Below are 55,389 nucleotides of genomic sequence, written 5' to 3' on the forward strand. Positions count from 1 at the left end.
CGCGCCGCTTCTGACCGCGCCGCTTCTGACCGCGCCGCTTCTGACCGCGCCGCTTCTGACCGCGCCGCTTCTGACCGCGCCGCTTCTGACCGCGCCGCTTCTGACCGCGCCGCTTCTGACCGCGCCGCTTCTGACCGCGCCGCCGCCCGTCGCGCAGGCCTTCAACGCATGCACCCTGACTGCATCACCCCTGACCGAAACACTCCTGACCGCGTCGCGCATGACGTCATCGCATCCGGCAGCGCGCCGGGCGATCGGACCACGCTTGATCGCGCTGGACCTGATCGCACGAGCATCGCCGCAGGAGCCGACCGTGGCGGCGCTGAAGGCATGGGCACGGTGCACTACTCCCAGGCCGCCGCCGACCGGATCACCAACGCGAACCGCGCCATCGCCGTGCACGTCGAGTCAGCCACCAGCACCCGGTGTGGCACCTGCGACCAGCCGATGCCGTGCGCCCGCCGCCTCGCTGCCGAAGGCACGCTCCGTGCCTACCGCCGCCTGCCTCAGCGCCTCCCAGGTGCCACCCTCCGCTCCGCCGGTGCCATGCTCGGCCCCCAGCCCGCACCGCCGCACAGACCCGAATCGCCGCCCGGCTCGGGACCGCCGCCCGGCTCGGGACCGCCGCCTAGCTCGGGACCGCCGCTGGGCTCTGGTCTGCTGCCTAGCTTTGGACCGCTGCTGGGCTCTGGACCGCCGCAAAGACCAGGATTGCCACCTCACTCGGGGCCGCCGTCTGGCTCGGGGCCGTTGCTCAGGCCTGAATTGCCGCCCGGCTCGGGGGCGCCACACCGCCCGAGTTTGCCGCACCGCCCGCCGGCCGGTGCGGACCCCGGTCGCCAGCCGCTCGACGAGGCGTTCGGCTGGCTCACCACCCGAGGGCGCGGAACACAGACCAGAGCGCCACTCAGCCGGCCACACTCGCCCGCCAGTCCGCCTGCCCCGGTCAGCCCGCCTCCTGTGCCTCCCGCGACGGTGGAGCCGCTGAGGCAGGCGCAGGAGGCGTGGGACCCTCCGTTGCTGGATCTTTCGTGGACGGCGGGGGAGCAGGTCGCGTCGCACCGAGCATCTGCAGCCGCTGCCGGATCGCGCCATCGGTCCGTCCCAGCTCAACGGTCAGGGTCTTGATGCTGGCGCCCTCGTGGAACCGTCGCACCAGCAGGTCGAGATCCGCCGGCTCCCACGGCTGACCGGACTTCGGCGCCGCGGACCGGAGATCCAGCGGCCCCGGATCCTGCGGCAGCATCCACCCGTCCCCGGGCGGAGGTTCAGGCGGCGAGCCACCGCCACGAAACCCGGCGAGCGCGGACGCCAGCAACTGCCCGACGTCGCTCGCGTCACGGGCCGGCAGCTCGCCGACCAGCTCCGTCACCACATAGCCGGAATCCCAGCCCACCAGCCGTAGCCCGACGAAGCCAGAACCGTCGTCGAACGCCGTCACGTCATAGCTGCGATGGTCGATCATCAACCGGCGCCGGACGTCGGTGCCGCGGGTCGGAAGGCCGTCGAAATCCCAGTCGAAGTGCGTCATGCCCGCACGCTACGACCAGGGTCCGACACTTTCAGGACGTCGTAGCCGAGCCGTCACGACCAGTGACGTCGCCAAGCATCGCCTATGAGGCCAGCGACAGCGCGTCGAGTTCGAAGGCGAACGGCCGGGTGGTGGTGAGCCTCTCGCTAGGCCCGGCGACCTGGTCCTCGACGTAGTGCGAGCCGTCGAGGCGGTTGAGACGCAGCACCACCGACCCGGGTGGCTCCTGCTCGATGAGCAGATACCACGCGATCCCTGCGGCCGCATACAGGTGCATCTTCAATCTTCATGACTCGGTCCGCCGCCGCGTTGCCCGGCGAGGCAATCTCGCCGATGAGCGGCACGCGTCCGGCGTCGATGACGACGAAATCACTGTCGAAGTCGACCACGGCGAGGTCGGGGACCACGAGGCAATCGGTGTGCAGCCTGACGTTCACTGCTTCGTACACGGCCAGACCTGCGGTCGATGCGGCGGGATCGAGCGCGTTCGCCAGGCGGCGAGAGAGTCGCTGGTGGCGTGAGTCGGGTGCCGGGCTCACGAGCAAGCTCCCATCGATGAGCTCGATCCGATCCGGAGTCTCGCCCAACGCAAGGTAGTCGTCCTCGTTCCAGGGGCCGGCATGTCCGCTCGTTGCCACGCTCATGCTCCCGGATGGAGTTCCCCGTCCAGCGACGGGGGATGACGTCCAGTCTTGCATGCAGCGGGCGGTGCCGCGGGCTTGGGAAACGCCGTAGGGCCGAATGGCCATATATACAACCGAGCCCACTCGGCGAATCCAAGAGAATGCAAAGACCCCGACCTGCGTTTCCGCTGGTCGGGGTCTTGAATGCCCGGCGAAGAGCTTTGTGGGCAGGGGCGGGGTCGAACCGCCGACCTTCCGCTTTTCAGGTCTCCGGAGACAGCCCCAGGACAGGCGCCAGGCTGGCCGAACCGTCTCGATCACCCCTGCTGTGCACCTGTCCGTCTGTGACCGTTGCTACATGCACTGCTACACAAGGCAGACCTGATAAGGCGGCACACCAGAGCGCCGAGTGATGCCGACGCTTATGGTCAACTTGCGCTGTGAGCCTTGCCGTCCACGTGTGGATCTACGACAGCGACAAGCCCAGTGGTTATTGGATTCCTGATGCGCCCGAGGAGGTGTCAGAAGCCGCCGGGCCCGAGATCGCCCGGACGAAACTGTGGGGTTCCGAAGCCGCTCATGGCCTCGGCGCGACGTTCTTGCCGCAGCTTGCGGAGCGTGACCTTCGGGTGCAGCCGGACGACGTCGAGGCGTTCGCCGTGGAGTGTGCGGTGCTGATGGTCAATCTTGCCGTGTTATCCGCAGCCTCAGGCTACGACGAAGACCGCATCCGGGGGTACTTGAGGAACTTCATCAGCGCGGCGGATCGCGCACGTCAGGCCGGCGGAGGTGTCCTGATCTGGTGACGTCGACCGTCCGCCGCCGAGAAGGACGGCCGTTGCTACATAGCGATCTTCATGACGGGCAGTCGACAGCAAAGACCCCGACCTGCGTTTCCGCTGGTCGGGGTCTTGAAAGCCCGGCGAAGAGCTTTGTGGCAGGGACGGGGTCGAACCGCCGACCTTCCGCTTTCAGGTGTCGGCGGCTCCGTGTGGAAGACTCGAACGCCGAGCCAACGCATGTCGCGCGATCTCCAGCACCCGGGCATGTTCGCCGCCGTTGCTACACGCGTTGCCGCACGACGGTGCGATCAGGCGATGGCGGTGATGTTGCCGTCGTCGAAGTAGATGGCCTGGTGGAGGCGGCCGCCCAGAGCAACGGCGTAGCGCGCAAGGACCTCTTGACCCGAGACCTTGCCTTGCTCGATCTGGGAGACGCGGCCTTTGGTGACTCCCATGCGGTCGGCGACCTGCTGCTGAGTCAGGCCGCGACCGCGGCGCGCTTCGGCGAGGCGGTGGCCGGTGACCTCAGCCAGCAACTCCTGCTTGCCGGCCGCGACAGCTTCCTCGCCGCCCGCCTGCTCCACGAGTTCGGCTCGGATGTCGCTCCAGCGCACGTAGCTGCTCATCGCTGGTCCCCCTCTTCCTGTGCCCGTTCTTTCAAGTAGATCTCATAACGCTGCTCCGCCAGCGGTATGGCCTCTCGGTACCAGGCTTCCCATTGCCCTGCCTTGTCGCCGGCGACGAGCAGGATGCTGGATCGCCAGGGGTCGAAGACGAAGAGAATCCGCATGGTGCCCGGTCTTAGCTCTTTGAGGTTGGCCAGCGACGAGTGGGTGATGGTGTCGACGAGAGGCCGACCGAGGCCCGGTCCGCTTTCGGCGAGTGCGTCGATCGCCTGCACAACCCGCGCTTTGGCTGCTGGTTCCAGAGAGAAGATCCAAGTGCGGACCTCGTTGACGACGTAGATACCCCACTCCGGTGTGGCCACGGAGGAAGTATAGCGAAAGCTATACAGGCGAGCATCCTTGCGGCGTGGTGGTTGCCATCTCAGCTGCTCGGATCGTCAGGTGGTGGGAGATGAGCAACCAGCAAGGTGATCCTGCTGCGTGCGGACGGTGGCTGCAAGCGCCTGCCGACCGTCCGCCGTCACGATAGCCGCCGTTGCTACATTTTGATCTTCGTGGTCGACCTCGACATGCAAAGACCCCGACCTGCGTTTCCGCTGGTCGGGGTCTTGAAAGCCCGGCGAAGAGCTTTGTGGGCAGGGGCGGGGTCGAACCGCCGACCTTCCGCTTTTCAGGCGGACGCTCGTGCCAACTGAGCTACCTGCCCAAGATGGGCCTTGCGGTCCTGACGGGACTTGAACCCGCGACCTCCGCCTTGACAGGGCGGCGAGCACTCCAACTGCTCCACAGGACCTTGCTCTTTGTTGCTACCCCGGGCGAACCCGGGTCGTGCCCCCAACGGGATTCGAACCCGTGCTACCGCCTTGAAAGGGCGGCGTCCTGGGCCGCTAGACGATGAGGGCGGCCCCGCCATCATCGCATACTCTGCGACTTCTGCGGTGTTGCTCCCATCCGGCCCCGCCGGAGGCTTTCAGAGCATACGTGACCACTTCCGCGAAAACCAAATGGGTATCCATCGTGGTGTCGTGGAGGCGCCTAGACGGGTAGCGCGACCAGCGTGAACTGCTGCTTGAGCTCGGGCAGGAGGGTCTTGTAGGCGGCGAGGGTGGCGCTGCGGTCGCCGCCGCCGTCGTGGGAAAGGATGACCGCGCCGGGCTTCGTGTTGTTCCTCACGTTGCTGATGATGTGCTGGGTCATCTGGTTGCCGGACCACTTCTTGGTGTTCCAGTCGGAGGGGTCGACGGTCCAGCCGAGGGAGACCATGCCCAGCTCCGTGGCGATCTGCACCGCGGCGGGGGTGAAGTTGCCGCCGGGGTGGCGGAAGTACTTGATCTGCGCGCCGGGGACGACCTTGCGGATCTCGTCGTTGGTGCGCTGGAGGTCGGCGCGGATGGTGTCGGCGGACTTCTTGCCGAGCTTCTCGTCGTGCTTCCAGGTGTGGTTGCAGAGAGTGTGACCGTCCTTGACGATCTCCTGCAGGTACTGCGGGAACTCCTGGACGGCGACGCCGACGACGCAGAACGTGGCCTTGATGTTGTGCTGGCGCAGCATGGCGAGCAGCTTCGGGGTGTCGGCGGACGGGCCGTCGTCGAAGGTCAGGGCGACCCCGTCGTTGCCGGTCTTGCGCATGATGCCGTCGGAAGGGGCGGTGGCGGACGCGGAGGCGGACGGTGCGGCCGACGTCGACGCCGAGGGGGTGGCGGACGCGGACGCGGACGGTTTGCCGGCGCCCGTGGCGGCCTGTGCGGTCGAGTCGCTGATCGGGTGCGCCTGCGTGCCGCCGTCCTGGCCGCCGTCGACGACACCGGAGGACGGCCCGTGCCACGACACCGAGGAGGCGTCGGACGCGGCGCAGCCGGTGAGGGCCAGAGCGGCGGCGCTGATCAGCGCTCCTAGGGCGAGGCGGGTGCGGGTCATCGTCAGCTCCGGGGGTCGGTGGTCAGCATGGTGGCGAACGCACACGCTAATGACAAGACGCACCCGAAGGCCTCCTGCGTTCAGTCCGTGGCACGAACCCGGGAGTACCTCGTCAAGGGACATTTACACAGACGAAGAAAGGTGAAGTCAGTTGACCACCGAGGTGAGCAGCGCCAATGCCTCGGTCAATGTGGACGGTGCCGAGACGCCGACGGGAAGCGCCGCCACGTCCCATCCGGGGCCGGCGGCGGCGACGATCAGCGGTCGCCAGGCGGCATCGAGGACCGGCGAGAGCTGCGCCGGGTCGCCGGTCGTGCGCAGTTGCGACCAGACCAGCACGGCCGCCGGGCCGGTACGCCGTACGGCGGTGGCGAGGGCCGTCGGCGGGACGCGGGCGCCGAGCATGCGGGTCCCGACGCAGGCCGTGGCGAGCGCGGCGCCGAGCGCCTCGATGGGCAGGCTGTGCTGCTCCTCGTCGGCGCAGGCGAGCAGGATGCGGGACGGGACGGTCGGGTCGGGGCGCGGCACGGCGCCGAAGACGGCCGAGACGCAGCCCGACACCAGGTGCTCGACCTCGACCAGGGCGCCGGTGGCGGCGTGCCGGTCGCCGATGGCGGCGAGCACCGGCCGGAGCACCTGGTCCCAGGCGGCGACGACGCCGAGCTCGTGCACGGCCGCCGCGACCCGCTGCCGCACGGCCGGCGCGTCGAGCCGGAGCGCGGCCCGGTACAGGCCGCGCGAGGAGGCGGCCGCATCGGTGACGAAGGAGCTGGACACGGTGGCAGGGGCGGCGGCCGACCGCAGCGCCCAGCGGGCCGCCTCGTGCGGGGCGACGCCCTGGACGATCAGGCGCTGCATCGTCTCGAGGCGTTCGATGTCCTGTTCGGTGTACCGGCGGTGGTGGCCGGGCTCATGCAGCGACGGGCCCATCCCGTACCGCTGGTGCCAGGTCCGCAGGGTGGTCACGGCGACGCCGAGCCGCCGGGCCACCGCGCCCGCCGAATACGCCGCCGCGGCCGTCATGCCGTCGAGCCCCGCCAGACGGACACGACCCCGGCCAGCCACGGTGCGTACAGGTCCGGGGAGTGCGACAGCCGCGCCTCGAGATCCTCGACGGCGACCCATTCGAGGGCGGCGACTTCTTCGGGATCAACTGCACCCGAAGAGAACGAATCCGAAATATCCGACACGTTGCCGACGAGCACGTGGTCGTACTCGTGCTCCACGCGCCCGGACGACGGGTCGGAGGCCTGGTACACGTACACCCCGACCTCCCGCAACGGGACGGCGCTGACGCCCAGCTCCTCGACGAGCCGCCGGGCAGCGGCGGACGTGACGGTCTCGCCGGGCGCGGGGTGGCCGCAGCACGCGTTGGCCCACCGCAGCGCGAACCGGGTCTTCACCGCCGCCCGCTGCTGCAGCAGGAGCCGCCCGTCGCCGTCGACGAGCAGGACCGAGAACGCGCGGTGCAGCAGCCCGGGCGCCCGGTGCGCCTCGTCCACCGTCATCGAACCGACCGCCCCACCGCCGTCGTCGACCAGCTCGACAAGGTGAGACTCACGAGAAGAAGACGATGAAGTCAAGACACCACCCCCGTAATACGCTCCGCCGCCAGGCGGCCGGAGATCAGGACCATCGGCACGCCGACACCCGGCTGCGTCCCGGACCCCACGAAGACCACATTGGACAGTGTGGGGTGGAGGTTGCCCGGCCGGAAGGGCCCGGTCTGCCGCAGGGTGTGCGCCGCCGCGAACGGCGTCCCCGCCGCCATGCCCTGATCGGCCCAGTCCGTCGGGGTGATGAAGCGCGACACCTCGATGCCGTCGCCGAACCCGACGTAGCCGCGCCGCTCCAACGTGTCGATGAGCTCGCTGCGGTACGTGCCGCGCAGGGTCCCCCGCCAGTCCAGCAGCGGCGCGGTGAGGTTGGGTGTCGGCGCGAGCACGTAGTAGGTCTGCCGGCCGTCCGGGGCGAGCGACGGGTCGGTGCGCGTGGGGTTGGTGACCAGGAGGGACGGGTCGCTCATCAGCCGGCCCTGGTTGATGACCTCGTCGAAGGTCTCCCGCCACGCCCGGCCGAAGTGGATGTTGTGGTGGGCGATCGCACCGTACGCCTGCCGCGACCCCACGTGCAGCACCACGCACGACGGCGAGTACCGCAGCCTGCCCAGCATCGGGTTGCGCCACCGGGTGGGTGGCAGCAGGTCCCGGTAGGCCACCGGCAGGTCCGGGTTCAGCACGACGGTGTCGGCGGCGAACCGGCGCCCGTCGGCGCACACCACGCCGGTCGCGCGCCCGCCGGCGACGGAGACCGACGCGACGGGACTGCCGTAGTGGATGGTCACGCCGTGCTTGGTGGCGACGTCGGCGAGCGCCCGCGAGACCGCGTGGATGCCGCCCTTCGGGAAGTAGACGCCGGCGACGGAGTCGAGGTAGGCGATCACCGCGTAGAGCGCGAGCGCCTGGTGCGGCGCGACCCCGGCGTACATCGCCTGGAAGGAGAAGATCCGCCTGGTCCGCGGGTCCTTGAAGTAACTGTCGACCTTGGACTGGAGCCGGCCGAAGCCGCCGCGGGCCACCAGCCGCCACAGGTTGGCGGTGACGAGGTCCCGCGGGCGGTCGAGGTTGCGGTCGATGAAGTCGTCGCGCTCCAGCCGCCACAGCTCCCGCGCGTCGTCGACGAAGCGCAGGTAGCCGTCGGCCTCGCGGGAGCCGCAGACCCGGGCGACCTCGCCGGCCATCCGCGCGGTGTCGGCGATGACGTCGAGCGTGGAGCCGTCGGGGAAGTGCGCGCGGTACGCCGGGTCGAGCCGGGTCATCGGCAGCCAGCCGGCCAGGTCCTCCCCGACGGTGCCGAGCAGGTCCTCCAGCAGCGACGGCATCGTCAGCACGGTGGGACCGGTGTCGAACTCGTAGCCACCGATGCTGAGTTTTCCCGCCCGGCCACCCGGGTAGTCGTCCCGCTCCAGGACGGTGACCTCGCGGCCCGCGGCGGCCAGCCGGATCGCCGCGGCGAGCCCGCCCAGCCCCGCCCCGACGACGACCACCCGATCGGTCGGACCCGTCACCGACCGCATGACCGAAGCCCTTTCACTACCCGCATCACCGAAGCGTAGCGTAGGCTCGAACTTGCGTCGATTAGTGCGTCGATTCAACCGGAGGCCACCATGGAGTCAGCGCCCCTGACCGCCGCCTACGAGCGGTGCCGCGCGCTGCACCGCCACCACGGCCGGACGTACTACCTGGCGACGCGACTGCTGCCGGCCTGGAAGCGCCGACACGTGCACGCGCTCTACGGGTTCACGCGCTACGCGGACGAGATCGTCGACCGCACCGAGCGGCTGACCCCGCAGGACCGCGCCCGCGAGCTCGACGCCTGGAGCGACGCGTTCGTGCGGGGGATGTGCGGCGCGCCGACCGACGACCCGCTCCTGCCCGCGGTGCTGCACACGATCCAGGTGTTCGACATCGACCTGGAGGACTTCCGCAAGTTCCTGGCGAGCATGGCCATGGACCTCACCGTCACCGGCTATGCCACGTACGACGACCTGCTCGACTACATGGAGGGCTCGGCGGCGGTGATCGGCACGATGATGCTGCCGATCCTCGAGTCGAGCGACCGGGCCGCCGCCCGCGAGCCCGCCCGCCAGCTCGGCCTCGCGTTCCAGCTCACCAACTTCATCCGCGACGTCGCCGAGGACCTCGACCGCGGGCGGATCTACCTGCCGGAGGAGGACCTGCACCGGTTCGGGGTCGGCCGCGAGGACCTGCTGGCGGCGGCCCGCGAGCGGCGCAGCAGCCAGAAGATCAAGAGCCTGGTCCGGTACGAGGTGCAGCGCGCCCGGCAGCACTACATCGCGGCCGCGCCGGGGATCCAGATGCTGGCGCCCAGCTCCCAGGCGTGCATGCGGGCGGCGTTCCGGCTGTACGGCGGCATCCTCGACGCGGTCGAGGCGCAGGACCACGACGTCTTCGTCCGCCGCGCCACCGTGCCGAAGGCGCGCCGCATCGCGGTGGCGCTGCGCTGCCTGCTGACCCGCCCGGGCGCCCCGGTGCCGATCCCCGGCACCCCGGCCGGTGTGCTCGACCCGCAGCCGGAGATGCCGCCGGTCGTCGTGCCGCTGCCCCGCGAGCCCGCCACCGAGCTGCACCTGCCGGCGGTCCTCGACCTGCGCGGCACCGCAGCATGACCGCCGCCGAAACGCGGGGGACGAGCGCATGAAGACCGCGGTCGTCCTCTTCACCCGCGACCTGCGGGTGCATGACAACCCGGCGCTCGCCGCCGCCGCCCGCGCCGCGGAGCGGGTCGTGCCGCTCTTCGTGCACGACCCCACGCTGCGGGCCGGCGACAACCGCCGCCGGTTCCTCGACGAGAGCCTCACCGACCTGAAGGCGTCGCTGCGGCAGCGCGGCGCCGACCTCGTCGAGCTGCGCGGAGATCCGGCCGCGGAGTCGGTACGGGTCGCGAAGCGCACCGGCGCGGAAGGCATCGGCGTCGCCGCGGACGTGAGCGGGTACGCCCGCGAGCGGGAGCGCCGCCTGGCGGACGCCTGCGCCGCCGAGCGGATCGCGCTGAAGACCTTCGACGGCGTCACGGTCGTCCCGCCCGGCGCGCTGCGCCCCACCGGCGGCGCGGGCCATTACAAGGTCTTCACGCCGTTCTGGCGGGCGTGGCAGGCCGCCGGCTGGCGCGACGTCGAGGCCGCGCCCCGCAAGCTCCGGCTCCCCGACGACCTTCCGGCGTCCTGGTTCCGGGACCGCCCCGTGAAGGCCGGCGGCGGCGAGTCCGCCGGGCGGCGCAGGCTCACCGCGTGGCTGCCGCACCTGGAGGGCTACGAGGACGACCACGACGCCATGGCGGCCGACCGGACGTCCCGTCTCAGCCCGTTCCTGCACTTCGGCTGCCTGTCGCCGCGGGAGGTGGCGGCCCGGGTCCACGGCCGCGCGGGCGCCGAGCCGTTCCTGCGGCAGCTGTGCTGGCGCGACTTCTACCAGCAGGTGCTGTTCGCGTTCCCCGACCTGCGGCACAAGGCATACCGGGCGTCGGCGGAGGACCGCTGGCGCGACGAGTCCGACGCGCTGCAGGCCTGGCGGGAGGGGCACACCGGCGTCCCGGTCGTCGACGCCGGCATGCGGCAGCTGCTCGCCGAGGGCTGGATGCACAACCGGGCCCGCCTCATCACCGCCTCCTACCTGACCAAGCACCTGGGCGTGGACTGGCGGGCCGGCGGCGACCACTTCTTCGACCTGCTGCTGGACGGCGACGTCGCCAATAACTACGGCAACTGGCAGTGGGTCGCCGGCACGGGCAACGACACCAAGCCGTACCGGCGCTTCAACCCCATCAGGCAGGCGCACCGCTTCGACCCGGACGGCGACTACGTGCGCCGCTACGTGCCCGAACTGGCCGACGTCGAGGGCAAGGCCGTCCACGAGCCGTGGAACCTGCCCGAGCCCCCGCGCGGCTACCCGGCGCCGCTGAAACTCTAGGCGGGCTCTAGGCGGTGAGCGCGACGCGGAACGCGGTGGTCAGCGCCTCGTCGAGGTTGTCCAGCAGGTCCTGCGGGTCGGCGTAGACGGCGGCGGCGCCGTGGTCGAGCAGCTCCGCCGCGCACAGCCCGCCGCTGGTCACGCCGATGCACGGGATCGACAGCTTCCCGGCCGCCTGCACGTCCCAGACCGAGTCGCCGACGAACACGACCTCCCCGGCGTCGAGCTTCGCCCGCCGCAGCGCCACCTCCACGATGTCCGGCGCCGGCTTGCTCTCCCCGGCGTCGTCGGCGCTGGTCACCGTGTCGATGACCGCGTCGGCGTCCAGGCACCGCAGCAGCGCGCCGAGCTCCGGCTTCGACGCCGACGTGGCGAGCACGTTGCGCAGCCCCCGGTCGGCGCACGTCTCCAGCAGCCGCCGCGCGCCCGGCAGCCGGCGCAGCGCCGTCCAGTGCGCCGCGTACAGGCTCGAGTGCGCGGCCCGCATCGCGTCGTCGTCGCCGGGGTCGTGGCCGGGGCCCAGCAGATGGTCCAGGATCTTGTCCGACCCCATCCCGATCGCCCGGTGGATGCGGGCCGCCGGGACGTCGTGCCCGAACTGTCGGAACGCCTGCCACCAGGCCGTCGTATGCAGGTAGACGCTGTCGATGAGGGTCCCGTCGACATCAAAGAGCACACCGGTCACTGGTTTGGTCATGAGACTGTTCTACCCACCCACGGGGGGTTTCACTGGACGTATGACCGAGCAACAGGTGCGGATCCTGGAGCCGTTCCCCGGCTTCGACGTCGACGAACTCGGTGACTTCGCCGTCGAGCACTGCAGCGTGACCCTCGCCGATCAGCTGGCGGGCGGTCCGGAGCACGCCCGAGAGACGGAGAGCCCGAAGGGGCTGGCCGGCATGGACGATTAGGGCCGCCGACGTTTGGGCAAGCGTCACTGCATGGTTCGTGATGCCCTCGCAGACGTCGTGCGGTTCGTGCCGTCGCTGCTGCTGTTCATCGTCATCCTTCTGCTCGGCTGGGCCGTCGCGGTCGCGCTGCGGGAGCTGGTGCGCAAGCTGCTGGCGAAGGTCGGGTTCGACCGGCTCGCCGACCGCGGCGGCGTCGGCCGGGCGTTGTCGCGTGCGCGCTTCGACGCCGGTGACCTGATCGCCAAGCTCGTCTACTACGCGGTCCTGCTCTTCACGCTGCAGATCGCGTTCGGCGTGTGGGGCGCCAACCCGGTGTCCGACCTGATCGACGACGTGGTGTCGTGGCTGCCGAAGGCGGCCGTCGCCGTCGTGATCGTGGTTGTCGCCGCGGCGCTCGCCGGCGGCCTGCGCGACGTCGTCACCGGCGCACTGGGCGGCCTGTCGTACGGGCGGCTCCTGGCGAACCTGGGGTACTGCTTCGTGCTCGGGCTGGGCATCATCGCGGCGCTCAACCAGATCGGCATCGCCACGTCGGTGACCATGCCGGTGCTGATCGCGGTGCTCGCCACGGTCGCCGGCATCCTCATCGTCGGGGTCGGCGGCGGCCTGGTCCGGCCGATGCAGCAGCGCTGGGAGGGCTGGCTGAGCCGCGTCGAGCAGGAGGCGCCGGCCGTGTCCGAGCGGGTGAAGGCCCACGCGCAGTCCCGCCGCGAGGAGGCGGAGGCCCGCCGGGCCGCCGAGGAGGCCGCGCGGCGGGCGGAGGCCGAGCGCGAGGCCGAGGCGGCCAGGCAGGCCGAGGCGGTGCGCCAGGCCGAGGAGGCCCGGCAGGCCCGCCTCCGGCAGGCGGCGGCGACCGAGCAGTCCGCGGGGGTGGACGCCCCGACGATGGTGGTCCCGACCGTGCCGCCGGCCGTGACCCCGCCGCCGGCGAACCCACCGGCCGGCGGGCAGCTCCAGGTGCCGTCGCAGCGGCCGGTGGACAACGCCGACCAGACGGTGGTCATCAATCCGCCACCCCGCGATGACGCCTGAACGTTTCTAGCGAAACCCGCCCGAAAGGGCGGGTTTCGTCATTTCCGGACCTTTTCTCCGCCAATAGGTGCGATCGACATAGCAATACCTTGCTATGTGTTAATGCCATGCCCTCGGCAACCCTCGACGTTGCCCTACAACCCCTGTTCGGCGCGATTCTCGGGAGTGACGGCCTCTGTTCCGCGCTGCAGAAAACTGGCATGTTGTGACGGCGTATATCGAGCATTCGGGATATGCGGCGCCGGCGTGCGCGTAGGCCGAGGGTGGGCCACGCCGGAGCAGCACCACGGGGGAGTCAGTAACAACCCTTCGGACACAGCCCGTCCTGAGAGGGGGCATGATGAGCCGACGGACATGGGTGCGCGCCGCAATGGCGTCAGCACTCGTTCCGCCACTGCTCGTGATCGTCTCGGCAAGCCCGAGTCAGGCAGCACCGGTGCAGAGCGGCAGCTTGACATCGGTGCCGGGTGCGTCGCTGGCCAAGCAGAGCTCGGCCGCGAAGTCACCCACGAGTCGCATGGCAAAGACCGACCAGTCCCTGCTCAACCGCACCGACAGCACCCGGCTGCCGATTGCGGTGAAGCTCGACTACGACTCGACCGCGACCTATGCCGGCGGTATTGCCGGATATGAGGCGACGAGCCCGTCAGTCACCGGTAAGGCGCTTTCCGGAAGTACCGCGGAACAGCGTTACGAAAGCCGCATCAAGGCAATTGAGGACAAGTTCCTCGGGCAGCTGCAGAAGCAGGTTCCGGACGCCAAGGTCGGCCAGAAGCTGCGGACCGTCTACGGCGGTATCGCAATGTCGGTGCCGGCGAACAAGATCGGCGCGATTCTCACGCTCGACAACGTGGTGGCGGTCCAGTCCGACGCCGCACGCGCCCCGCAGACCGACTCCAGCACCAGCTTCATCGGTGCCGACCAGGTCTACCCGTCGCTCGGCGGCAAGCCGAACGCCGGTAAGGGCGTCATCTTCGGCTCGCTCGACAGTGGCGTGTGGCCGGAGCACCCGTCGTTCGCGGACAACGGCAACCTCGGCGCCCCGCCCGCGAAGGCGGACGGCACGCCGCGTGCCTGCGACTTCGGCGACAACCCGCTCACCCCGGCGGCCGACCCGTTCGTCTGCCAGAACAAGCTCATCGGTGGCAAGGGCTTCCTTGACACCTACAACGCGCTGCAGCCGATCGAGATGTTCGGGTACACCGCCCGCGACTCCGACGGTCACGGCACCCACACCGCGTCGACCGCCGCCGGTAACCCGGTCGCGTCGGCGAACGTCCTCGGTGTCGAGCGGGGGCCGATCAACGGCGTCGCGCCCGGCGCCTGGGTCTCGGTGTACAAGGTCTGTGGCGCCACCGGCTGCTACAGCACCGACTCGGCCGCCGCGGTCGCCCAGGCGATCAAGGACGGCGTCAAGGTCATCAACTTCTCGATCTCGGGTGGCGCGAGCCCGTACACCGACATCGTGGAGCTGGCGTTCTTCGACGCCTACAAGGCCGGCGTCTTCGTGGCCGCCTCCGCCGGCAACTCCGGCCCGGGCGCGTCCACGACCGACCACCTGTCGGGCTGGGTCACCACCGTCGCGGCGTCGACCCAGAAGCGTTCCTTCGAGTCGGTCCTGACCGTCGCATCCACCGACGGCACCTCAGCGACCTACAAGGGCGTCTCGATCACCCAGGGCGTCACCCCGGCCAAGCAGATCGTGATGGCGTCGGCTCCGCCGTACAACAACCCGACCTGCACCGTGCCGGCCCCGCCCGGCATCTTCGTCAACAAGATCGTCGCGTGCGAGCGCAGCCCCGGCCGCATCATCAAGGGCTTCAACGTGCGGCAGGGTGGTGCCGCCGGCATGATCCTGTACAACGCGACACCGCAGGACGCGCTGAGCGACAACCACTGGCTGCCGACGGTGCACCTCGCCGACGGCACGGCGTTCCTGGCCTTCATGGCCGCCCACCCGGGCAACACGGCCACGTTCACGGCCGGCACGAAGGTCATCGGCACCGGTGACACGATGGCGACCTTCTCGTCGCGTGGCCCCGGCGGCCAGTTCATCAAGCCTGACATCTCCGCCCCCGGCGTGCAGATCCTGGCCGGCCAGACGCCGGTCCTGGACGACGCGGCCGGTGGCCCGCCCGGCCAGTACTTCATGGCGATCGCGGGCACCTCGATGTCGTCGCCGCACATCGCCGGCTCCGCCATCCTGGAGAAGGCGGCCCACCCGGACTTCACCCCGGGTCAGATCAAGTCCTCGCTGATGACCACGGCGACGACCAACGTGAAGAAGGAGAACGGGACGACTCCGGCCGACCCGTTCGATCTCGGTGCCGGTCGGGTCCAGGTCAACCTCGCGGCCAACCCCGGTCTCACGTTCGACGAGACGGCCGACCGGATGTACGCGCTGGGCAACGACCCGGTCAACGCGGTGCAGATCAACCTTCCGTCGGTGAACGCCCCGGTCATGCCGGGCAAGCTCACCGCGGTCCGCACGGCGAAGAACGTCTCCGGCAAGACGCAGACCTACAGGACCGAGGCGACCTCGCCGGCCGGCTCCTCGATCACTGTGTCCCCGGCGATCTTCACCGTGAAGGCGGGGGAGACCGCGACCATCAACATCACCATCAAGTCCAACGCCCCCAAGGCGCAGTACTTCGGTGAGGTCCGGTTGAAGCCGGTCAGCTCGAGCGTGCCGGCGCTGCACCTGCCGGTGGCGTTCGTCCCGCAGCAGGGTGACATCACGGTGACGCAGGCCTGCACGCCGCCGTCGCTGACGCTGCTGCAGAACAGCACCTGCACCGTGAAGGCCACGAACAACACCTTCAACGACACCACGGCGGACTTCACCACCACGTCCACGATCAACCTTCCGATCGTCGGCGCGAACGGTGCCACGGTGGCCAACCCGTTCAAGGCCGAGAAGAAGGGCGCGTCGCTCGCCGGCGCGATCCCGGGCACGCCGTCGATCGCCCCGGGCACCATCGCCGGGTACATCCCGCTCGACCTGTTCGGGGGCACGCTCGTGACCCCGGTCGGCGACGAGGACCTGACGACGTTCAATGTGCCGTCGTTCAAGTACAACGGTGTCGACTACTCCTCGCTCACCGTCGACTCGAACGGCTACCTGTACCCGGGCAGCGACGACAGCCGTGAGAACAACAACTGCTGCGACATCACCCCGATCCCGAACCCCGCGAAGCCGAACAACGTCCTCGCGCCGTTCTGGACCGACCTCGACGGCACGGGCGCGACCGGTCTGCTGATCAACGTGCTCACCGACGGCGTCGGCACCTGGACGGTCGTCGAGTGGCGGGTGAACGACTTCGGCACGCTCAACCAGCGCCGCTTCCAGGTCTGGCTGGGCTCGGGCGGTCCGCAGGACATCGCGATGTCCTACGACTTCGGGACGATGGGTGCGCTGCCCGCCGGGCAGAACCTCGTCGTCGGGGCCGAGAACGCGTACGGCAACGGTGGTCAGGGCCTGCCCGTGAACACCCTGCCGAGCACGGACCTCTACGTGACCAGCACCGACCCGGTGCCGGGCGCGTCGACGTCCTACACGGTCACGGTGAAGGGTCTGCTCCCCGGCACCGGCAGGGTCTCCACCTCGGTGGTCACCCCGGCCGTCCCGGGCACGACCGTCGTCAACACCGACATCGGCGTGACGCTGAAGCTCAACCGCATCGGCACGTAACAGCGCCCTTGCAAGGCACGTCCTGGTGACAAAGGCGGCCGGTCCCGATCCACGGGGCCGGCCGCCCGTCGTTGACGGATGTTGCACTTGCTGTGCAGGATCAGGGGTATGCGAACGTTTGCGAACGGCGGCGAGTTGCTGGCTTCAGTCGGCGAGGTCCTCGGCCACAGCGACTGGCGGGAGATCACCCAGGAGCACATCAACCTGTTCGCCGAGGCCACCGGCGACTTCCAGTGGATTCACGTGGACGCGGAGCGGGCCGCGGCCGGACCGTTCGGCACCACTATCGCGCACGGCTTCATGAGCCTGTCGCTGCTGCCGGTCCTGGTCTCCGGCGTGTACCGGGTGGAAGGTTCCCGGATGGGCATCAACTACGGCCTGGACAAGGTGCGGTTCCCGTCGCCGCTGCCGGTGGGGTCCAAGGTGCGCGCCACGGTGCAGCTGCTGTCCGCCGAGGACATCGGCGAGGGCTGGCTGCAGCTGAAGAACAAGGTGACCGTCGAGCGCGAGGGCCAGGAGAAGCCGGTCTGCGTCGCCGAGTCGCTGACCCGGCTCCTCCTGTAACGCGACACCTCACTCAGTCCGGACTCAGCCCGGGCTCAGCCCGGCAGCGACACCAGGTCGGCCAACGCCGTGCGATGGGCGGAGGCCGACCCGAACGTCGCCGCATTGGCGCGGGCCCGCTTCAGGTACAGGTGCGCCGGGTGCTCCCAGGTGAAGCCGATCCCGCCGTGCAGCTGCACACACTCCTCGGCGGCCTTGACCGCCACCGGGGAGCAGAACGCCTGGGCGACGGCCGCCGCGACCGGCAGGTCCGGGTCGCCGGTCGCGAGGCAGCCCGCCGCGTAGCGGGCCACCGCGCGGGCCTGCGTGACGCTCACCCACAGGTCCGCGAGCCGGTGCTTGACCGCCTGGTACGAGCCGACCGGCCGGGCGAACTGCCGCCGGGTCTTCACGTATTCGACGGTCGTCGTCAGGCACCAGTCCGCGACACCGAGCTGCTCGGAGGCGAGCAGCGTCGCCCCGGCCAGCAGTGCCCGGTCCACGGCACCGGCCGCGTCGGCGGTGACCAGCCGCCCCGGCGCGCCCGCGAACGTGACGTCGGTGAGCGGCCGGGTCAGGTCGAAGCTGACCACCGGCACCCGCCGCGCCGCCGCGGCGTCCACCGCGTAGAGCCCCGCGGCGGAAGGCACCAGCAGTACATCGGCCGCCGCGGCGTCGACGACGCTGGTGACGGTGCCGTCCAGCCGGTCACCCCCGGCGGTGACGGTCCACGGCTGGGAGGTCCGCCAGGACAGCGGCACCGCCAGGGTCGCCGTCCGGCTGCCGGCGGCGACCGCGTCGAGCAGCGGGTCGCCGGTGCCGGTGAGCGCGGCCACCGCCAGGACGGAGCTGCCGAGGAACGGCACCGGCGCGACGCTGCGACCGAGCTCCTCCATCACCACCGCGGTCTCCCGCCACGACGCGCCCGCGCCGCCGGCCGCCTCGGGCACCGGCAGCCCGGCCACCCCGAGGTCGACGGCGAGGGACCGCCACAGCTTCAGGTCGACGGGTTCGGCCGACTCGATCCTCGCCAGCACCGCCTCGAACCCGGCCCGGTCACCCAGCAGCGCGCGCACGCTGGAGCGCAGCTCCTCCTCGACGTCGCTGTACAGCAGATCGGTCATGCCGCCACCTCCGCTTCGCTCCGGCGTCGGCCTGCCCGGAACCTGTCACATGATGAGCGGCCCGAGCCGCTCCGCTGGCCGCTCATTTCGGCAGGTCCTTCCACGCGACGTCCTTGTCGAGCCGGTGCTCCGGCGGCAGCCCCAGGACCCGCTCCGCGACGATGTTGCGCAGGATCTCCGACGTGCCGCCCTCGATCGAGTTGCCTTTCGCGCGGAGGTACCGGTATCCGGCGGTCCGGCCGGAGAAGTCGACGATGGTCGGGCGCCGCATCGTCCACTCGTCGTGCCGCAGCCCCTCCTCGCCGAGCACGTCCAGCTCCAGGCCGGAGATCTCCTGGTTGAGCCGGGCGAAGAGCAGCTTCGCCGCCGACCCCTCCGGGCCCGGCTGGCCGGCCGCCAGCTGTTGGCGCAGCCGCATCCCGGTGAGCCTGGCCGCCTCCGCCTCGACCCACAGCCGCAGCAGCGCGTCGTGCAGCGCCGGGGTCCGCAGCTCGGGCCGCTCCCGCCACAGGTCGGCGACGATGCCGATGCCGCCGCCCTCGCGGGGCGCCGCGCCGCCGCCGATCGCGACCCGCTCGTTCATCAGCGTGGTCTGCGCGACCGCCCAGCCCTCGCCGACCGCGCCGAGCCGGTCGGTGTCGGGGATCCGGACGCCGGTCAGGAACACCTCGTTGAACTCGGCCTCGCCGGTGGCCTGGCGCAGCGGCCGCACCTCCACCCCGGGCGCGGTCATGTCGAGCACGAAGTACGTGATGCCCTGGTGCTTCGGCACGGCCGGGTCGGTGCGGGCGATGAGGATCGCCCACCGCGCCTCGTGCGCCATCGACGTCCACACCTTCTGGCCGTCGACGACCCACCCGTCGCCGTCACGGACCGCGCGGGTGCCGAGGCCGGCGAGGTCGGATCCGGCGCCGGGCTCACTGAACAGCTGGCACCACACCTCCTCGCCCGTCCACAGCGGGCGCAGCCAGCGCCGCCGCTGCTCGTCGGTGCCGTGCCGCAGGATCGTCGGGGCCGCCATGCCGAGGCCGATGCCGATGCGCCGCGGGTTGTTGTCGGGGGCGCCCGCCGCGGCGAACACGTCCTCGACGGCCGCCTGCTCCTCCCGCGGCAGGCCGAGCCCGCCGAGCCCTTCCGGGAACTGCACCCAGGCGAGCCCGGCGTCGAACCGGGCCCGCAGGAAGTCCCGCGGGTCGAGCGCGTTGGGGTCGTGCGCGGCGAGGAACTCCCTCGCCAGGTCCGCCGGCTGCGATGTCGGGTTCGATGTCGGGTTCAATTGAGCGGGCCTCCGGCCACGTAGATGACCTGCCCGGACACGAAGCCCGCACCCTCGCTCGCAAGGAACGAGATGGTGTGCGCGACGTCCGCCGGCACGCCCACCCGGCGGACCGGGATCCGCTCGGCCGCCGCCTGCTGGAACGCCTCGAAGTCGACCTTGACCCGGGCGGCGGTCGCGGCGGTCATGTCGGTCGCGATGAATCCGGGCGCGACGGCGTTGACGGTGACGCCGAACGGGCCCAGCTCGATCGCCAGGGTCTTCGTGAAGCCCTGCAGCCCGGCCTTCGCGGCGGAGTAGTTGGCCTGGCCCCGGTTGCCGAGCGCGGACGACGACGACAGGTTGACGATCCGGCCGAACTTCGCCGCCGTCATGTGCGTCTGCGCGGCCCGGCTCATCAGGAACGCACCCTTCAGGTGCACCCCCATCACCGTGTCCCAGTCGCTGTCGCTCATCTTGAACAGCAGGTTGTCCCGCAGCACCCCGGCGTTGTTGACCAGGACCAGCGGCGGGCCGAGCTCGCCGGCGACCCGGTCGACGGCGGCGGCCACGGCCTGTGCGTCGGCGACGTCCGCCCCGACGGCCAGGGCGCGCCCGCCGGCGGCCTGGATCTGTTCGACAGTGTCCTTGCAGGCGCCCTCGTCCAGGTCGAGCACCGCCACGGCGTGCCCGTCGGCGGCCAGTCGGAGGGCGGTCGCGGCGCCGATGCCGCGGGCCGCGCCGGTCACGATCGCCACGCGGGCCTGTGTGTCAGTCATACCTCCGATCCTCACCCGTGAGACACGGTCCTGAAAAGGCACTGCAAGTGCAGATTGTTCACACCGCCCGCACCAAATGTCCGATTGGCGGAATTTCCCGCAAGTTCCCGGCGGGGAACCGTTCAGGTGCGGCACGGTTGCGCCGATGGTCTCAGCGTCACACGGAAGAGACGGCACCACGGGGGGCACGGATGAACGGCAACACGATCAAGAAGGCAGTCACGCTGGCCGGTTTCGCCGCACTGGCGGGCCTCGGGACGATGATCGGTTCGACCACCGCCTCCGCCGCTCCCGCCGGCGCCTCCTCTGCGGCCTTCGGTGGCAAGGCCGTCGCCTACGTGCGGGCCGGCGTCATCTACAGCAGCGACGGCTACAGCGAGGTCCGCCTCACCGAGGACGAGGTCAACGCCCGGCCGCGGTTCAACCCCGACGGCACGAAGCTCGCCTACCTGCACAACAACACGGTCTGGGTGATGAACGCCGACGGCAGCGGCAAGCGCCAGGTCAGCGACCGGGTCTCCGGCGGCGCCTCGTGGTCCCCGGACGGCAAGTGGATCGCCTACGCCGCGCTGTCGTGCACCGGCGGCCCCGGCGTCTTCCGCGTCGCGGCCGACGGCCCCGAGGGTCCCGAGGGCTCTGGGTCGCAGCCGCTCTTCCCCGCCTCCTGCCGCGACCAGGCCGTCCCCGAGGTCGCGTACATCACCGAGCAGGCAACCGGGCAGGCCGGCCCGGTGAAGCTCGCGGACCGCCTGCGCACCGACGACGCGGTCGCCTGGTCGCCCGACGGCACGAAGATCGCGTTCCGGGGCGGCGAGTGCGAGTCGATCGCCGACAACTGCCTGAGCGTCGGCACCGTCGAGACCGGCACCGAGCGCGCCATCGACTACTACGGCGGTGGCGGCAGCGGCACCAGCGGCTTCGGCGTCGTCCCCGCCTGGTCGCCCGACGGCCGGAAGGTCACCTGGACCACCTACACCGAGGACGGCACCGCGGTGCGGGTCACCGAGGCCGACGCCGACGGCGGCAACCGGCACCAGATCGGCGCCGCCGACGACCGCGAGATGGTCTACGCAGGCACCCGCACCGGCGTGCTCACCGCGTCGCACCAGGGCCACTCCTGGGTCACCGCGGTCGACCTGGCCACCGGCGCGCGGACCCCGCTGCACCAGGGCTCGCAGCCGACCGTTCAGGCCTGATGACCAGACACCTGCTCGGCATCGCGCTGGCGCTCACGCTGGCGTCGTGTGGCTCCGGTCCGACATCTGTCGGGCCGGAGCCTTCGCGTTCGGCCACCGGCGGCGCGCTGCTCGCCGTCGAGGATCTGCCCGACGGCTACGTGACCAGCCCGCCGCAGGTGGAGCCCGAGGTCAGCGGGGACAGCACGGTCAGCGTCGCCGGCTGCGGCGCCCTGATCGACCGGTTCCGCGGGGGCGGCACCGGCGTCCGGTTCGAGGGCGGCTCCGCGGGGCCTTTCCTCGCCGAGGAGGTCTCCGCGGATCCGGATGCGGTGGATGTACTGCGGGAGCTCGGCACCCGGTGCGCGGCCTTCACGGACACCGATCCCGGCGGCGGGACGACCAGCGTCACGGTGACCGACGCCGGGCTGCCGAGCCTCGGCGACGAGTCCGCGGCGGTCAGGATGGCGGCGTCCGGCGGCGCCGGCGACGACGCCTACACCCTCGGCGGCTACCTGCTCGTCGTCCGCGTCGGCGGCGCGACCTGCACCCTCGTGCACTTCGGCCAGCCGGAGGTGGACCGGGCCGAGACCGAGACGATCGCCAAGGCGGCGGTGCGGAAGCTGCGGCGGCCACAATGAGGCATGCGGCTGGGCACGTTCAACCTCATGCACGGGCGGTCTCTCGCCGACGGGCAGGTCGACGCCGGCCGCGTCCACGCAACGATCGCCGCGCTGGACACCGACGTCCTCGGGCTCCAGGAGGTCGACCGGGGCCAGCACCGCAGCGGCCACGCCGACCTCGCCGCGATCGCGGCCGACGCGTTGGGCGCGGGGCATGTCATGTTCGTGCCGGCGGTGGTCGGCACCCCCGGCGAGGGCTTCCGGACGGCGACCGACGGCGACCAGGACGGGACCGACCCGCACTACGGCGTCGCGCTGGTGAGCCGGTATCCGGTGGTCGATTGGCGGGTGACCCGCCTGCCGGCCGCCCCGCTGCGCTCACCGCTGCTGGCCGGACCCCAGCTGCTGTTCCTCGACGACGAGCCGCGGGTCCTGATCGCCGCGGTGCTCGAAACCCCCGCCGGGCGTGTGACGGTCGCCACCACCCACCTGTCCTTCGTCCCCGGCTGGAACGTCCGGCAGCTCCAGCTGGTCCGCGGGGCGTTGCGGCCGCTGCCGGCACCGCGCGTGCTCCTCGGCGACCTCAACCTCCCCGGCGGGCTGCCCCGGCTCTTCTCCGGCTGGCACCGGCTCGCGCGCCTGCCGACCTTCCCGGCACCGGCGCCACGCGTGCAGTTCGACCACGTGCTGGCCGACGGGCGCGGCATCGAGCGCCTCCCGCGGGTCCTGCGGGTGGCGGCCCCGGCGGTGCCGTTCTCCGACCACCGGCCGCTGGTTGTGACACTCCGTGACCGCCCGGGCACGCTGAAGATCGATTAGGGCAGATTTAAGTGCGAGCGGAATGCCTGCTTGCGGCGGTTTGTCTCGGCGTGATTGCGAACCGTGTTCGGATAACTACGATTCTTCGGTGCCTTGTAGATTGGGCGTTCGTTTGTTGGGATGCGTACCGTCAGTGATTTCCAACCGAAGGTACAAGGCCGCAGAGGCCGCCGGTCCGGAGGATAAGAGCCGTGAAAGGTCGCCACCGCTCAGCGGGGTCGTCAGGCGCAGCGCTCAAGATGGGCGCCGCCGCCGTCGCCGTGCTCGTAGTCCTCGCCGGCAGCTGGTATGCGTTCCGGAAGTACTCCCAGCCGTCGTGCGGTGCGTCCACCAAGCTCACGGTCAGCGCACCCTCTGACATCGCACCCGCGCTGAAGCAGCAGGTCGCCGACTGGTCCGCGCAGGCCAAGACCGGCGACGGCTGCGTCGACGTCGAGGTCATCGAGGCCGCGTCCGCCGACGTGGCCGCCGCGATCGCCGCCACCTCGAAGAAGTCGCTGACCGGCGTCGGCCAGGCCAACGGCAAGACCCGCATCCCCGACGTGTGGGTGCCCGACTCGTCCCTGTGGCTCCAGCGCCTCCGCGCCGTCAACCCCGCCGGCCTCCCCGCCGACGCCAAGTCGATCGCCCGCAGCCCCATCGTCGTCGCCGTCCCCGAGCCGATCGCGACCACCTCCTTCGGCTGGCCCCAGACGAAAATCAAGTACACCGACCTGATCGGGAAGGTCGCCGGCGACCAGAAGGTCAAGCTCGGCATCGTCGAGCCCAGCCGCGACTCGACCGGCCTCGCCGGCCTGATGACCCTCGCCGCCGCCGCGACCGCCTCCGCCGGCGGCAACCAGACCCAGGCCACGCAGACCGCGACCGCCGCCCTCCGCGCGCTCGCCGCCGGCCGGTCCTCGCTGCGCGACGACCTCATGCAGAAGTTCCCGCGCGGCTCCGACCCGCAGGCACTCAGCGCCGGCCTGACCGTCGCGCCGCTGTCGGAGCAGGCCGTCATCCAGTACAACGCCCAGCAGCCGCCGGTCCGCCTCGCCGCGATCTACGCCGAGCCCGCGCCGCTCGCCCTCGACTACCCGTTCGTCATCCTCAGCAAGGAACGCACCGCCGCCGCCGAACAGCTGCTCAAGGTGCTCGGCGGCGACCAGTTCCGGGACCGGCTCGGCGCGATCGGCCTCCGCGGCTCCGACGGCGTCGCCGGCAAGGGCTTCCAGACCCCGACCGGCGCACCCACCTCCCTCACCGCCGGCCAGGTCCCCGACGCCGCCGCCATCGAAGGCCTGCTCACCAAGTGGCAGGCGATCACCCTCCCGGCCCGCATGCTCGCCGTCATCGACGTGTCCGGCTCCATGCTCACGAAGGTCCCCACCGCCGGCGGCGCCGACCGCATGACGGTGACCCTCGAGGCGGCCCGCCGCGGCATGCAGCTCTTCGACGACTCCTGGGCCCTCGGCGTGTGGACCTTCTCCACCCAGCTCGACGGCGCCAAGGACTACAAGCAGCTCGTCCCCATCGGCCCGCTGGTCAGCCAGCGCAACCAGTGCCTCCAGGCGCTGCAGGGCATCCGCCCCAAGCAGAACGGCGACACCGCCCTCTACGACACCATCCTCGCCGGCTACAAGGCCGTGCAGAGCGGCTGGGACCAGGGCCGGATCAACTCCCTCATCGTCATGACCGACGGCGAGAACGACGACCCCGCCGGCGGCCTCTCCCTCGAGCAGCTGATCGCCGAGCTCAAGGCGACCGCCGACCCGGCCAAGCCCATCCAGGTCATCCTCATCGGCATCGGCGACAAGGTCGGCGAGGGCGCCATGCGCCAGATCACCGACGCCGTCGGCGGCGGCACCTTCGTCGCCCCCGACCCGGCCAAGATCGGCGACATCTTCCTCCAGGCCATCTCGCTGCGCGGCCAGGCCGCCCAGCCCAAGTAGCTGTTACCCGCGTCCGGCTCACCGCCCCGCCATGATCCCGCACCGCACGGGATCACGGCGGGGCGGCGGCGCATACTGGGTGTGTGATCGCGGTGACCGGGGCGTCCGGGCAGGTCGGCAGACGAGTCGCGGCGGGGGTCCCTGAGGCGCGGCGGCTGACCCGCAAGGACGCCGAATACGGCGACACCGGCCGGATGCGGCAGGCGCTCGACGGGGTCGGGACGCTGTTCCTGGTCTCGGCGCGCGAGTCGGGCGACCGGGTCGCCGAGCACCGCAGCGCCGTCGACGCGGCCGTCGCGGCCGGCGTCCAGCGGATCGTGTACCTGTCGTTCGCCGGCGCCGCACCCGACTGCACCTTCACGTTCGGCCGGGACCACTGGCACACCGAGCAGCACATCCGGCAGACCGGCCTGCGCTGGACCTTCCTGCGCGACAACCTCTACCAGGAGATGCTGCCGATGCTCGCCGGCCCCGACGGCGTCATCCGCGGCCCCGCGGCCGACGGCCGGCTCGCCGCCGTCGCCTACGACGACATCGCCGCGAGCGCCGTCGCGGCACTCACCCAGGACGGGCACGACGGACGGACCTACGAGCTCACCGGGCCCGAGGCGCTGACCATGCACGAGGTCGCGGCCAGGCTCGGCCTCACCTACGTCCCCGAGACCGTCGAAGAGGCCTACGCGTCACGGGCGCACTACGGGGCGCCGGCGTTCGAGGTCGCCGGATGGGTCAGCTCCTACGAGGCGATCGCCGCCGGCGAGCTCGCGACCGTCAGCGACGACGTACGGCACCTGACCGGACGGGACCCGAAACCGCTCAGTCCCAGGTGAGCAGCTGGTCGACCGGCGCGTAGTCGTCGGTCAGGACCCGCGCTCCGCCGACGAACGCGCGAAGCTCCTCGCCGGTCAGGGAGTCCGGCATCGCCCGTACCGGCGACGTGGAAGCGAACACGACGAAGTTGCTGCCGGTCTCGCCCCGCAACGCGGGCCGCGGCGCCACCAGGGTCACGAACGGGAACACGGCGGCGATGGTCGCGACCTCGGCACGGACGAAGCGACGGGCCGGACCGTCGATGACGTTGAGCGCGTAGACACCACCCGGACGCAGCACCCGCCGGACGTCGGTGACCAGCTCGCGGGTCGTGAGATGCCACGGGACCGCGAGATGGCCGAACGCGTCACCGATGACCAGGTCACGCGACGCGGACGGCTGGCGGCGCAGACCCGCGCGGGCGTCACCGGTCTCGACCCGCAGCAGCGGACCCGTCCGCAGGCCGAGCCGCCGCCGGTCGAGCTCGACGAGCGCCGGATCCAGCTCCAGGACGAGGTTGTCGCTGCCCGGACGGGTCGCGGCCACGTACCGCGGCAGCGTGAACCCACCACCACCCACATGCAGCACATCCAGCGGACCCGCCGGCAGACCGTCCACATAGGACCCGATCCACTGGGTGTACGCGTACTCCAGATGCTTCGGGTCGCCGAGATCCACATAGGAGTGCTGGGCGCCGTTGAGGAACAGGACGCGCCCCTCACCCCCGTCCTCGCCGACGGCGGCACACGTGTACGCGGTCTCCACGTCGCACGGGGAAGGGGTGACGATGCCGAGCGGCACGCCGATCACGACGAACGCCGCGGCCGCCGACAGGTTGCCGGTGCGCCGCCAGTACCCGCCGAAGCCGAAGCCGGCAAGCGCCAGCACACCCGCCAGGACCAGCAGGATCACGCTCGTCGGCACGGTGGCCACCAACACGAACCCCGTCGCGAACGTCGCCGTGATCGCGCCGAGCGTGCCGACGCTGGACAGCCGGCCCACCACCCTCCCGGTGTGCGCGAGATCGGCCAGCTGCAGCTTCACCACCAGCGGGGTCACCGCCGACAGCAACGCCGCCGGCACGAACAAGGCCATCGCCGCGAGCAGCAGCACACTTGACGGCCCGGCGTCGCGCAGCCACGCACCGGCCACCCGGACGATCGGCAGCGTCGCGGCCGTCGCGGCGGCGCCCAGCAGCAACAACGGCGACAACAGCCGGCGCGGGTCGCCCCGCCGGTCCGCGAGCCAGCCACCGGTCCACGCGCCATACGCGATCGCGGCCAGGGCCACACCGATGATCGCGGTGCTGCTCGACAGCGTCACACCGACGTACGGCCCGACGAGCCGCAGCCCGACGATCTCCAGGACGAGCACGGCACCGCTGGTCAGGAACACCAGACCGGCGGCGATGCGGTTATTGAGGGGTGTCGCGGCATCCACCGCTCTAGCATGGGGCACATGTCCGATTCGACGCGCATACCTGCCAAGCCGACCCTCGATGGCCTCGAGGCGCGCTGGGTAAAGGTATGGGACGCCGAAGGGACCTACCGATTCGACCGGACCGCCACCCGCGACAGCGTGTTCTCGATCGACACGCCGCCGCCGACGGTGAGCGGGGCACTGCACATCGGCCACGTCTTCTCCTACACGCAGACCGACGCGATCGCCCGCTACCAGCGCATGCGCGGCCGGGACGTGTTCTACCCGATGGGGTGGGACGACAACGGCCTGCCCACCGAGCGGCGGGTGCAGCTCACGTACGGGGTGCAGTGCGACCCCGCCCTGCCGTACGACGAACACCTCGTCATCACGAAGACCCCCGGCGGCCCGCCCCAGAAGATCAGCCGGCGGAACTTCATCGACCTCTGCAAACGCCAGACGGAGGTCGACGAGCAGGCCTACGAGCAGCTGTGGCGCAACCTCGGCCTGTCCGTCGACTGGACCCTGCTCTACACGACGATCGGCGACCGGGCCCGGACCGCCGCCCAGCAGGGATTCCTCAACAGCCTCGCCCGCGGCGACGCGTACGCCGTCGACGGCCCGACCCTCTGGGACGTCACGTTCGGCACGGCGGTCGCGCAGGCCGAGCTCGAAGACCGCGAACGCCCCGGCGCCTACCACCGGATCCGCTTCGGCGACTTCACCGTCGACACGACCCGGCCCGAGCTGCTGCCCGCCTGCGTGGCCCTGGTCGCGCACCCCTCCGACGAGCGGTTCCAGCCGCACTTCGGCACGACCGTGCGCACGCCCCTGTTCCACGTCGACGTGCCGCTGCTCGCCCACCCCCTGGCCGACCCCGCGAAGGGCACCGGCCTCGTGATGGTGTGCACCTTCGGCGACCTCACCGACGTGACCTGGTGGCGGGAGCTCGACCTGCCGACCCGCACCGTCATCCAGCGCAACGGCCGGCTCGGCCTGCAACCGCCGCCCGGCGTCGACGAGGACCAGTACGCACTCGTCGCCGGCCTCACCGTCAACCAGGCCCGGGAGAAGATCGTCGCGGCACTGCGCGCCGACGGCATGCTCGAAGGCGAGCCACGGCCGATCACCCACGCGGTGAAGTTCTACGAGAAGGGCGAGAAACCCCTCGAGATCGTCGGCACCCGCCAGTGGTACATCCGCAACGGCGGCCGCTCGCCAGAACTCCGCGCCGCGCTGCTCGCCCGGGGCCGCGAGCTGCAGTGGACCCCGGCCCACATGCGCTCCCGCTACGAACACTGGGTCGAAGGCCTCACCGGCGACTGGGTGATCAGCCGGCAACGCTTCTTCGGCGTGCCGATCCCGCTCTGGTACCGCCTCGACGACGACGCCCACCCCGTCCACGACGACCCCATCGTGCCTTCGGCGCTGCCGATGGACCCGAGCAGCGACACGCCACCCGGCTACGACGAGTCGCAGCGCGGCCGGCCCGGCGGGTTCATCGGCGACCCCGACGTCATGGACACCTGGGCGACGTCCTCGCTGACCCCGCAGATCATCGGCGGCTGGCTCGACGACCCCGACCTCTTCACCCGGGTCTTCCCCATGGACCTGCGCCCCCAGGCCCACGAGATCATCCGGACCTGGCTCTTCTCGACCGTGCTGCGCGCCCACGTGGAGCACGACGTGCTGCCGTGGAAGCGGGCGTCGATCGCCGGCTGGATCGTCGACCCCGACCGCAAGAAGATCGGCAAGTCCAAGGACAACGCCGGCGACTCCCCGGAAGCCATGCTCGAACGGCACGGCGCCGACGCCCTGCGCTACTGGGCGGCCAGCGCCCGCCCGGGCGTCGACACAGCCCTCGACGTGAACCAGATGAAGATCGGCCGCCGCCTGGCCACGAAGCTCCTCAACGCGAGCCGCTTCGTGCTCGGCTTCCCCGTGCCCACCAGCGGTGCCGTCACCGAGCCCGTGGACCAGGCCCTGCTGGCCGCCCTGTCCACGGTGGTGACCGAGGCGACGGCGGCCTTCGAGGTGTACGACTACGCGCGCGCCCTCGAACGCACCGAACAGTTCTTCTGGTCCTTCTGCGACGACTACCTGGAGCTGGTCAAGTCCCGCGCCTACGGCGAGCTTCCCGCCGCCGACTCCGCCCGGACCGCTCTGACCACGGCGCTGTCGACCCTGCTGCGGCTGTTCGCCCCGTTCCTGCCCTTCGTGACGGAGGAGATCTGGTCCTGGTGGCAGCCCGGCTCCATCCACCGCGCCTCTTGGCCGACCGGCATCTCCTCCGCTGGCGGCGGGCCTTCCTCCGCGGCCGACGGCGGGCCTTCCTCCGCGGTTGACGGCGGACCTTCCTCCGCGGTTGACGGCGGACCTTCCTCCGCGGTTGACGGCGGCCTCTCCTCTTCCTTTCTAAACCTCCCCTCCACTGACATTTCCGACATTTCCCCTTTATCGGTTGCGACGGCGGTGCTGGCGGCGGTGCGGAAGGCGAAGTCGGCGGCCCAGCAGTCCATGCGGGCCGAGGTGGCGCTGCTGGCGGTGGCCGGCCCCGCGGCCGTCCTGGAGCAGGTCAAGGCCGACCTGACCGCGGCCGGCAACGTCCGGTCGTGGGCCATCACCGACGCTGAGGAACTGTCCGTTACCGTCACGTTGTGATGGAACTCCAGGCCATCGGGGTCCAACACCCCGCCGTGCGGCAGGTGCAGCACATCCAGAACAACACCGCACCCAACCGCTACAAGCTCTTCGTCGCCGAGGGCCTCTGGGCGCACAACATGCTCCTGGAGGCCGGCGCGCCGATCGACACGTTCTTCTGGTGCCCCGAGGCGATCTACGCCGACGAGGCCCACCGCCGCGCCGAGGAGATCGCCGCGCGGGCGGACCGGTCGTTCCGGATCTCGCTCCGGACCCTGGAGAAGATCTCCGAGCGCGACAAGCCCGACGGCCTGCTGTCCCTGGCCGCACTGCCCCGCTGGGACGCCGGCGATCTCCGGTTCGGCAAGACGTCGCTGGTACTGGTCGCCGACGGCCTCGAGATCCCCGGCAACCTCGGCACCCTGATCCGGTCCCTGGACGCCTGCGGGGCCGACTGCCTGGTGCTCACCAACCGCAAGACCCGCCTGACCCACCCGAAGGTCATCCGCGCCAGCCAGGGCACGATCCTCACCGTGCCGACGATCGAGTTCGAGCAGACCGCCGACGCCGTCGCCTGGCTCCAGCGCCACCGCTTCACGGTCCTCCTCGCCGACACCGACGAGGCGGTCAACTACCGCCAGGCGAACTACTCGGGCCGCACCGCCCTCGTCGTCGGCAGCGAACGCTACGGCATCGGCAAAGAGTGGTACGGCCACGGCTACCAGCGCGTCGCGGTCCCCATGCTCGGCTCGGGCGACTCCCTCAACGTCTCCGTCTCCGCCTCAGTCCTCCTCTACGAGGCACGCGCCCGCAAATCGTCCTGGTAACCCGCGCCGCAAATCGTCCTGGTAACCCGCGCCGCAAATCGTCCTGGTAACCCGCGCCACGAACCGCTGCGTGACGCACGCGCCCCCGGCTATGCACGCCCGCCGGTAACCCCGCCAGCACCGGCGACGAAGACGCGATGATCGTGCGCTATGAACGTCCGTCGGTAACGCGCGCTACGTACGTCCGCCGAGAACACGCGCTACGAGCGACCGCTGGTAATGCGCGTCCGCGGGCGAGTGGACGCGTCCGCGGACGGGTGCCGGTAACGCGCGCCTGCGAGCTGGCCGGGGTCAGTGGGGGTCTGCTGGTCGATGGCTGGCCGCACCGTGCTGGTGGGCAGCCTGCGCTGAACGTTCGCGGGTCCGGCACGCTTCGGGCTGGTGCCGCACCGCCTACTTGGCAACCTACACCACGCCTGCAAATTGACCTTCAAACCCGTATTCATGGCAGTACGTGCAGTAGTTCCTGCTGCTCAGAGTTACAGGGACTTGAGGTGGCGGGCGGCCTCGGGGAGGGGTTCGCCGACGGTGCGGTGCAGGGCGAGCCATAAGCCCGGGATCGCGCCGGCGGGTTCGCCCCGGGCGGCGAAGAGCGCCGTCAGCCAGTCGCTGGCCTCGCGGAGCAGCCTCGGGTCGTCGGTGAGCAGCGCCGCCGACAGGGCGTGCAGGGCGTGGTCGATCGCGTCGTCGAACAGGCCGCCGTCCTGCGAGGCCGGGTCCTGCGAGGCCGAGTCCTGAGGTCCGGTGTGGGGGGACTCGAGCCAGCTCCGGCGGGCCGTGGCGCGGAACTCGGCGAAGCGGACGACCATCTCGGCGTGCTCGTCGGCGCCGGCGTGGCGGGCGCGGTCCGTGGCGGCGCTGTGAAGGTCCCCGCGGGCGACGAGGCCGTCGAGCACCGCCGCGGCGGCGCGAGCGTCCTTCGCCCAGCCGGAGGCGCCCAGCGCCCGGGCCCGCGTGTCGTCCGGTCCGAAGGCGCCGCCGCCGACGAGGACCTGCAGGCCCGCCTCGCGGGCGGCGTCGATGAGGCGGCGGGCGGCGGGCAGGGAGGCGGCGACGGAGCAGCTGATCGCGACCGCGTCGGCGTCCACGTCGTCGAGGAAGCGGGCGAACTGGCGGGCGGGCATCGACGCGCCGAGGAAGGTGGTGCGCCAGCCGGCCGCCTGCAGGCAGTACCCGACCAGGCGGGCCGGCAGGCCGTGCCACTCGCGCTCCGCGCAGGTGAGGATCACGTGGCCGAGCGGGTCGGCGGGAGCGGCGATGCGGGCGCCGACGGCGAGGGCGACGGACTCGCTGATCGCGGTCGCGGCGTGCTCGTGGGCGACGGTCCACGAGCCGGCCGCCCAGCGCAGGCCGACCTGCTCCTGCGCGCGGCCCACGACGTCGAGCAGGACGTCGACCGGGTCGGCGCCGCCGTCGACCAGCGCGAGCGCGTGCGCCACGGCGCCCGCCGCGTCCCGGCGCTCTAGGAACGAGAAGTACGGCCCGAAGGGCAGAGCGGTCACGAGGCGGCCGCCCGCAGGGCCAGCACCGCCAGGTCGTCGCGTTGCGTGCCGTCGGAGCCTTCGAGGACGGCGATCTCGATCGCCTCCACCAGCGCGTCGACGCCCACCTGCGCGTACTGCGACAGCAGCTCGGCGAGGCGCCGCGTGCCGTCGCGGACGCTGTGGTGGCGGGCCTCGGTGACGCCGTCGGTGTAGAGGACGAGGGTGTCGCCGGGTGACAGGGTGACCTCCGCCGGCGTGTACTCGACCTCGGGGACCAGGCCGGCCGCGAGGCCGCGCACCGCGACGGGCTCCACCGTGCCTGAGGCGCGGACGGCCAGCGGCGGCGGGTGGCCGGCGGAGGCGACCTTCACGTGCAGGGCACCGCAGGGCTGGCGGCGGACCCGGCCGTAGACGGCGGTCACGTACCGGCCGGAGGCGGTGCCGTCGAGCATCGTGTTGAGGGCGCGGAGCACCGCGGCGGGGTCGCGGTCGACGGCGGAGGCGCCGCGGACGGTGTGCCGGGCCTGGCCGGTGACCACGGCCGCCTCGACGCCCTTGCCGGAGACGTCGCCGAGGACGAACGACCAGTCGTCGGGGCTGCCCCACGCGTCGTAGAAGTCGCCGCCGATCTCGGCGTCGGTGGAGGCGGCACGGTAGCGGGCGGCGAGCGCGCTGCCCTCCAGCTTCGGCAGCTCCGGCGGCCGGAGGCTGGCCTGCAGGACGGTGGCCACGCCGGCGCGCTCGGCATACCGGCGGGCGGCGTCCAGCGCGAGCGCGATGCGGACCGCCAGCTCTTCGGCGATGGAGATGTCCTCGGCGACGAACCCGAAGCCGGTGCGGCGGGCGAGCGTCAGCGTGCCGAACGTCGTGCCGCGGGCGGTCAGCGGCAGGCCCAGCACGTCGGCCGGGCGCAGCGCCGTGACCTGCTCGCGCATCCGCTCGTCGGGCACGAGGGCGAGCAGGCCGTCGGGCTCCAGCGGGTCCTGCTCCAGCGAGACGTGCAGTAGCTCCGGCCGCCCGGTGACCAGTAGCCTCGACTGCCCGTTGACCCCGTCGGCGTCGGGATGGCGCCGGGCCGCGGAGGAGGTGCCCGTCTTGTTGACGACGAGGCTGGTGTACGACGCCCCGTCCCGACCGATGAGCATGATCTGCGCCCAGTCGGCGAGGTGCGGCACGCATGCGGTCAGCGAGCGCCGGACGGTGTGCGGCAGGTTGAGCGACCCGGAGACGGTGCGGCTGGCGTCGGCGAGGAACTGGGCCCGCCGCTGGGCGACGGCCAGCATGGCGGCGTCGTCCAGCGCGTCCGGGGCACGCCCCACGAAGCCCAGGTCGCTGGTCATGGGTTCGAGTCTGCGTCGTACCCCGGACCGGGTCAAACGGTGTGAGCGTTTGAAGTCCGCCCAATGGGTACCACACACTGTTGACCAGCGATCAGTAGCCGATCCGTAGCTCGGTTCGCGAAAGGACACAGCGCAACGTGGTCAACGACGAGACAGTCTGGGAGCTGTCGGTGCGCCGCGAGGGGCAGCGGGCACGACTCGACACGGTGGGTGACCTGGATCTGGACACCGCACCGAAGCTGCTCACCGAGGTGGTCAAGCAGCTGGACGCAGGCGTGACGGAGCTGGTCATCGACCTGACCGAGCTCGCCTTCATCGACTCGAGCGGGCTGGGGACGCTGGTCGGCTGCTGGCGGCGGGCACAGCAGGCGGGCGCGACCTTGATCGTCGCCAACCCCAACGACGACGTGTCCATGACCCTGGAGATCACCGGTCTGGACCAGATCCTGCCGATCAGGGACGAGAAGCAGGCCGCCTGATCGACGAGCGGACGAGAAGCAGGCCGCCTGAACAACGGGCATCAGCGCTGACAAACGAGTACAACGACCACCAGCGCTGATGAACGGGAAGGACGCCGGCCTAGATCAGCTCGGCCCAGACGATCTTGCCGATCGGTTGCGGGCGGACGCCCCACGAATGGGCCAGCCGCGACACGATGAACATGCCCCGCCCCGAGGTGCTGGTCTCGTTGTCGATCTCGGTGATCCGTGGCAGGGCGGGGCTCGCGTCGCCCACCTCGATGAGCACCGCGCCGTCGCGGCGCAGCAGGCGCAGCGCGGCCGGCGGGATGCCGTGCCGCAGCGCGTTGGCGACCAGCTCGTGCCCGACCATCACCGCGGCGCGGGTGAGGTGGGGCAGGTCCCACACATGTAGCGCGCGCGTGATCACCCGGCGGGCCTGACGCGCCTCGCCGACGGGCACCTCGACGCTGACCGCGTCCGCGCCGGGCGCGACGAGGTCGTCGGGGTCGACCGTGAACACGTACCTCATGGTGCCCGCTCACGCCCCCGTTGAACAGTGACACGGCACCGCGAGTCGGGCAGGTGACAGGTTTGCGGCAGGTCTGCGATGGGCAAACCGAAACCCAATCGAACTCCAGGGGGGCCCGTAATGCTCGTCCAGCCAGAAATGACGGTCGCCGGTGGCGCGCAGCGCTCTTCGGACCTGCGTGCCGCGCTGTCGGCGCGTCATCAGGAGCTCGCCGACGAGTATGCCGAGGCGGTCGCCGAGATGACCCTCGCGGGTGTGGTCGACGCCGGTGACGACGTCGCCGACCTGGGCACCAAGGCGTTCAGCCGGGACCAGGAGCTCGCCCTCGCGCTGTCGATCCGCGGCCGGATGGACCAGGTGGAGCGGGCGCTGGAGCGGCTCGCGGATGGCACGTACGGCCGGTGCGAGCGCTGCGCCGAGGACATCCCGGTCGCCCGCCTGACGGCCTTCCCGTCGGCGACCCTCTGCGTCCACTGCAAGAGCCTGACCGAGCGCCGGTAACGACCACCGCGAGAGCCTGACCGAGCGCCGGTAACGGAGAAGGCGGCGCTAGTGGCGGGCGCCGCTGGCGCTCAGCCGCTCGACGACCCCGAGGGCCCGGTGCGCCGCGCTCTGCAGGTGCGGCAGGTAGTCCGCGGCGGCGGAGTCGGCGGCGAGGTCCTCGGACAGGAACGCCACATAGTTGAGGATGGCGCCCAGCGCGTTGGAAAGGTCGTGGGCCCCGTCGGCGATCTCGGCCCGCAACAGGGCGAGCTCGTCGGCCGGTTCCGTCGCGCCCATCCGTCCCCCTGGCTAGAGTGAGTCCCGTTCTACTGTTACGGGGCGTAGTCGAATGGTAACTCTAGTCACAACACTGCTCGTAGTAGCGGTGTTCTTGCGTGCACTTGTGGGGTACGCCGCCACCCGGGATCCGATCCAGCGGGACATCACGCTGATCTTCCTGCCCCCGGTGGTGGTGTGCGCCACCGCGATGGCCCGCCAGGTCCTGGTGAGCCCGCTGCCGCTTGCCGCGAGCGCCGCCTCGACCGCGCTGCTGATGCTGCAGCCGTACCTGACGCTGCGGCTCACCGCAAAGCTGCGGCACGTGCCGGCCTGGCTCAGCCGCGCCCTGCTGGTCGCGCTGCTCGCCAGCATCGCCGCCGTCGCGGTCGCGCCTCGGCCGCTCAACCTCGGCTACCTGCTGCTGGCCACCGGCGCGTTCACCGTCACCGAGGTGATCGCCGGCACGTACCTGCTGCTCGGCGCCCAGCGGCGCTCCGGCGCGGCCCGGGCCAGGCTGCGGCTCGCCGGGGCCGCCACCTACCTGTTCGTGCTGATGATGCTGATGCTGTTCACCGGCGCCGTGCTGTACCCGGGCACCACCAGCTGGCTGGCGCCCGCCGGCCGGGTCGTGGCGCTGGTGTCCGCGATCGGCTACCTGGTCGCGTTCATACCGCCCGCGTGGCTGCGGCGGATGATGTCGGCCACCGTCTGGTACGAGGCGACCGAGGACCTCCAGCGGCTGCCGGCCGCCGTCAGCACCGGCCAGGTGTGGCGCCGCTACGTCCAGGTGGTGCACGAGACGACCGGCGCCGACGCCGTCGTGCTGGTCCGCACCGCCCCCGACGACCGCCTGGAGCAGGTCGCCGCCGTCTGCCGCTCCGGCGCCAGCGTGCCGCACGAGCCGATGCCCGAGCTGACCGCCGCCGACCTGCAGGCGCTCCTGACCGCCAGGCAGCCGGCCAGGGGAGACAAGAGCGAGTTGGCCGCCTGGTACGCGCAGACCACCGGCGCCCAGTACGTCACCGCGCTCGAGCTGCCGCTGGCGCAGGGCGAGCGCGGCGCCGTGCTGCTGCTCGACCACTACCGCGCCCTGTTCACCGTCGACGACCTGCGCCTCGCGGCGGTGCTCGGCGGCCAGGCCCAGGTCCTGGCGGAGCGCAGCACCATCGTCGCCGAGCAGCGCCGCCTCGCCGAGCAGCTGGCCGAGTCCGTGGACGCGCTCACGTACGCCAGCCAGGCCAAGAGCGACTTCCTCGCCGGCATGAGCCACGAGCTGCGCACCCCGCTGAACGCGATCATCGGCTTCAGCGACCTGATGCGCGCCGAGCACCCCGACGGCGACCGGCGCGCCGTGCCCGCCGAGTGGGTCGACCACATCCACAACAGCGGCCGGCACCTGCTCTGCCTCATCAACGACATCCTCGACCTGGCGAAGGTCGAGGCCGGGCGGATGGAGCTGCACCCGGAGCCGCTCGCCCTCGACGCCGCGGTCAACGACGTGATCACCGGCCTGCGGCCGCTCACCGACCGCAAGCGCCTCGAGGTGACGATCGACGTGCCGCGGGTCGGGGTCCTTGTCGACCCGCTCCGGTTCCGGCAGATCCTGGACAACCTGCTGTCCAACGCGATCAAGTTCACGCCCGAGGGCGGCCGGATCTCGCTGACCGCCGCGCAGGGGGCCGGCGAGGTCGCGCTGACCGTCGCCGACAGCGGGGTCGGCATCGCCGCGGCGGACCACGGCCGCGTCTTCGAGGAGTTCCAGCAGGTCGGCGACGCCGCCCAGCGGAAGGCCGGCACCGGGCTCGGCCTCGCGCTGACCCGGCGGCTGGTCGAGGCGCACGGCGGCTCGATCGCGCTGCAGTCCGCGCTCGGCGAGGGCAGCCGTTTCACCGTACGGCTCCCGGACGCCACCGCCGAGATCCCCGACGCCGCGACCGACGAACCGCTCGCGGACCGGAGCGTCAGCGCGAGCTCCGTGCGCGGCCGGGTGCTGATCATCGACGACGACGCCCGGGCGGCCGAGCTGCTGCGCACCTACCTCAGCGCCGCCGGATACCGGGTGCGGGTCGCGCCCGGCGGCAGCGAGGGCCTGGTCGCGGCGCGGAGCTGGACGCCCGACGCGATCCTGCTCGACGTGATCATGCCGGACATCGACGGCTGGGACGTGATCCGGGAGCTCAAGCAGGAGGACGCGCTGCGCGACATCCCCGTCTTCTTCGCCACTATCGTCGACGACCGCAGGGCCGGGCTGTCGCTCGGCGCCACCGACTTCTTCGTCAAGCCCGTCGACCACGACCTGCTGCTCGCCCAGCTCGCCCGGCACATCGTCCCGGCGAAGGGGGCCGGCGCCGAGGGCGCCTCGGTGCTGGTGGTCGACCGCGACGACCAGACCCGGCACGTCGTCGAGCAGCACCTCCGCGACGGCGGCATCGACGTCGTCACCTGCGACGACGGCCCGGAAGGGCTGCGCCTGTCCCGCGACCGGCGCTTCGACCTGATCATCTGCGACCTGCAGATGGCCGACGTCGACGGCTTCGCGCTCCTCGCCGGGCTCGAGGGCGACCCGGCGACCAGGGGGATCCCGGTCCTGGCGCTGACCGAGCCGGACCTGTCCGACGCCGACCGGGTCCGCCTGACCGGCAAGGTCATCGGCACCATGCCCCGCAGCGCCGCCGCCTCCGACGGCGTCCGCGAGTGGGTCGACCTGGCCGCCGTGGCCAGCACACTGTCCGACGCACGCGGAAACGGAGCGATCTGACATGAGCAGGCCTGGCGCAGCGGAGGTGACGGCATGAGCAAGGTTCTGCTGGTCGAGGACGAGGAGCTGAACCGGGTCCTGGTCCGGGCGATCCTCGCCCGTGCCACCGACGACATGATCCGCCGGATCGAGCTGGTGGAGGCGGGCAGCCTCCAGGTGGCCCGCGACGCGCTCGCGGAGCACGCCGTCGACCTGATCCTCCTGGACGTCAACCTGCCCGACGGCAACGGGCTCAGCCTCGCCGCCGATCTCAGCGCCCAACCGGACCGCCCGCAGGTGATCGCCCTGACCGCGAGCGTGCTGCCGCACGAGCGGGCCGCGGCGATGAGCGCCGGCTGCGACGCGTTCCTCGACAAGCCCTACGGCGCGCAGGACCTATTGAAGATCATTGGTGAGCATCTCCCCTGATGGCCGGGTTTGAGCGTCACCTACCCGTGGGTAGGTGAATTGACGCTCACTCGTCGTCGCTGGGGAGGAACGGGTGCGAACACTCGCCGATGGTCTCCGCCTACAGATGGACGCGCTGGACTACGTCCTGCTGTCGCTCTACTTCATCACCGTCCTGGGCGTGGGCCTCGCCGCCCGCCGCTCCATCAAGAACAGCGCCGACTTCTTCCTGTCCGGGCGTTCGCTGCCCGCCTGGGTGACCGGTCTCGCGTTCGTCTCCGCCAACCTGGGTGCCCTGGAGATCCTGGGCATGGCCGCCAACGGCGCCAAGTACGGGATGATGACCGTCCACTACTACTGGGTCGGCGCCGTTCCGGCGATGGTGTTCCTCGGCATCGTCATGATGCCCTTCTATTACGGCTCCAAGGTGCGCAGCGTCCCCGAGTACATGCGGCGCCGCTTCAACCGCCCCGCCCACCTGCTCAACGCGCTGTCGTTCGCGCTCGCCCAGGTCCTCATCGCCGGCGTCAACCTGTACGCGCTCGCGCTGATCATGCAGGCGCTGCTCGGCTGGCCGCTATGGACCGCGATCGTGGTCGGGGCCGCGATCGTCCTGGCGTACATCACCCTCGGCGGTCTCTCCAGCGCGATCTACAACGAGGTCCTCCAGTTCTTCGTGATCATCGCCGGGCTGCTGCCGATCGCGATCATCGGCCTGGTGAAGGTCGGCGGGATCAACGGGCTGTTCGACGCGGTCCGCGACACGAAGCTCGGCGAGGCCGGCCTGCACACCTGGGCCGGCACCGGCGGCAGCGACAATCCGCTCGGCGCGCCCTGGTGGGGCATCGTCTTCGGGCTCGGGTTCGTGCTGTCGTTCGGCTACTGGACGACGAACTTCGCCGAGGTCCAGCGTGGCCTGTCGGCGCGGAACATGAGCGCCGCCCGCCGGACGCCGATCATCGCGGCCTACCCGAAGGTCCTCATCCCGTTCGTCACCGTCATCCCGGGCCTGGTCGCGCTCGTCACGGTCAAAGGGCTCGGCGCCGACCAGGGCGACCTGCAGTACAACAACGCCATCCCCCTGCTGATGCGCGAGTTCCTCCCGAACGGTGTGCTCGGCATCGCGGTCACCGGCCTGCTCGCGTCGTTCATGGCGGGCATGGCCGCCAACGTCTCCGGGTTCAACACCGTCTTCACGTACGACATCTGGCAGGAGTACGTGAAGCGGGACAAGCCCGACGGCTACTACCTGCGCATCGGCCGCTGGATCACGGTCGTCGGCGTCATCATCGGCATCGGCACCGCGTTCATCGCCTCCGGCTACAGCAACATCATGGACTACATCCAGGCCCTGTTCTCGCTGTTCAACGCCCCGCTGTTCGGTGCGTTCATCATCGGCATGTTCTGGAAGCGGATGACCGCGTGGGCGGGCTTCTGGGGGCTGCTCACCGGCACGGTCGCGGCGTTCATCGTCTACGCCGGCTACAAGTGGTGGGGCTGGTTCACGTTCGGCTCCGACCTCGACGAGTCGTTCTGGGGCGCCGGCATCGCGTTCGTGACCGTCGCGATCGTCTCCGTCGTCGTCACCCTCTTCACCACCCGGAAGACCGACGAGGAGCTCAGCGGCCTCGTGTACGGCGTCGGCGACCACGACCTGAGCGCCGGCGAGCTCGCCGGTGACCGGGCCTGGTACCGCTCCCCGATCCTGCTCGGCGCCGGCGCGCTGATCCTGGCCTTCGCGTTCTACCTGCCGTTCCTGTAGGGGGTGCTGCACATGTCCGACCAGCCGACGAAAGCGGAGACCGCCAGGGCGGCCCGGTTGTTCGACGTCCGCCGCGTCATCGGCGGCCTGTTCACCGTGTACGGCGTGATCGTCACCATCGTCGGCCTGTTCGACTCGCAGGCCGAGATCGACAAGGCCGCCGGCGTGCGGATCAACCTGTGGATCGGGCTCGGCATGCTCGCGCTCGGCCTGCTGTTCCTGCTGTGGCAGTGGTGGCGGCCCGCCGAGCCGCCGCCGGCGAGCGACATCCCACCGGCGGGCCAGATTCGGGAGTAACAGCCAGTTCCGGGCTCCGGCGCGACGGGGGACACTGCGCGGCATGGAAATCGTGCTCGCTGACATCGCGCCGGACCCGGAGCCGTCCGCGACCGGAGTGGCGGTCGTGGTCGTGATCGGCGGGATCGTGGTGGTGACCGCCGTCATCGTGCTCGTCGTGTGGCTGCTACGCCGGTCCCGGTCCTAGAGCAGCCCAGAGCGGCCCTAGGACACCAGCCCGATGAGCACCGACGCGGCGTTCGCCCCGAGACTCGTCACCAGCAGCAGCGCCGGGTCGCGGCGGCACGCCAGCCACAGCGCCGCCGCCTCGACCACCACGACCGCCGCCTCCGCGCCCCACAGCGCACCCGCGGACGGGCGCGGCGCCAGCGACCACCACAGCACCGGGTGCGTCAACAGGTTCACGGCGACCCCGAGCAGCGCCGCCTTCCGCCAGGCCACCAGGCGGAGCGCCGTCAGCGCCAGCACGTACAGCGGAACCTCCACGGCGAGGGTCAGCAGCAGCGCCGGGATCACCACATGAAGGTAACGCTGCAGTTCCTGGTCGCCGCCGGTGCCGCCCTCACCGTCGCCCTCGGCGCGCCGCTCGCCACGACCGTGCTCGGCCTCATCGCGTTCGGCGTGCTGCACAACGTCCTGGAGCTGCGCTACGTCACCGGGCGGTTCGCGCCGGTGCTCAACGGCCGGTTCCTGGCCGTGCTGCTCGGGCTGATCACCGCGATCGTGCTCTGCCGGCTCGCCGCGATCGTCGTCGGCCAGCCGGCCCGCACCGCGGAGATCCTCATCGGCTACGCCGTCCTCGCCGCCGGGTGCGCGCACGCGCTGCGCGGCTGGCTGCTCGGCCTGTCCGGCGCGGTCCTCGCGGTCGCCGGCGCGGTGTCGCTGACCTGGCCGGCCTACCACTTCGTGGTCCTCGCGCACCTGCACAACGTCGTGCCGCTGTTCTTCCTGTGGGAGTGGGCCGCGACCCTGCCACCCGCGACCCGCCGCTGGTTCCGGGGCATCCAGGTGGGCTGGGTGTTCGTGCTGCCGTCGCTGCTGCTGTACGGCGTCGCCGACGCCGCGCTGCGGGACGTCTCCGCCTCGGCGGTGGCCTCGTTCGCCGGCGACCCCGCGAAGATCGTCGCGCTCAGCGCCCCACCCGGTGCCGACACGGTCATCGGCGCGCGGTTCCTCGTCGTGTTCGCGTTCCTGCAGACCATGCACTACTTCGTCTGGGTCTGGTTCCTGCCGCGGCACGCGCCGGACGCGGCCAGGGCCTTCGAGCGGCGGGTGCCGTGGCTGCGCGGCCCGCGCGCCTGGGCCCTCGGCGCGGGCCTCGGCGGCGTCCTCGCCATGCTCTTCGCCGTCGACTACGCCTCCGGCCGGGCGATGTACGCGGCATTCGCCTCGTACCACGCGTACCTGGAGTTCCCGGTGTTGCTCGCGTTGCTCCTCGGTGCCGATGCAGCGCGTTCACAGCTGGTTTTCAGGGAAACCGGACCCGGCAGCCAGGAAGCGGCGGCAATGTCGACGGTGACAAGGGAACACTGACGCACCTGGGAGCGAATCATGACGCGGCTGCTTGTGGTCGACGACGAGCCGGACATCGTCGAGCTGCTGTCCGCGAGCCTGAAGTATCACGGCTACGACGTGGCCAGCGCCACCAGCGGCCGGCAGGCGATGGAGGAGGCCCGCCGCTTCCGCCCCGACATGATCCTGCTCGACGTCATGATGCCCGAGCTCGACGGCTTCGAGGTGCTGCGCAAGCTGCGCGGCGAGGGCACCCGCGTGCCGGTCCTCTTCCTCACCGCCCGCGACGCCACCGAGGACAAGATCAAAGGCCTGACCCTGGGCGGCGACGACTACGTCACCAAGCCCTTCAGCCTGTCGGAGATCCTCGCCCGCATCCAGGCCGTCCTGCGCCGCGTCGCCGACCCGGCCGGCGGCGCCGCGGCCGCGTCGTCCCGGCTGACCTTCGCCGACATCGAGCTCGACGAGGACACCCACGAGGTGTTCAAGGCGGGCCAGGAGGTCCAGCTGTCGCCGACCGAGTTCAAGCTGCTGCGCTACTTCATGACCAACCCCGGCCGCGTCCTGTCCAAGGCCCAGATCCTCGACCACGTCTGGCAGTACGACTTCGGCGGCGACGCCGGCGTCGTCGAGTCCTACGTGTCGTACCTGCGCAAGAAGATCGACACCTCGGAGCCCCGCCTGCTCCAGACCCTGCGCGGCGTCGGCTACTCCCTCCGACTGCCACGGACATGAACGCCTGGCCGCTCCGCGTCAAGCTCGTCGCCCTGATGCTGTCGCTCCTCACGGTCGCACTGGCGATCACCGGCGGCATCGGCGTCTACAGCACCCGCAACTACCTGGACGACAAGCTGCGCAACCAGCTGCGGGAAACCGCGCCGCGGGCGGGCGGGGGCTGCACCCCCGCGGGACTGCCCAAAACGTCGACGGGTCCCAACGGCCGTCGAGGTCCCGCACTGCCCAGTGGCTACTGGTCCGCCTGCATCGCCCCTGACGGCACCATCACCAGGTCGGAGTTCGAGCCGGTGGACGACGGGCAGGCCGAGCCCAAGCTGCCCGCCAACATCAGCGACCTGAGCGGTCCCGGCCCGTTCTTCACGGTGCCGTCGACCAACGGCACCGGCCATGACTGGCGCGTCCTCTTCGCCAAGGGCCCCGACGGGTTCGTCATGGTCGCGTTGAGCGAGGACGAGATCGACGCGACGGTCACCCAGCAGATCTGGGTCACCGTGGGCGTCGGGGGCGGGGTCCTGCTGCTGCTCGCGGTGGTCGCGTACCTGCTCGTGCGGTCCAGCCTGCGGCCTCTCGTCGAGGTCGAGCAGACCGCGGAGGCGATCGCGGCGGGTGACCTGACGCGGCGCGTACCAGAGGCGCATCCGAGAACCGAGGTCGGCGGCCTGTCGACGGCGTTGAACACGATGCTCGGGCAGATCGAGACCGCGTTCGAGGAGCGGCGGGCCAGCGAGGAGGCGGCCCTCGCGTCGGAGGAGCGCATGCGCCGCTTCGTCGCCGACGCCAGCCACGAGCTGCGCACCCCGCTGACGTCGATCCGCGGCTTCGCCGAGCTGCACCGCCAGTCGGGCGGCGCCGACGAGACCGTCGGCCGGATCGAGCACCACGCCACCCGCATGGGCCTGCTCGTCGACGACCTGCTGCTGCTCGCCCGGATGGACCAGCAGCGCCCGCTGGAGAAGAAGCCGGTCGACCTGCTGGCCCTGGCCACCGACGCGATGATCGACGCCCGGGTCACCGCCCACCACCACAAGCTGCGCCTGCGCACCCTCGGCGGGGGCGACGACGACGTGGACCTGGAGGAGCCGGTCGTCCTCGGCGACGAGACCAGGCTGCGCCAGGTGCTCCAGAACCTCATCACCAACGCGTTGACGCACACCCCCGCCGGCACCGAGGTGACCGTGTTCGTCGGGACGGAAGGCCGCGACGTGGTCCTCGAGGTCGCCGACAACGGTCCCGGCATGACCCAGGAGGACGCCGACCGCGTCTTCGAACGCTTCTACCGCACCGACCCGAGCCGCACCCGCGCGCTCGGCGGCTCCGGCCTGGGCCTGTCGATCGTCAGCGCCCTGGTGACCGCACACGGCGGCAAGGTCACCCTCCGCACCGCCCCTGGCGAGGGCGCCGCCTTCCGCGTCACCCTCCCCCTGCACACCCCCGGAAAGCCGTGATCCGGAAGACCTTGTGTACCCAGGGGTGCACAAGGTCTTCCGGATCATTGAGAGCGGGACGTTACGGGTGGGTCCAGGTCTGGGCGCCCGTGCCGTTGCAGTCGTAGATCTGCAGCTGGGTGCCGTTGGTGGTGGTCGAGCCGGGGATGTCCAGGCACTTGTTCGCCTGGGGGTTGCGGATCGAGTTGTTCGCGCCGATCACCCACTGCTGGGCCGCGGTGCCGTTGCACGTGTAGAGCTGCACCAGCGTGCCGTTCGTGGTGCCGCTGGCCTTCACGTCGAGGCACTTGCCGGCCAGGCCGGTGATGGTGCCGTTGGCGTTGACGGTCCACTGCTGCGCGCCGGTGCCGTTGCAGTCGTAGATCTGGACCTTGGTGCCGTCGGCGGTCTGGCTCGCGTTGATGTCGGCGCACTTGCCCAGCGCCGTCAGCGTGCCGGTCCGCGCGCCGCCCGGGGTGCCGATGCCCGGGCCGGTGAAGGTGTAGCTGTCCAGGTCGAGGATCGCCCCCGAGCCGCCGGTGAACACGATGTACAGGTCGTGCGTCCCGTCGTCCGGCTTCGTCACCGGCCCGCTGACCTCGGCGTAGGTCTCCCAGCCGCCGGTGTTGGGCACGGTGAGGCGGGCGACCTCGGTGCCGGTGGGGGAGTCGTAGCGGAAGGAGACCGTGCCGCCGCCACCGCCGGAGGAGACGCGCGCCTTGACGCCCGTGATGTTCTTCAGCGACACCGCGTGGTGCCGGACGCTCTCCCCGGACTGGATGTCGCCGAGCCGCTTGCCGCCGTCGGCCGCGGCCGCCGTGATGACCTGCGGGCCGGACAGCGACACGTAGTGCTCGGCCTGCCAGTACTTGGGCCAGAGGGTGAACTCCGACGAGCCGGTCAGCGGCACCGAGCCGGCCGCGCCGTTGTCGGTGTAGGTGGCGCGGACGACGAAGAACAGCACCGAGTCGGGCCCGGCGTGCACCGGCCCGGTGTTGAAGGTGGCGGAGCAGCCGGTGCCGGAGCCCTCGTCGTGGGCGTGCTCCTGGTGGCCGAGCGCGACCGCGATCACGATCTTGGAGCAGTCGATCGGGCCGTCCTGCGGGTCGGTGGCCGAGGCCGTGACCGTGAAGTTGTCATTCCAGTCGAACATGCCGCCCGCCGGGACGCCGGAGATCGTGACGGTCGGCCGGTTGTTGCCGACGGTGATCGGCACGAGCGTCGTGCCGGTGTGGCCCGCCGGGTCGCGCACCGTCAGCCGTGCCTGCTTCGCGCCGTTCGTCGTGTACGTGTACGACGGGTTCGCCGCGGTGGAGTCCGTCGTGCCGTTGTTGTCGAAGTCCCAGGCGTACGTGATGGCGTCGCCGTCAGGGTCGCTGGAGCCGGCGCTGGAGAAGGTCACCGCGAGCGGCGCGAGCCCGTTGTCCTTGTTGACCGTGGCCTTGGCGACCGGCGACCGTCCACCCTGGACATAGTTGATTTTGTACAGGCCGGCGTCGGCGGCTCCGGAGAAGTAGCCGCTGCCGTACTCCAGCATGTACATCGAACCGTCGGGGCCGAACTGCCAGTCGATCGGGTGCACGAAGGGCATGCCCGCGTTGACCGGCTCGATCCCGCCGGAGACCGGGTTGCCGGTGGCCGGGTTGTTGTTGTCGAAGTTGACCATCTTGACCCAGTTGCGGCAGTACTCGGAGATGATCCACTTGTTGTCGTAGTACTGCGGCCACTTCACCGACGAGTTGAGGTTGGGGTCGTAGTGGTACACCTCGGTGTGGTTCGGCGAGCCGCACCCGCCGGGGCTGTCCAGCTGCGGCCACTGCACGCTGCCGCCGTGCTGCTCCCAGACCAGCGCCGGCTTGGTCGCCGGCAGCTGCTGCAGGCCCGTGTTGCGGGGCGAGTTGTTGACCGGCCCGGTGCTGCCGCCGCACGGGAACCAGCCGCGCGGCGCGTTGGCCGCGAAGTCCCAGTCGTTGTAGGCCACGTTCGGGCCGCCGCAGTAGGGCCAGCCGTAGTTGCCGGGGCCGCTCGCCCGGTTGAACTCGTCGAACGCCGCCGGCCCGCGGTTGGCGACCGTCGCACCCGCGTCGGGGCCGACCTCGCCCCAGTAGAGGGTGTTGTTGGCCTTGGTGTCGACCCAGATCCGGTACGGGTTGCGCGTGCCCATGATGTAGATCTCGCCCCGGGTCTGCGCGCTCTGCGCGAAGAGGTTCCCGGCCGGGATCGTGTAGGTGCCGTTGCTCTCCGGGTGGATCCGGTTGATCTTCCCGCGTAGGTCGTTGGTGTTGCCCGAGGTGCGCTGGGCGTCGTACTGCGGGTCGCGGTTGGTCCGCTCGTCGATCGGCGCCATGCCGGCCGAGTCGCCGCCGGAGTTGGTGTTGTCACCGACCGCGAAGTAGAGGTTGTTGTTGCTGTCCCAGGTCATCGACCCGGCCGAGTGGCAGCACAGGTTCCGCTCGGTCGGCCACTCGATGATCATGTCCTCGCTGGCGGGGTCGAGGACGTTGGTCGAGGGGTTGAAGGTGAACCGGGAGATCCGGTTGACCAGCGGCGTCACCTTCGGCGAGTAGAAGATGAAGACCCAGCGGTTGGTGGCGAACTGCGGGTGCAGCGTGATGCCGATCAGCCCGTCCTCGAAGCGCGCGTCCAGCTGGAGCGTCAGCGCCACGGTCGTGGACTGGGTGGTGGGGTTGTACAGCCGGACCTGGCCGCCGGCGGCGGTGGTGCCCCGGTTGATGTACATGACCTTGCCGTCGGGCAGGACGGCCAGCTCGATCGGCTCGCCCATGGTCAGCCCGCCGTCGAGCTTGACCTTCTCGAAGTCGCTGGCGGGCGGCGGTGCCGCGGCGGCGGGAGCGGGGGCGGCGGCCTCGACGGTCGCGAACGTCGCGAGACTCACGAGACTCGACGCGATCAGGGCCAGGGCTGACGTGCCGACGGTCCATCGTCGGCGGTGGGGGTGTTTCACCGGACCTCCTGTGAGCGGACTGCCCGATGGCCTCCCGCCGACTGGAGGACATCGATGTGCGCCAGACAGTAACGTCTTTCGTTCGAAAGCAACAGACTTTCCTCGATATTGACGAAAGTCGGTTACCTCTTCCGTGGTTGGCCCTACCGGAGGCCCGCGACAGTTGGGTATGAAATGAGGGTGTTCGATGAATGGGTCGACCTCTGGGACGTGACCCTTCGAATCCGGCGCGAAGGCTCGGGCCCGCCGGTGCTGCTCCTGCACGGGCACGCGGGCACCCTGGAGGTCTGGGACGAGCTCGCCCCGCTCCTCGCCGCGCACCACACCGTGGTCCGGCCGGACCTGCGCGGCCACGGTGCGTCGGCCCGGGCGACCGACGAGGACTGGCCGGCGCTCGTCCACGAGATGGTCCTGGACAGCCTGGCGCTCATGCACTCGCTCGGCCACGACAGCTTCGCCGTCGTCGGCAGGGACCTCGGCGGCCACGTCGCGGCGGCGCTGGCGGCGGAGCACCCGACGAAGATCGACCGGCTGGTCGCCGTCGACGCCGTCCCGCTGCCCCCGCCGGCATGCCCCACGCTCGTCCTGTGGTCGGACGGGCCGCCGTTCACCGAGTCCCTGCTCGACTTCCTCAGGCCCGGTAGAACATGACCGCCGCCGGGTCGTGCGCCGGCAGCGGGTAGGTGTGCGTGAGCTTCAACGCCTGGTCGAGCACCTTGACCTCGGTCGCGGTCACCACGACCAGGCCGCCGTCCGGGCGGAACCAGACGTGCTCGAACGCGCCCAGCTGCAGGCGCATCCGCTTGACCGTGTTGTAGACCACCACCGTGCGGTACACGTGGCTCGGGTCGCTGTTGACGTTGCCCAGCGCCACCAGCAGGCCGCTGTCGGAGACCGCCTGCACCGAGGTCGGGCAGCCCGCCGTGCGCTCGCACTCGTCCAGCCCGGTGACCGGCACCGTCCGCGTCGCGCCCGCGCCCTCGGTCGAGACCTTGAGGTCGTTGCCCTGGAACAGGTAGGCGGTCGTCACGCCGCTCGGCGAGTACGCCAGGTACTGCGGCCGGTCCGGGAGAGGGTGGGCCGCGCCGGTCGCCACGTCGTACCGGACGCCGCCCGCGACCAGCGCCGAGCCGTCGGGCGTCCAGACGACGGTGTTGCCGCCGTCCCACCGGACGTTCTTCGCCACCACGTGACGGGCGCCGCCGTTGGTGGCGACCACCAGGTCGCCCGGGGCGATCCGGTCGCGGTCCGGGGACGTGTTGATCGCCAGCCGGGTCCCGTCGGGCGACGGCGTCGCGTACATGTCCTCGCCGGTCGCGGTGCCGAAGTTCACCGTCTGCGGGGTTCCGCCGGCGTACCGGTGAAGCTCGATCGCCTTGCCGGCCTTCAGGGTGAGGAAGGACAGCGCGCCCGGGATCGCGGCAGCGGGCGACGGCGGCGCCGAGGAGGGCGAGGAGGACGGCGCGGACGACGGCGCGGACGGCGATCGGGACGGCGTGGCCGAGACGGCCGGCGCCACGTCCGGCCGGGTGTCCTCGTGCCGGACCTTCAGCAGGGCCGCGCCGCCGGTCAGGGCCACCGCCACCGCCACCCCGGCGGCCGAGGCGGCCAGCGTCCGGCGCGTCCGCAGCCGCCGCGACGTGCGGTCCACCCGCTGCCGCAGGCCGGCCAGGTCGGTGCCGGCCATCTCGCCGGCGAGGTCGTCCAGGCGATCGTGCAGGTTCATCGGAACATCCCCTCCGTCGCCGTGCCGGCGTGGTCGTCCGGCAATGCCCTGCGCAGCGCCGCCAGCCCGCGGGCGAGGTGGCTCTTGAGGGTGCCGACCCGGCACCCCAGCAGCTCGGCGGCCTCCGCCTCGCTGCGGTCCTCGAAGTAGCGCAGGACCACGGCCGCGCGCTGGCGGGCCGGCAGCGTCAGCAGCGCCTGCCGCAGTGCCAGTCGCAAGGCCAGCCGGCTGGTCGCGTCCGTGGCATGGTCGCGCCCGTCGCGGCGCTCGGGCAGGTCACCGAACAGAGACTCCGGGACGCGCCTGCGCCGCCACCGGCTGACCTGCAGGTGGTACATGACCTGCCGGGCGTACGCCTCGGGGTTGCCGCCGTCGCGCAGTCGCCGCCACGCCCGGTGGGTGCGGGCGAGGGCGTCCTGCACCAGGTCCTCGGCCAGGTGCCGGTCCCCGGTCAGCAGGTACGCCGTGCGCAGCAACGCCGGCGTCCGGGCCCGGTAGAAGGCCTCGAAGTCGTGCTCGTCCGGTTCCATCAGCGCTATAAACGCCGACGGGCCACCAACGGGTTACACAGCCGGGTGCCCGGGATCCGCGAGGGACCCCGGGCACCCGACCCTGTGGGAGTCATGCCTTGGCGATGGAGTCGCCGTCGACCTTGATGGCGACGGCCTTGAGCGGCTTGCCGGCCGGCCCGTTGGCGACCGAACCGTCGGCGACCTTGAACTTGCTGCCGTGGCACGGGCAGTTGATGGTGCCGCCGGACACGTCTCCCACGACGCAGCCGGCGTGCGTGCACACCGCGGTGAAGCACTTGAACTGGCCGGCGGTCGGCTGGGTCACCACGATCTTCTGGTCCTCGAAGATCTTGCCGCCGCCGACGGGGATGTCGGAGGTCTTCGCGAAGCCACCGCCCCCACCGGTCGCGCCCCCACCGGTCGCGCCGCTGCCGGTGGCCGCCGCCGCGGTGTCCGCGCCGCCGGTCGCGGCGGGTGCCGCCCCGTCCGAGGAGGTGCCCGTGTCGCCGTAGGCCGCGCAGCCCGCGAGGGCCGCGGTGAGGCCGGCCGCACCGGCGCCGGCGATCAGGGTCCGTCGAGTCGTGTTGCTCATGGTTCTTCGATTCCCTTTCAGATCTTGACGCCGAACGTGGTGAAGAACCACAGCGCGGAGGTGACGAACAGGCCGGAGAGTGCGGTGAAGACCAGCCCGCCGAAGAGCGGCAGTGCCCAGTTCGGCACGCCCTTCTTGGCGAGGAGCAGCATCTTCGCGGCGAATACGCCGTAGAAGAAGCAGCCGAACAGCGAGTGCATGAGCGTGCGGGTGTCGAAGTCGGCGAAGCCCAGCGCGTACAGGCAGTGCAGGGCGACCGGGATCGACGCGATGAACGCCAGGCGGCCGGACCAGCGGTGCAGCCCGCCGAGCCAGCCCGCGTTCGGCAGCGGGATCTTGCCGTACATGACGAGCGCGGTGAAGAGCTGCACGACTGCGAGCGCGAAGGCGAGCGTCGCGAGCCACACCTTGACCGTCTGCGGGCTGGAGAAGCCCGCGACGTTCACCGCGATGCCGGTCGGCTCGTGCACCTTGCCGTAGACGCCGAGGGCGCCGGCGACGAAACAGGCGACCAGCACCGGCACGATGAGGGTCGCGGCCGTCCTGTTCGTGGGCTGAGGGTTGGTGGGCTGGACGACCGGAGCGGTCTGGGTCTCATCCGGGGACATGGTGACGGCTCTCCTCTCAGTAACCGGAGCTGGCGTTGGGGTTGCCCGCCTCGATCGGGACCTTGGTCCCGTCGACCGTGGCGGTCTTGCTGTTCACGTCGAACGGCGGCGCCTCGCTGGTCTCGCCGTTCTTCGTCTGCACGCCGACCTGGCGGCCGTCCGGCAGGACGACCCAGCTGGCGTCGAGCTTGCCGCGCAGCGACGCGGCGGAGCGGTACAGGCCCGAGGGCGCCGCGGCCACCTTGACGGTGAAGCCCCACGACTTCGTGCCGGCGGTGACGTCGCCCTTGACCTGGCCGCCGCCGTACGTGCCCTTCAGGCTGCCCTTGGCGCCGGTGAGCTCGACCTGACCGTTGGCCATGGTGCCGTTGAGCCACGCCTCGACCTTCTTGCCGTCGCAGACGTAGGCGATCGCCTTGCCGTTGTTGACGACGATCGCGAGCGAGGCGGCCCCGCCGTCGACCGCGCCGGCGTACGTGACGGTGCCCTGCTGGCCGGCGTTGCCGCTGCCGTCGCCGACCGGCGCGCTGGACGCCGGTTGCGAAGGAGGCGGGTCGGCGGCCGGTTGCGAAGAGGCCGGCGCGGCGACGGTCCCGGTCTGCTTGGCCGAGGCCGCGGCCTGGTTCTTCTCGACATCGTTGCTGAGGTCGACGTTGAGCGTGTACAGAACGCCGGCGACAACAAGTCCGGCGCCGAGCGTGACGAGCGGTGCCTTGAACCTCATCGGTGACTCCCACAGTTGATCGCACCCGTCAGGTGCTTCGATGAATATGAGACCGAGGTTGGCGTACCGTGTCTGCGTCCAAAGACGCACAACGCAACTGCTGCAATGTCGCCAAAGTGACCAGCTAGAGAATGGGTGCGTTCGATGCCTCGTGTCGTGGTCTGGGCGAGCCACCTGGCATTGCCCCTCGCGGGCCTGTGGCTGCTGCTGACCCGTCCGGGGGCGGACCTGATCTGGCAGCACCACGACACGCACTTCTGGCTGGTCCTCGTGGTCGCCGCGGTCAACGTCGCGGTGGGCGCCGCGATGAGCGTCGCCGCGCACCGCCGGCAGGACGGGCGGCTGTTCCTCGTCTCGCTGGTGTTCCTGGCCGGCGCCGGCTTCCTGTTCGCGCATGCGCTCGCCACCCCGAAGGTCCTCATCGCGCACCCCAACGCCGGCTTCGACATGGCGATGGCGGTCGGCCTGATCATCGGTGCACTGCTGGCGTTGGTGTCGTCGGTACGTCTCCCGCCCGGCATCACCCGGTGGCAGCTGGCCCTGCGCCCGCTCCTGGCGGCCGTCCTGTTCGCCTGGATCGTCGTGTCGGTGCTGGACCTGCCGCCGCTGAACCGGCAGACCCAGGTGCGCGACGTCGAAGGGCCGATGGTCGTCGCCTCGTATGCCGCGGTCGCGCTGTACCTGGTCGCCGCGGTCCGCTTCTACCTGCGGTACCGGCGCGCGCCCGGCGTGGTGCTGCTGTCGGTGGTGACCGCGTTCGTGCTGCTGGCCGAGGCGATGCTGGCGGTGACCCTGGCCGACAAGTGGCGGTTGTCGTGGTGGGAGTGGCACCTGATCCTCACCGTGGCGTTCCTGTTCGTCGGCTACTCCGCCTACGTGCAGTACCGGCGCGAAGGCAGCGCCGCGGGGCTCTTCGACGGGATCGCGGCCGCCGAGACCACCCGCCGGATCCGGGCGCAGTACACCGAGGCGCTCGAGGAGCTCGTCACCGCCCTGCAGGAGTCCGAGGCGGGCGGCCGGCCGGAGCGGCTCGCGGCGCGGATGGCGGAGCGCTTCGGGCTCACCGAGAAGCAGGCCGAGGTGCTCGACCGGGCCGCCGCCGCGCTGCTCGCCGAGCGCGACCTGACGGGCCGGCTCGGCGCCCTCGTCACCGTCGGCGAGCAGGCCCGCGTCGGCGCCGGCGAGGACGAGTTCCTGCGCTCTGCGGTCGACGCGGTCCGCCCGTCCTTCGGCGACGTCGAGGTCGGCCTCGTCTCCGGCGGCGTCACCGCCGTGACCGGCGCCGACGTGCTGCCGCTGACGGTCAAGGGCAAGGTCGCCGGCGGGGTGCGGATCCCCGCCACCGGGCGCCCCGAGCTGCGCGCCACCCTCGCCAACCAGCTGTCCATCGGGCTGGAGAACGCGCGACTGTACGGGGAGCTGTCGACGCTCTTCCGGCAGTACATGTCGCCGGACGTCGCGGCCGCGCTGCTCGCCGACCCCGGCCAGGCCGCGCTCGGCGGCCAGCTGGTCGACGTCACGGCGCTCTTCGCCGACCTGCGCGGCTTCACGACCTTCTCCGAGGCGGTCGAGCCGGGCGAGATCGTCGAGATGCTCAACCGGTACCACGGGGTCGCCGTCCCCTGCATCCTCGACAACGGCGGCACGATCGTGCAGTTCGTCGGCGACGCGCTGCTGGCGCTGTTCAACGCGCCCGCCCGGCAGGACGACCACGAGACGCGGGCGGTCCGCGCGGCCCTGCAGATGCAGGACGCGGTGCGGGTGATCGCCGCCGGGCACCCCGGCTGGCCGCGTTTCCGGGTCGGCGCCAACACCGGCCCGGCGCTCGTCGGCAACATCGGCAGCGAGCTGCTGCGCGGCTTCAACGCGATGGGCGACGCCGTCAACGTCGCGGCGCGCCTGCAGACGATCGCCGAGCCCGGTCAGGTCGTCATCGGCGGCGCCACCCACGACGCGCTGCGCGGCGTGGTCGCGACCCCCCTCGGCGACCTCGAAGTGAAAGGACGCCGACAGACAGTCCGGGCATATGTGGTGCAGAGTTTGAACCCGTGACCGAGTTCTTCGACCTGCTGAATACAGACGAGCAGGCCGCGCTGGAGGCGGCCGGGCACCGGCGGCAGTGGAAGCGCGGCGCGGTCATCTACCGCGAGGCGAGCCGCTCCGAGTCGGTGATCGTGCTCAAGGCCGGCCGCGTGAAGGTCTCCTCCGACACCGCCTCCGGCACCGAGGTGGTCCTCGCCGTGCGCGGCCCCGGCGCGCTGCTCGGCGAGCTGTCCGCGGTCGACGGCGGCCCGATGTCGGCGACCGTCACCGCCCTCGAACCGGTCGTCGCGCTCGCCGTGCCGTCGCCGGAGTTCGAGCGCTACCTGCTGGGCCACGCGCGCGTCTCGATGCTGCTCATGCGCGAGCTGATCGGCCGGCTCCGCGACGCGGACCGCAAGCGGATCGAGTTCGGCGCCTACGACACCACCGGGCGGGTCGCGGCCCGTCTCGTCGAGCTCGCCGAGCGCTTCGGCGAGCAGACGGACGAGGGGCTGCGGATCAGCCTGCCGCTGTCGCAGGACGAGCTCGCCGGCTGGACGGGGTCGTCGCGTGAGGCGGTCACGAAGGCGTTGCGCACGCTGCGTGAGGAGGGCTTGATCCAGACCGGTCGCCTGCACGTGATCGTCCGGGACCTCAGCACATTGAGAGATCGCGCTCAATAGCCGGGTTCACCCTTGCTTTGACCCTCGCACCACCACCCTTACCCCGATGTGGATCTTTACACCCTGCAAGGACCACTTAGTCTCTCGCGACAGGTGCATCGAGGCATCGACATCATGCCTTGGTGCTTAGCCCCACCAGGGAGGTACCTGTGCGTAAGTTGACCGTGGGACTTCTGAGTCTCACGCTTGCGTCGGGTATGGGGGTGTTCGCCGGGGGTGGTGCCGCGTACGCGGTGCCGTCAGCCGGGGGACCTTCCGTAGCCGACGCCGCGTCACCCTCCGACGAGTTGCCGAACCCGTTGGAGGACAAGCGGCGCGAATCCCGTGAGGTCGCGATCTCGCAGATCCTGAGCGGCCAGGCGACGCCGGAGAAGCGTGGATCGAGCACGGTCGTCAAGATCGGCAAGAAGGGCCAGGTCGGGAAGGGTGGCGACACCAAGACCAAGAAGGCCCGCGTCGACCAGTACGTCGAGCTGAGCCGCGAGAAGACCGACAAGATCTTCGTCGTCCTCGCCGAGTTCGGCAACCAGCGGCACCCGAGCTACCCGGACCAGGACACGAGCGCCGCCACCCCCGGGCCGACGGTGTTCGACGGGCCGCTGCACAACGCCATCCCGGAGCCGGACCGGTCGGTCGACAACTCGACCCTCTGGGAGCAGGACTTCAGCCAGCAGTACTTCTACAACAAGTACTTCGCGACCGGCAGCGGCGCGGAGTCCCTGAAGACGTACTACGAGAAGCAGTCGTCAGGGCGCTACAGCGTCGACGGTCTGGTGACCGACTGGGTCAAGGTCCCGTACAACGAGGCCCGGTACGGCCGCAGCAACGGCTACCCGTGCGCCAGCAACGTCTGCAGCAACACCTGGAACCTGATCCGTGACGCGGTCGACGCGTGGGTCTCGGGCCAGAAGGCGCAGGGCAAGACCGACGCCGACATCGCCGCCACGCTCGCCTCCTACGACCAGTGGGACCGCTTCGACTACGACGGCGACGGCGACTTCAACGAGCCCGACGGCTACATCGACCACTTCCAGATCGTCCACTCCGGTGGCGACCAGGCCGATGGCGACCCGTACCAGGGCGAGGACGCGATCTGGAGCCACCGCTGGGCGGCGTTCCAGAACTTCACCAGCGGCCCGACGTTCAACCAGATGGGTGGCACGCAGATCGGCAACACCGGTCTGTGGATCCGTGACTACACGATCCAGCCCGAGAACGGCGGCCTGAGCGTGTTCGCGCACGAGTACGGCCACGACCTCGGCCTGCCGGACCACTACGACACCTCGGGCGCCGGCGGCAACGCCGAGAACCCGGTCAACTGGTGGACCATCATGGCGCAGAGCCGGGTCAGCAAGGCGGGCGACAACAACATCGGCGACCGGGCCGCCGACCTCGGCGCCTGGGACAAGCTGCAGCTCGGCTGGCTCGACTACGAGATCGTCGTGGCAGGGCAGAACAAGACGCTCGACCTCGGGCCCCACGAGTACAACAGCAACAAGGCCCAGGCCGTCGTCGTGGTCCTGCCGAAGAAGCAGATCGTCACCCAGCTGCCGACC

The 55,389-nt window shown here is 71.1% G+C and carries 52 protein-coding genes, 3 tRNA genes and 2 pseudogenes (1 of these 57 only partly in view); 28 read left to right on the forward strand and 29 right to left on the reverse strand.

What is annotated here, in order from left to right:
• The 4 genes and pseudogenes from ABD332_RS07380 to ABD332_RS07395 form a co-directional block, all read right to left on the reverse strand.
• Positions 1-222 (reverse strand): hypothetical protein (locus ABD332_RS07380; RefSeq protein ID WP_344500966.1); only part of this gene is annotated, 222 nt, incomplete at its 3' end.
• A 724-nt stretch (positions 223-946) separates the two neighbouring features.
• Positions 947-1,531 (reverse strand): hypothetical protein, encoded by a 585-nt coding sequence (locus tag ABD332_RS07385; RefSeq protein ID WP_344500968.1) that lies wholly within the window; start codon positions 1,529-1,531, stop codon positions 947-949.
• Positions 1,532-1,613: 82 nt separating this feature from the next.
• A complete protein-coding gene (locus tag ABD332_RS07390; RefSeq protein WP_344501467.1) occupies positions 1,614-1,808 on the reverse strand; it encodes a hypothetical protein in 195 nt (64 codons plus the stop codon).
• 61 nt (positions 1,809-1,869) lie between these two features.
• Positions 1,870-2,280 (reverse strand): annotated as a pseudogene (locus tag ABD332_RS07395) (Uma2 family endonuclease); the annotation flags it as partial.
• Between the two features lie 314 nt (positions 2,281-2,594).
• Here ABD332_RS07395 and ABD332_RS07400 point away from each other — a divergent pair.
• Positions 2,595-2,960 (forward strand): hypothetical protein, encoded by a 366-nt coding sequence (locus ABD332_RS07400; RefSeq protein WP_344500970.1) that lies wholly within the window; start codon positions 2,595-2,597, stop codon positions 2,958-2,960.
• Positions 2,961-3,244: 284 nt separating this feature from the next.
• On the opposite strand, the gene ABD332_RS07405 is transcribed toward ABD332_RS07400, so the two are convergent.
• The 9 genes from ABD332_RS07405 to crtI all read right to left on the reverse strand — a co-directional run bounded on the left by ABD332_RS07405 (position 3,245) and on the right by crtI (position 8,555).
• The gene (locus tag ABD332_RS07405; protein WP_344500972.1) at positions 3,245-3,562 is read right to left on the reverse strand and encodes a helix-turn-helix domain-containing protein; all 318 of its coding nucleotides are present in this window, start codon (positions 3,560-3,562) and stop codon (positions 3,245-3,247) included.
• Positions 3,559-3,924, reverse strand: coding sequence for a type II toxin-antitoxin system RelE/ParE family toxin (locus ABD332_RS07410; RefSeq protein ID WP_344500974.1), 366 nt, complete (start codon positions 3,922-3,924; stop codon positions 3,559-3,561). Before ABD332_RS07410 ends, ABD332_RS07405 begins: the two co-directional genes overlap by 4 nt.
• 270 nt (positions 3,925-4,194) lie before the next feature.
• Positions 4,195-4,268, reverse strand: a tRNA-Phe gene (locus tag ABD332_RS07415).
• 13 nt (positions 4,269-4,281) lie between these two features.
• Positions 4,282-4,355: transfer RNA gene (locus ABD332_RS07420), tRNA-Asp, on the reverse strand.
• 36 nt (positions 4,356-4,391) lie between these two features.
• Positions 4,392-4,464, reverse strand: a tRNA-Glu gene (locus ABD332_RS07425).
• Between the two features lie 133 nt (positions 4,465-4,597).
• On the reverse strand, positions 4,598-5,479 hold the full coding sequence (locus ABD332_RS07430; RefSeq protein ID WP_344500976.1) for a polysaccharide deacetylase family protein: 882 nt from the start codon (positions 5,477-5,479) through the stop codon (positions 4,598-4,600).
• 147 nt (positions 5,480-5,626) lie between these two features.
• Entirely contained in the window at positions 5,627-6,502 is an 876-nt protein-coding gene (locus ABD332_RS07435) for a MerR family transcriptional regulator (protein ID WP_344500978.1), read from the reverse strand.
• Positions 6,499-7,062 carry an isopentenyl-diphosphate Delta-isomerase gene (idi, locus tag ABD332_RS07440; protein WP_344500980.1) on the reverse strand — a complete coding sequence of 188 codons (564 nt, stop codon included), beginning with the start codon at positions 7,060-7,062 and terminating at the stop codon, positions 6,499-6,501. The genes ABD332_RS07435 and idi overlap by 4 nt, the downstream gene beginning before the upstream one ends.
• Positions 7,059-8,555 carry a phytoene desaturase family protein gene (gene crtI, locus ABD332_RS07445; protein ID WP_344500982.1) on the reverse strand — a complete coding sequence of 499 codons (1,497 nt, stop codon included), beginning with the start codon at positions 8,553-8,555 and terminating at the stop codon, positions 7,059-7,061. Before crtI ends, idi begins: the two co-directional genes overlap by 4 nt.
• 90 nt (positions 8,556-8,645) lie before the next feature.
• On the opposite strand from crtI, the pseudogene ABD332_RS07450 reads away from it, so the two are divergent.
• A pseudogene (locus ABD332_RS07450) lies at positions 8,646-9,545 on the forward strand (phytoene/squalene synthase family protein); the annotation flags it as partial.
• 151 nt (positions 9,546-9,696) lie between these two features.
• Positions 9,697-10,968, forward strand: coding sequence for a cryptochrome/photolyase family protein (locus tag ABD332_RS07455; protein ID WP_344500984.1), 1,272 nt, complete (start codon positions 9,697-9,699; stop codon positions 10,966-10,968).
• 7 nt (positions 10,969-10,975) lie between these two features.
• On the opposite strand, the gene ABD332_RS07460 is transcribed toward ABD332_RS07455, so the two are convergent.
• Positions 10,976-11,665 carry an HAD family hydrolase gene (locus ABD332_RS07460; RefSeq protein WP_344500986.1) on the reverse strand — a complete coding sequence of 230 codons (690 nt, stop codon included), beginning with the start codon at positions 11,663-11,665 and terminating at the stop codon, positions 10,976-10,978.
• A 40-nt stretch (positions 11,666-11,705) separates the two neighbouring features.
• Here ABD332_RS07460 and ABD332_RS07465 point away from each other — a divergent pair, with 40 nt between their 5' ends.
• The 4 genes from ABD332_RS07465 (at position 11,706) to ABD332_RS07480 (ending at position 17,166) form a co-directional block, all read left to right on the forward strand.
• The gene (locus tag ABD332_RS07465) at positions 11,706-11,879 is read left to right on the forward strand and encodes a hypothetical protein (protein ID WP_344500988.1); all 174 of its coding nucleotides are present in this window, start codon (positions 11,706-11,708) and stop codon (positions 11,877-11,879) included.
• A 30-nt stretch (positions 11,880-11,909) separates the two neighbouring features.
• Positions 11,910-12,911, forward strand: a complete 1,002-nt coding sequence (locus ABD332_RS07470; RefSeq protein ID WP_344500990.1) for a mechanosensitive ion channel family protein — start codon at positions 11,910-11,912, stop codon at positions 12,909-12,911.
• A 517-nt stretch (positions 12,912-13,428) separates the two neighbouring features.
• A complete protein-coding gene (locus ABD332_RS07475) occupies positions 13,429-16,602 on the forward strand; it encodes a S8 family serine peptidase (protein ID WP_344500992.1) in 3,174 nt (1,057 codons plus the stop codon).
• 108 nt (positions 16,603-16,710) lie between these two features.
• Complete coding sequence (locus ABD332_RS07480; protein WP_344500994.1) at positions 16,711-17,166, forward strand: MaoC family dehydratase; 456 nt, start codon at positions 16,711-16,713, stop codon at positions 17,164-17,166.
• 35 nt (positions 17,167-17,201) lie between these two features.
• Here ABD332_RS07480 and ABD332_RS07485 read toward each other — a convergent pair whose 3' ends face one another.
• From ABD332_RS07485 to fabG, 3 genes are all read right to left on the reverse strand, one after another.
• Complete coding sequence (locus ABD332_RS07485) at positions 17,202-18,269, reverse strand: acyl-CoA dehydrogenase family protein (RefSeq protein WP_344500996.1); 1,068 nt, start codon at positions 18,267-18,269, stop codon at positions 17,202-17,204.
• 82 nt (positions 18,270-18,351) lie between these two features.
• Positions 18,352-19,545, reverse strand: a complete 1,194-nt coding sequence (locus tag ABD332_RS07490; RefSeq protein ID WP_344500998.1) for an acyl-CoA dehydrogenase family protein — start codon at positions 19,543-19,545, stop codon at positions 18,352-18,354.
• Positions 19,542-20,303: a 3-oxoacyl-ACP reductase FabG gene (gene fabG / locus ABD332_RS07495; RefSeq protein ID WP_344501000.1), complete on the reverse strand. Its 762-nt coding sequence runs from the start codon at positions 20,301-20,303 to the stop codon at positions 19,542-19,544. Before fabG ends, ABD332_RS07490 begins: the two co-directional genes overlap by 4 nt.
• A 191-nt stretch (positions 20,304-20,494) precedes the next feature.
• On the opposite strand from fabG, the gene ABD332_RS07500 reads away from it, so the two are divergent.
• The 5 genes from ABD332_RS07500 to ABD332_RS07520 all read left to right on the forward strand — a co-directional run bounded on the left by ABD332_RS07500 (position 20,495) and on the right by ABD332_RS07520 (position 25,681).
• On the forward strand, positions 20,495-21,499 hold the full coding sequence (locus ABD332_RS07500; RefSeq protein ID WP_344501002.1) for a TolB family protein: 1,005 nt from the start codon (positions 20,495-20,497) through the stop codon (positions 21,497-21,499).
• Entirely contained in the window at positions 21,499-22,119 is a 621-nt protein-coding gene (locus ABD332_RS07505; RefSeq protein WP_344501004.1) for a hypothetical protein, read from the forward strand. Before ABD332_RS07500 ends, ABD332_RS07505 begins: the two co-directional genes overlap by 1 nt.
• 3 nt (positions 22,120-22,122) lie before the next feature.
• On the forward strand, positions 22,123-22,920 hold the full coding sequence (locus tag ABD332_RS07510; RefSeq protein WP_344501006.1) for an endonuclease/exonuclease/phosphatase family protein: 798 nt from the start codon (positions 22,123-22,125) through the stop codon (positions 22,918-22,920).
• Positions 22,921-23,159: 239 nt separating this feature from the next.
• Positions 23,160-24,851 (forward strand): VWA domain-containing protein, encoded by a 1,692-nt coding sequence (locus ABD332_RS07515; RefSeq protein ID WP_344501008.1) that lies wholly within the window; start codon positions 23,160-23,162, stop codon positions 24,849-24,851.
• A gap of 83 nt (positions 24,852-24,934) precedes the next feature.
• Positions 24,935-25,681, forward strand: coding sequence for an NmrA family NAD(P)-binding protein (locus ABD332_RS07520; RefSeq protein WP_344501010.1), 747 nt, complete (start codon positions 24,935-24,937; stop codon positions 25,679-25,681).
• Here the strand turns inward: ABD332_RS07520 and ABD332_RS07525 are convergent.
• Positions 25,668-27,101, reverse strand: coding sequence for a fused MFS/spermidine synthase (locus tag ABD332_RS07525; protein ID WP_425552144.1), 1,434 nt, complete (start codon positions 27,099-27,101; stop codon positions 25,668-25,670). The two genes, ABD332_RS07520 and ABD332_RS07525, sit on opposite strands and share 14 nt — an antisense overlap.
• Positions 27,102-27,119: 18 nt before the next feature.
• Between ABD332_RS07525 and valS the strand changes: the two genes are divergently transcribed.
• Together valS and ABD332_RS07535 are read left to right on the forward strand one after the other, a co-directional pair.
• The gene (gene valS, locus ABD332_RS07530) at positions 27,120-29,741 is read left to right on the forward strand and encodes a valine--tRNA ligase (protein WP_344501012.1); all 2,622 of its coding nucleotides are present in this window, start codon (positions 27,120-27,122) and stop codon (positions 29,739-29,741) included.
• A complete protein-coding gene (locus ABD332_RS07535) occupies positions 29,741-30,547 on the forward strand; it encodes a TrmH family RNA methyltransferase (RefSeq protein WP_344501014.1) in 807 nt (268 codons plus the stop codon). The genes valS and ABD332_RS07535 overlap by 1 nt, the downstream gene beginning before the upstream one ends.
• 479 nt (positions 30,548-31,026) lie before the next feature.
• On the opposite strand, the gene ABD332_RS07540 is transcribed toward ABD332_RS07535, so the two are convergent.
• Positions 31,027-32,049: a cobalamin B12-binding domain-containing protein gene (locus tag ABD332_RS07540; protein WP_344501016.1), complete on the reverse strand. Its 1,023-nt coding sequence runs from the start codon at positions 32,047-32,049 to the stop codon at positions 31,027-31,029.
• Entirely contained in the window at positions 32,046-33,371 is a 1,326-nt protein-coding gene (locus ABD332_RS07545) for a PP2C family protein-serine/threonine phosphatase (protein WP_344501018.1), read from the reverse strand. The genes ABD332_RS07540 and ABD332_RS07545 overlap by 4 nt, the downstream gene beginning before the upstream one ends.
• 137 nt (positions 33,372-33,508) lie before the next feature.
• On the opposite strand from ABD332_RS07545, the gene ABD332_RS07550 reads away from it, so the two are divergent.
• On the forward strand, positions 33,509-33,850 hold the full coding sequence (locus ABD332_RS07550; RefSeq protein WP_344501020.1) for an STAS domain-containing protein: 342 nt from the start codon (positions 33,509-33,511) through the stop codon (positions 33,848-33,850).
• Between the two features lie 100 nt (positions 33,851-33,950).
• Here the strand turns inward: ABD332_RS07550 and ABD332_RS07555 are convergent, their stop codons facing one another.
• Positions 33,951-34,361: an ATP-binding protein gene (locus ABD332_RS07555; RefSeq protein ID WP_344501022.1), complete on the reverse strand. Its 411-nt coding sequence runs from the start codon at positions 34,359-34,361 to the stop codon at positions 33,951-33,953.
• 78 nt (positions 34,362-34,439) lie between these two features.
• On the opposite strand from ABD332_RS07555, the gene ABD332_RS07560 reads away from it, so the two are divergent.
• Positions 34,440-34,862 (forward strand): TraR/DksA family transcriptional regulator, encoded by a 423-nt coding sequence (locus ABD332_RS07560; protein WP_425552145.1) that lies wholly within the window; start codon positions 34,440-34,442, stop codon positions 34,860-34,862.
• A gap of 48 nt (positions 34,863-34,910) precedes the next feature.
• Here the strand turns inward: ABD332_RS07560 and ABD332_RS07565 are convergent, their stop codons facing one another.
• Positions 34,911-35,141, reverse strand: a complete 231-nt coding sequence (locus tag ABD332_RS07565) for a hypothetical protein (RefSeq protein ID WP_344501026.1) — start codon at positions 35,139-35,141, stop codon at positions 34,911-34,913.
• A 94-nt stretch (positions 35,142-35,235) separates the two neighbouring features.
• On the opposite strand from ABD332_RS07565, the gene ABD332_RS07570 reads away from it, so the two are divergent.
• The 5 genes from ABD332_RS07570 (at position 35,236) to ABD332_RS07590 (ending at position 40,514) form a co-directional block, all read left to right on the forward strand.
• Entirely contained in the window at positions 35,236-37,881 is a 2,646-nt protein-coding gene (locus ABD332_RS07570; protein ID WP_344501028.1) for a hybrid sensor histidine kinase/response regulator, read from the forward strand.
• Positions 37,882-37,914: 33 nt separating this feature from the next.
• Positions 37,915-38,289, forward strand: coding sequence for a response regulator (locus ABD332_RS07575; protein WP_344501030.1), 375 nt, complete (start codon positions 37,915-37,917; stop codon positions 38,287-38,289).
• A 106-nt stretch (positions 38,290-38,395) separates the two neighbouring features.
• Positions 38,396-40,030: a sodium:solute symporter family protein gene (locus ABD332_RS07580; RefSeq protein ID WP_344501032.1), complete on the forward strand. Its 1,635-nt coding sequence runs from the start codon at positions 38,396-38,398 to the stop codon at positions 40,028-40,030.
• Between the two features lie 12 nt (positions 40,031-40,042).
• Positions 40,043-40,327 (forward strand): hypothetical protein, encoded by a 285-nt coding sequence (locus ABD332_RS07585; protein WP_344501034.1) that lies wholly within the window; start codon positions 40,043-40,045, stop codon positions 40,325-40,327.
• Positions 40,328-40,370: 43 nt separating this feature from the next.
• Entirely contained in the window at positions 40,371-40,514 is a 144-nt protein-coding gene (locus ABD332_RS07590) for a hypothetical protein (protein WP_344501036.1), read from the forward strand.
• Positions 40,515-40,531: 17 nt separating this feature from the next.
• Here the strand turns inward: ABD332_RS07590 and ABD332_RS07595 are convergent, their stop codons facing one another.
• Positions 40,532-40,843 (reverse strand): hypothetical protein, encoded by a 312-nt coding sequence (locus ABD332_RS07595; protein ID WP_344501038.1) that lies wholly within the window; start codon positions 40,841-40,843, stop codon positions 40,532-40,534.
• A 3-nt stretch (positions 40,844-40,846) separates the two neighbouring features.
• Between ABD332_RS07595 and ABD332_RS07600 the strand changes: the two genes are divergently transcribed.
• Genes ABD332_RS07600 through ABD332_RS07610 form a run of 3 tightly spaced genes read left to right on the forward strand, consistent with a single transcriptional unit; the run spans position 40,847 to position 44,022 of the window.
• On the forward strand, positions 40,847-41,860 hold the full coding sequence (locus ABD332_RS07600; protein ID WP_344501040.1) for a hypothetical protein: 1,014 nt from the start codon (positions 40,847-40,849) through the stop codon (positions 41,858-41,860).
• Between the two features lie 18 nt (positions 41,861-41,878).
• Positions 41,879-42,574 carry a response regulator transcription factor gene (locus tag ABD332_RS07605; RefSeq protein WP_344501042.1) on the forward strand — a complete coding sequence of 232 codons (696 nt, stop codon included), beginning with the start codon at positions 41,879-41,881 and terminating at the stop codon, positions 42,572-42,574.
• Entirely contained in the window at positions 42,571-44,022 is a 1,452-nt protein-coding gene (locus ABD332_RS07610) for a sensor histidine kinase (RefSeq protein WP_344501044.1), read from the forward strand. Before ABD332_RS07605 ends, ABD332_RS07610 begins: the two co-directional genes overlap by 4 nt.
• Before the next feature lie 61 nt (positions 44,023-44,083).
• Here ABD332_RS07610 and ABD332_RS07615 read toward each other — a convergent pair whose 3' ends face one another.
• Positions 44,084-46,966, reverse strand: coding sequence for a carbohydrate-binding protein (locus tag ABD332_RS07615; protein ID WP_344501046.1), 2,883 nt, complete (start codon positions 46,964-46,966; stop codon positions 44,084-44,086).
• Positions 46,967-47,140: 174 nt separating this feature from the next.
• Between ABD332_RS07615 and ABD332_RS07620 the strand changes: the two genes are divergently transcribed.
• Positions 47,141-47,617: an alpha/beta fold hydrolase gene (locus ABD332_RS07620; RefSeq protein ID WP_344501048.1), complete on the forward strand. Its 477-nt coding sequence runs from the start codon at positions 47,141-47,143 to the stop codon at positions 47,615-47,617.
• On the opposite strand, the gene ABD332_RS07625 is transcribed toward ABD332_RS07620, so the two are convergent.
• From ABD332_RS07625 to ABD332_RS07645, 5 genes are all read right to left on the reverse strand, one after another.
• A complete protein-coding gene (locus ABD332_RS07625) occupies positions 47,598-48,692 on the reverse strand; it encodes a TolB-like translocation protein (RefSeq protein ID WP_344501050.1) in 1,095 nt (364 codons plus the stop codon). The genes ABD332_RS07620 and ABD332_RS07625 overlap by 20 nt on opposite strands.
• Positions 48,689-49,222: a SigE family RNA polymerase sigma factor gene (locus tag ABD332_RS07630; RefSeq protein ID WP_344501052.1), complete on the reverse strand. Its 534-nt coding sequence runs from the start codon at positions 49,220-49,222 to the stop codon at positions 48,689-48,691. Before ABD332_RS07630 ends, ABD332_RS07625 begins: the two co-directional genes overlap by 4 nt.
• 91 nt (positions 49,223-49,313) lie before the next feature.
• Positions 49,314-49,796 (reverse strand): Rieske (2Fe-2S) protein, encoded by a 483-nt coding sequence (locus tag ABD332_RS07635; RefSeq protein WP_344501054.1) that lies wholly within the window; start codon positions 49,794-49,796, stop codon positions 49,314-49,316.
• A gap of 17 nt (positions 49,797-49,813) precedes the next feature.
• On the reverse strand, positions 49,814-50,404 hold the full coding sequence (locus tag ABD332_RS07640; protein ID WP_344501056.1) for a DUF6529 family protein: 591 nt from the start codon (positions 50,402-50,404) through the stop codon (positions 49,814-49,816).
• A gap of 16 nt (positions 50,405-50,420) precedes the next feature.
• The gene (locus ABD332_RS07645) at positions 50,421-51,128 is read right to left on the reverse strand and encodes a hypothetical protein (protein WP_344501058.1); all 708 of its coding nucleotides are present in this window, start codon (positions 51,126-51,128) and stop codon (positions 50,421-50,423) included.
• Between the two features lie 144 nt (positions 51,129-51,272).
• On the opposite strand from ABD332_RS07645, the gene ABD332_RS07650 reads away from it, so the two are divergent.
• From ABD332_RS07650 to ABD332_RS07660, 3 genes are all read left to right on the forward strand, one after another.
• Entirely contained in the window at positions 51,273-53,180 is a 1,908-nt protein-coding gene (locus ABD332_RS07650; protein ID WP_344501060.1) for an adenylate/guanylate cyclase domain-containing protein, read from the forward strand.
• Positions 53,177-53,833 carry a Crp/Fnr family transcriptional regulator gene (locus tag ABD332_RS07655; RefSeq protein WP_425552147.1) on the forward strand — a complete coding sequence of 219 codons (657 nt, stop codon included), beginning with the start codon at positions 53,177-53,179 and terminating at the stop codon, positions 53,831-53,833. The genes ABD332_RS07650 and ABD332_RS07655 overlap by 4 nt, the downstream gene beginning before the upstream one ends.
• A gap of 149 nt (positions 53,834-53,982) precedes the next feature.
• Positions 53,983-55,389, forward strand: partial view of an immune inhibitor A domain-containing protein gene (locus tag ABD332_RS07660; protein ID WP_425552148.1) — the 5' portion only. Its footprint extends 987 nt past the window's final position; 1,407 of the gene's 2,394 nt are visible here — the first part of the coding sequence; its start codon is at positions 53,983-53,985; the stop codon falls past the right edge of the window.

Origin of the sequence: Dactylosporangium maewongense, from assembly GCF_039531485.1 — a bacterium.
GTDB classification, from domain to species: Bacteria; Actinomycetota; Actinomycetes; order Mycobacteriales; family Micromonosporaceae; genus Dactylosporangium; species Dactylosporangium maewongense.

Excerpts from the sequence above, each read along its gene's own strand:
- ABD332_RS07385 (WP_344500968.1), bottom strand. The coding sequence starts at position 1,531 with ATGACGCACTTCGACTGGGATTTCGACGGCCTTCCGACCCGCGGCACC.
- ABD332_RS07390 (WP_344501467.1), bottom strand. The coding sequence starts at position 1,808 with ATGCACCTGTATGCGGCCGCAGGGATCGCGTGGTATCTGCTCATCGAG.
- ABD332_RS07405 (WP_344500972.1), bottom strand. The coding sequence starts at position 3,562 with ATGAGCAGCTACGTGCGCTGGAGCGACATCCGAGCCGAACTCGTGGAG.
- ABD332_RS07430 (WP_344500976.1), bottom strand. The coding sequence starts at position 5,479 with ATGACCCGCACCCGCCTCGCCCTAGGAGCGCTGATCAGCGCCGCCGCT.
- ABD332_RS07435 (WP_344500978.1), bottom strand. The coding sequence starts at position 6,502 with ATGACGGCCGCGGCGGCGTATTCGGCGGGCGCGGTGGCCCGGCGGCTC.
- crtI (WP_344500982.1), bottom strand. The coding sequence starts at position 8,555 with ATGCGGTCGGTGACGGGTCCGACCGATCGGGTGGTCGTCGTCGGGGCG.
- ABD332_RS07455 (WP_344500984.1), top strand. The coding sequence starts at position 9,697 with ATGAAGACCGCGGTCGTCCTCTTCACCCGCGACCTGCGGGTGCATGAC.
- ABD332_RS07460 (WP_344500986.1), bottom strand. The coding sequence starts at position 11,665 with ATGACCAAACCAGTGACCGGTGTGCTCTTTGATGTCGACGGGACCCTC.
- ABD332_RS07465 (WP_344500988.1), top strand. The coding sequence starts at position 11,706 with ATGACCGAGCAACAGGTGCGGATCCTGGAGCCGTTCCCCGGCTTCGAC.
- ABD332_RS07470 (WP_344500990.1), top strand. The coding sequence starts at position 11,910 with ATGGTTCGTGATGCCCTCGCAGACGTCGTGCGGTTCGTGCCGTCGCTG.
- ABD332_RS07475 (WP_344500992.1), top strand. The coding sequence starts at position 13,429 with ATGGCAAAGACCGACCAGTCCCTGCTCAACCGCACCGACAGCACCCGG.
- ABD332_RS07480 (WP_344500994.1), top strand. The coding sequence starts at position 16,711 with ATGCGAACGTTTGCGAACGGCGGCGAGTTGCTGGCTTCAGTCGGCGAG.
- ABD332_RS07485 (WP_344500996.1), bottom strand. The coding sequence starts at position 18,269 with ATGACCGATCTGCTGTACAGCGACGTCGAGGAGGAGCTGCGCTCCAGC.
- fabG (WP_344501000.1), bottom strand. The coding sequence starts at position 20,303 with ATGACTGACACACAGGCCCGCGTGGCGATCGTGACCGGCGCGGCCCGC.
- ABD332_RS07500 (WP_344501002.1), top strand. The coding sequence starts at position 20,495 with ATGAACGGCAACACGATCAAGAAGGCAGTCACGCTGGCCGGTTTCGCC.
- ABD332_RS07505 (WP_344501004.1), top strand. The coding sequence starts at position 21,499 with ATGACCAGACACCTGCTCGGCATCGCGCTGGCGCTCACGCTGGCGTCG.
- ABD332_RS07510 (WP_344501006.1), top strand. The coding sequence starts at position 22,123 with ATGCGGCTGGGCACGTTCAACCTCATGCACGGGCGGTCTCTCGCCGAC.
- ABD332_RS07515 (WP_344501008.1), top strand. The coding sequence starts at position 23,160 with ATGGGCGCCGCCGCCGTCGCCGTGCTCGTAGTCCTCGCCGGCAGCTGG.
- valS (WP_344501012.1), top strand. The coding sequence starts at position 27,120 with ATGTCCGATTCGACGCGCATACCTGCCAAGCCGACCCTCGATGGCCTC.
- ABD332_RS07535 (WP_344501014.1), top strand. The coding sequence starts at position 29,741 with ATGGAACTCCAGGCCATCGGGGTCCAACACCCCGCCGTGCGGCAGGTG.
- ABD332_RS07545 (WP_344501018.1), bottom strand. The coding sequence starts at position 33,371 with ATGACCAGCGACCTGGGCTTCGTGGGGCGTGCCCCGGACGCGCTGGAC.
- ABD332_RS07555 (WP_344501022.1), bottom strand. The coding sequence starts at position 34,361 with ATGAGGTACGTGTTCACGGTCGACCCCGACGACCTCGTCGCGCCCGGC.
- ABD332_RS07560 (WP_425552145.1), top strand. The coding sequence starts at position 34,440 with ATGGGCAAACCGAAACCCAATCGAACTCCAGGGGGGCCCGTAATGCTC.
- ABD332_RS07565 (WP_344501026.1), bottom strand. The coding sequence starts at position 35,141 with ATGGGCGCGACGGAACCGGCCGACGAGCTCGCCCTGTTGCGGGCCGAG.
- ABD332_RS07575 (WP_344501030.1), top strand. The coding sequence starts at position 37,915 with ATGAGCAAGGTTCTGCTGGTCGAGGACGAGGAGCTGAACCGGGTCCTG.
- ABD332_RS07580 (WP_344501032.1), top strand. The coding sequence starts at position 38,396 with ATGGACGCGCTGGACTACGTCCTGCTGTCGCTCTACTTCATCACCGTC.
- ABD332_RS07585 (WP_344501034.1), top strand. The coding sequence starts at position 40,043 with ATGTCCGACCAGCCGACGAAAGCGGAGACCGCCAGGGCGGCCCGGTTG.
- ABD332_RS07590 (WP_344501036.1), top strand. The coding sequence starts at position 40,371 with ATGGAAATCGTGCTCGCTGACATCGCGCCGGACCCGGAGCCGTCCGCG.
- ABD332_RS07600 (WP_344501040.1), top strand. The coding sequence starts at position 40,847 with ATGAAGGTAACGCTGCAGTTCCTGGTCGCCGCCGGTGCCGCCCTCACC.
- ABD332_RS07605 (WP_344501042.1), top strand. The coding sequence starts at position 41,879 with ATGACGCGGCTGCTTGTGGTCGACGACGAGCCGGACATCGTCGAGCTG.
- ABD332_RS07610 (WP_344501044.1), top strand. The coding sequence starts at position 42,571 with ATGAACGCCTGGCCGCTCCGCGTCAAGCTCGTCGCCCTGATGCTGTCG.
- ABD332_RS07620 (WP_344501048.1), top strand. The coding sequence starts at position 47,141 with ATGAGGGTGTTCGATGAATGGGTCGACCTCTGGGACGTGACCCTTCGA.
- ABD332_RS07625 (WP_344501050.1), bottom strand. The coding sequence starts at position 48,692 with ATGAACCTGCACGATCGCCTGGACGACCTCGCCGGCGAGATGGCCGGC.
- ABD332_RS07630 (WP_344501052.1), bottom strand. The coding sequence starts at position 49,222 with ATGGAACCGGACGAGCACGACTTCGAGGCCTTCTACCGGGCCCGGACG.
- ABD332_RS07635 (WP_344501054.1), bottom strand. The coding sequence starts at position 49,796 with ATGAGCAACACGACTCGACGGACCCTGATCGCCGGCGCCGGTGCGGCC.
- ABD332_RS07640 (WP_344501056.1), bottom strand. The coding sequence starts at position 50,404 with ATGTCCCCGGATGAGACCCAGACCGCTCCGGTCGTCCAGCCCACCAAC.
- ABD332_RS07645 (WP_344501058.1), bottom strand. The coding sequence starts at position 51,128 with ATGAGGTTCAAGGCACCGCTCGTCACGCTCGGCGCCGGACTTGTTGTC.
- ABD332_RS07650 (WP_344501060.1), top strand. The coding sequence starts at position 51,273 with ATGCCTCGTGTCGTGGTCTGGGCGAGCCACCTGGCATTGCCCCTCGCG.